The organism is Colwellia sp. 75C3 (assembly GCF_002836255.1).
GTDB lineage: Bacteria > Pseudomonadota > Gammaproteobacteria > Enterobacterales > Alteromonadaceae > Colwellia.
Genome location: NZ_PJAU01000054.1, coordinates 230686 through 288356, shown reverse-complemented (window position 1 = coordinate 288356; position 57671 = coordinate 230686). Strand labels below are relative to the sequence as shown.

Here is a 57671-nt window from a genome sequence, read left to right as displayed (position 1 = left end):
AACAACAGCGGTAAGGGCGTGCTCTGGCTAATCGGACATGGCCCAGATGCTGATGCTTTAAAGGCTCAAGTACAATTTTTAGGGATTTCACAGTATGTACATTTTTTTGGCACTAAATTCACGGATGAAAAATTGAGTATTATGAGTAATATGGATGTTTTTATTCATACTTCACGCTGGGATGTTTACCCAACAGCAACGCTCGAAGCCGCAGCATTGAAAACGCCTTTGTTATTGAGTGAAGAAACAAATATGGGTGCACATGTTAAGCAGTTTGGCTGCGGCTTGATTTTAGAAGATAACTCAGTTGAATGTATTGAGAATGCATTGCATGTGTTTTCTTCGTTAGAAATAGAGAAACGAATACAGATGGGTATTAGTGCGAAGCGGTTGATTAAAGATGAATTGAACTGGCCCAATCTATCGCTAGCCGTAACTGAAAACTTATATGGATTAAGCAAATGATTAAAGATGACTTTGCTTATCGTAAGGAAGTATATGAACAGTTTGCTCATGCCGCAAATGCTGAAAATATTCGTTGGTGTGTTCTTCATGGTATTGAAGGTTATCCCAATTCAATAGGTAGGGATTTAGATATAACCTGCGATACGAAAGCCGAGGGTGAAAGACTTATTAATATTTATAGAGGAATAGTCGATAATCACCCCCGTACAAAGAAAATGGTAATACCTAGCCCTATATGGGGGGATCGTGTTTTAGGTATTAGTAATAGTTTAGATGTTGCCGAACTTCATTTAATTCGTCCGGTTAGGTCAGCATTTATTAGCTTTAAATCAGATTTTAATGATATAAATTTGGTAGAAAATACCTTCCCGGTATCTGAGTTTTTATCATTTTCTAAATCAGCAGTTATGCCTGCAATGGTTAATCAAAAATGGAGACATAAAATAACAGGAATGCCAGAAAAAAAGCATATTCCCGCTTGGCTTATTCCGGCATACCAGCATATGTATAATAATGATGTTCTCTCTAAAAGAATAAAACTCGGGGTTTTAGTACGTTTCGCTGCTTTACACCCACTTAAAACACTAAATAATTCATACTACTGGGTGCTTAGAAAAACACAGTTAGATAAATACCCAACGACTCCTCTTGTGTTTTTAGACTGTTCAGATTCTGGCGAAGTTTTTCGAAAAAATATTAGTTGTAAAATGGGAAAGATTTTTTTAAAGGTTATTTGTGGCGATAGCTTAACCAATAAACAAATTAGAATACATCAAGGGCGGCAGCAGTTGGTATATATTACACAAAAAAGAAAAAGTGTTGATGTAGAGCTGAATGAAAAAAACAGAGCGGATTGGGTTGAGATGCTATTGAGTTCGTTTTCTTTTGTGAATAAGAAGTGGAATACTGAACATGAGCAATAAAGGACTGTTAATTACTTTTTTAGGACCTGATGGGGCTGGAAAGACGACAGTGGGCGATGGTTTAGCTGAAGCAATTAAGTCATCTTTTAATGGTGTTGAAAGGTTCCATCTTAGGCCGAGTTCTTTTTCATCTAAAAATAATACGGTGACTGTTGTCGAAAATCCTCACGAACAAAGTGTTAGGGGGGTGGTTCCATCGATAGCTAAGCTTATATACTTTATTGTGGATTACTTTGTAGGAAACATTACAAAAATAAATCATTTAAAACGAAAATCATACTTGGTAATTTTTGACCGCTATTTTCATGACTTATTAATCGACCCTATACGCTATCGTTATGGCGCACCGATGTGGTTGGCAAAACTAGCAAGTTATTTTATTCCTAAACCTGATTTGTTTATTATCTTTGATGCGCCAACAGAAATTATTCAAGCACGTAAAAAAGAAGTTAGTTTTGAAGAAACGGAGCGGCAGCGACAGGCTTATCTTGCCTTTGCGAAAACAGAACCGAACTGTATTGTCATTGACACCTCAGTAGGTATTGATGAAAGTGTGCGGGCAGCAAGCACCGCTGTGTTTAATTATATCGAAGCTAAGCAGCTAAAGCGTTTAAAAAGGAATGAGAATTGATGGTGCTGACACTTTCAAATACCATTAAACATAAACTGCATGAGTGTGTTGCTGACACAGCTTGTTACGCCTTTGACTCAGAACAACTGTATGCAGCTATCGTTAGTAATAATAATCCAAGATGGATTATTCCTTTAGGCAGTCCATTAGCCAAAAACACGCTGTCACAGTGGATGCCTTATAGTATTTTGTCTCAATTTAAGTGGCATATTATCTGTTTGCTATCACCTTTTAAATTATTAGCAAAACTGCCTAATATAATCAACATCGGCAGTCTTCCTATATGTAAAATTAAAAATAGCGTAGCAATAAAAAATGGTACTGCGATAAATAGTGTGGTTCCTATTGTGTATGTAGGCACGGAAGGCTTGCAGCAAAAAGCAGTGGCCTCGCTTATTTGTACAAAAACATCAGGCAATATAGCCATTATGAAAATTGCTATTGGCTCTGCTGCAAGTCGTAGTTTAAATAATGAAATCAGTGCATTAAGTACCCTAGAAAAACACAAATTCCATTACGCACCTAAATGCCTCAACCAAAATAAAGCGCTGGGTTATACCGTTCAGACGGTTATTGATGGCAAGCTAAGTAGCCGAGAGTTAACCGTGCAGCATATTGAGCTATTAAGCGAGCTTGCGAGTGTTTCGCCAAAGCAGCAGACAACTTACCTTGCTATTAAAAAAGAATTGCTTGAACAGCTTGAACTCAACAAAAGCAGTAAAGATAGATCTCTTACTGAAAATGACTTCACATTGATATCAAAAACTCTTAATAAGGTAGAAAGTGATTTTGAGCTTCCGCTGATTTTTGTGCATGGCGATTTTTCGCCGTGGAATATTAAAGTGGCAAGCAGCTGTGTTAAAAATAGTCTGAATAAACGCAGCACAAAAAATACGCATCTGGCTTTAATCGATTGGGAAGATTTTAAGTTCAGTGGCCTTCCTCTATGGGATTTATGCCATTTTTGTTTTATGCAATCGAATTTATTTGATGAGCCTAAGTGGGTTGCATGCCTTTTGGAATCCCCTTTGATTGTTCAATACTTAAAGAGCTTACCTTTAGATGTTGAAAATAAAGAAGTATTCATCCGCTTGTACATAATAGAAACCATTTTGTCGCCATCCGCTAATTGCAGTGATGATTATCGTGAATATTTAATGGCGCAGCTAAAGAAGATAACTGTTTAATGAAAGTATTATTATCAGCGTATGCGTGTGAACCCAATAAAGGATCAGAACCAGGAGTGGGCTGGCATTGGGCGCAAGAGGTTGCAAAGCTTAAGCACGATGTAACTGTACTTACACGCAAAAACAATCAAGAAGTAATCAGTGAGTATTACTCGAATAACAAACAGCCAGATAACTTAAGTTTTATTTATTATGATCTGCCGAAGTGGCTTTCGTGGTGGAAAAAAGGTGGGCGAGGTGTTCGTTTCTATTATTTTTTATGGCAAATAGGTGCTTTTTTCACAGCGCGTAGCGTACATGAAAAATCAAAGTTTGATCAAGTGCAACACATTACATTTGTCAGTGTGCGACAACCAAGCTTTATGGGGCTATTAGGTATTCCTTTTGTTTTTGGCCCTGTTGCAGGTGGTGATAGTGCGCCTCTTGCTTTGCGTGCGGGGTTTAGTCTTAAGGCGAAAATAAGAGACAGGCTGAGAGACATTATAAATTACTGTGTGGGATATGACCCTTTCATGCACCTTACTTTTTATAGTGCAGATAAAATTTTTGTTACATCAGAACAAACTAAAAAGTTAATTCCAGCTATTCATCAGAATAAAGTTAGGGTTCAGTTGGCTATTGGTGTTGAAAGTAAAAACAGCGCGATTCAAGGTGTTCAGTCTGGGCGAAATGACTCTTCAGTACGGGTTTTGTATGTTGGGAGATTTGATTATTTAAAGGCTTTACCACTAGCTATACGGTCGTTTGCGCAAGCGTTAAAACAGAGTGAGTTGTCTCTTACTTTAGTTGGATCTGGCCCAGAAAAAAAATCATTAAATACGCTGGTGAATCACTTGGGCGTAGAAGATAAGGTCCATTGGATTGATTGGGTACCTCAAAATGAGTTAGCTCGAATATACCGAGAGCATGATGTATTTATATTTCCTAGTCTTCGGGATTCTGGCGGTATGGTGGTGCTAGAAGCAATGGCAGAAGGTTTACCTGTAGTTTGCTTAAATCTTGGTGGCCCTGGAGTTATTGTTAATGAGGGTTGTGGCATAAGTATTGACACAAACAATAAATATGAGACCGATGTTATAGAAGAATTGGCAAAAGCTCTAGTGTTATTGCAAGAAGACAAACACACATTCTATACAATGCAGGAAGGTGCAGTTGATAGGGCTAGAGAAATGACCTGGGCTGGTGTTGTTGGAAAGGTATATGGTGAATAATAAGTGGGAAATACGAATAAACACATTGGCAATTATTTACTTTTCACTTCTTTTCCTACAAGTGCCATTGGTTGCGTTATTTTTTAGAAGTAATACATTTTTTGGGACGATGGCATTTGCGCTAATTGATATTTTGTTTTTGTTGTTGTTTTTATCTAAGGCTAAAAAAGAAGATAGATATATTAGAGTATTAATCCCAGTGTTTATATATGTATGTATTGGACTTTTAAGCCATACCTGGTCGATAAATGAAAACTATACTTATAGCCTATCTCTTTATATCAAAGAAATAATAAGAGTATTTGTCGTGCTATTTTTATTCTTGGCGATACGAAAAGATGAACTGTTAAAAACTTTTTTTCAAGCAGCATTAATTTCTTCTTTGATGTTTTTTGTTATCGGAATTTTTACTTTGGATTTTGCACAAGAGTATGCAGGTTCTTCAAGTCGCGCCATGTACCTTGGTTATAAGGATGCAGTTGGGGTTGGTAGACCAGCGTCGCTAATAGCACTATTTGTTGCAGCTGGTTGGGCTTCGGGATTTATAGAAAAAAGGCATGCGATATGTGGGCTGGCTTTAATCCTAACTATAGTATTTCTCTGTTTTTCAAAAAGCAGTATTGGCGCTCTATTTGCCGCACTTTTTTTGTCATATGGGTTTGATAAAGATAAAAAGAAAATATCTGTTAGTGTACTTTTCTTTGTATTTATAGCTGTCATTTTAGTGGTTGTTTTAAGGTTTGAGTATATCAATGAATATTTTAATGCTTATGGTGGCGAAAATGCCAATTCCTACTCCGGTAGAACTCCTTTATGGGATGCGTTAATCTCAGAATTTAGTGACTCAATATTTTTCGGTCATGGAATAAATTCTGTTGAACTGCTTCTTTATGACTACTACCTTGAGGCTGGTACTGCTCATAATGAAGTTTTACAACAGTTAGTTACCTTGGGTTTGTTTGGGTTTACTTTATGGTTTCTTATGCAGTGGTCATATTTGTCAATAATGAATGGTTTGTTAAATAAAGAAATAAAAAAAATAATGCTGACAGGTTATTTGTTTTTCTTAATAGTAGGTTTGTTTGAAAGCGTGCTGGTAACTACAGTATTCCCTTTGTATTTATTCTCCCTATTTTTGCTTATAGGGAATTATTATAGGAAAGGAGTCCATGAATGAAGATACTCATAGCCCACAATAATTATCAAATCTCTGGCGGTGAAGATTCTGTATTGGCCAGTGAGCAAAAATTGCTTGTTACTCAAGGAGAAGAAGTTGTTTTACATTGTGTAAGCAACGATGGCATAACCACGGTGCTTAGCAAAATACTCGCCGCTATAGGTGTGGTCTTTTCAATCTCACAATATGTGAAATTTAAGCAGCTTTTAAGATTGGAAAACCCTAATGTTGTGCATGTGCATAATTACTTCCCTGTGATGTCACCCGCTATTTTTTATGCCTGTAAACATATGGGTATTCCTATTGTGCATACGCTGCATAATTATAGGGCTGTGTGTCCTACTGCTTTATTAATGCATGATGGTCGCATTGTTGAGAAAAGTATTAAAGGCAGTGCATGGTGGGCGGTACCTAAAAAGGTGTATCGTGGCTCTTTGTTAGGTACGTTTGCTTTAGCCTTAATGGTAGAGGTACATAAAAAACTTGGTACTTGGCAGCATACAGTGGATCGTTTTATAACGCTTACTGAATTTCAAAAAAATAAATATATTACTGCTGGATGGCCTGCTGAAAAATTATCCGTTAAGCCTAACTTTACTATTGATGACGGTGACATTAGTGAAGTTAATCGCCAACCAAAGGCTGTATTTGTTGGTCGATTAAGTGACGAGAAAGGAATTAATATTCTTAATGAAGCTTGGGTAAATATTGATTTTTCTCTGGATATCATTGGTGACGGGGACGCGTTAGCTCATGGCAACCGATGGATTTCCCAACTTGGTAAAAAAGAAAAAAAATATGTCCTTACAGCCATTGGAAGTGCACAATTTATTGTGGTTCCTTCAGTATGTTATGAAGGATTTCCTATGGCGATAGTTGAATCTTTTGCATGTGGTACCCCTGTACTATGCAGTCGCTTAGGTAGTATGGAAGAAATAGTAACCGATGGTGAAACAGGTTTACATTTTGAAGCTGGTAACTCAGCAGATCTGACCAATAAGGCTCAGTGGTTAATTAACAACCCCGATGAATGTTTACGCATGGGTCGGAATGCCCGCGCGGAGTATTTAGAAAAATACACAGCAGAAAAAAATTATGAAATGCTGATGGATATATACCAACAGGCAATTGACGAGGCAAAAAAGCGATAATGAATAAACGAAGTACGATTATCTCTATGGAAGTTAATATTACTACTGTTGATAGAGCCCTTGATGAAGTTGAAATACTAGCCAAAAAAAATGAAGGCGCTTATGTTTGTGTTTCAAATGTTCATATGTGTATGGAAGTATATGACTCACCAGAATTTGCCAATATAGTTAATGATGCCGACTTAGTTATTCCTGATGGCAAACCACTCTCTTGGGCACAAAAATTACTAGGGCACTCAGATGCTAAGCAGGTCCGTGGACAAGATATCATGAATGCAATTTGTGCTGCATCAGGAGAAAAGTCGCTAAATATTGGCTTTTATGGTGGTAGTTCTGAAGCCCTACTTAATACCGTTAAAGAAAAGCTAGTAGCAAGTTATCCTGATATTAATATTACTTATGCCTTTTCTCCTCCGTTTCGTCCTTTAACAGAGGATGAAGATGCCGGTGTTGTGGCTGCAATGAATGCCGCTAAAGTAAATGTTTTATTTGTGGGTATTGGTTGCCCAAAGCAAGAGCGTTGGATGGCTGAACATAAAAGCCAATTAAACTGTGTAATGTTAGGTGTTGGTGCAGCATACGATTTTATTGCAGGTTCAAAAAAACATGCACCACGTTGGATGCAAAAAATAGGCTTGGAATGGTTGTTTAGATTGTGTTCTGAACCTAAGCGCTTATGGCGGAGGTATTTTTCGACAAACCCTAGGTTTATCTGGCATTTTGGAAAACAGTTGTTGAAGCATAAATTAAGCGGGAAAAGATAAGTGGAAAGTTTGGAAGGGATAAGTAGAAAGTTAGGAAGGGATAAGTATAAAGGTTGAAGTAAAAGTACTCGAGAACCTTTTTCTCATGACTGGTGATTTTCTCACTTAATGAAAATTTATATATTGAAAGTGCAAGCATTGAAGCTTGTAAAATTTTAGGGATATTGAAAATGTCAAAGAAAGTTGCGTTAATCACAGGTGTTACTGGCCAGGATGGTTCTTACCTTGCCGAGTTACTTTTAGAAAAAGGTTATGAAGTTCATGGCATTAAACGTCGTGCATCGTCATTAAACACTGAGCGTGTCGATCATATTTATCAAGATAGTCATGAAGAGAGCCCTAGCTTCTTTTTACATTATGGTGATTTAACCGATTCTTCAAATTTAACACGTATCATTAAAGATGTTCAGCCTGATGAGGTGTATAACCTAGGTGCACAGTCTCACGTTGCTGTTTCGTTTGAATGCCCTGAATATACTGCAGATGTAGATGCTATGGGTACGTTACGTTTACTTGAAGCTATTCGCTTTTTAGGTATGGAGAAAAAGACTAAGTTTTATCAAGCTTCTACTTCAGAGCTTTATGGTGAAGTGCAAGAGATCCCACAAAAAGAGACTACGCCATTCCACCCGCGTTCGCCTTATGCTGTTGCTAAAATGTATGCGTATTGGATAGTGGTTAACTATCGTGAATCTTATGGTATGTATGCGTGTAATGGTATTTTGTTTAACCATGAGTCACCTCGTCGTGGTGAAACCTTTGTTACTCGTAAAATAACTCGTGCCTTAACTAATATCTCTCAAGGTTTAGAATCTTGTTTATATTTAGGTAACATGGATGCTTTACGTGATTGGGGTCATGCTAAAGATTACGTACGTATGCAGTGGATGATGTTGCAACAAGACGTTGCTGATGATTTTGTTATTGCTACAGGTAAACAAATCTCAGTACGTGAATTTGTAAGTTTATCAGCTAAAGAGCTAGGTATTACTTTAGAGTTCACTGGTACAGAACTTGATGAAGTAGGTACGGTTACCGCTATTGAAGGCGACAATGCTCATGCACTTAACGTTGGTGATGTAATTGTTAAAGTTGACCCTCGTTACTTCCGCCCAGCTGAAGTTGAAACTTTACTTGGTGACCCTAGTAAAGCGAAAGAAAAATTAGGTTGGGTACCACAGATTACTGTTGAAGAAATGTGTGCTGAAATGGTTCAAAATGACTTAAGTAAAGCTAAGCAGCATGCGTTGTTAAAAGCCCATGGCCATGATGTTCGTGTGTCGGTGGAATAAGTAAAAGTTTGAAAGTAGAAAGTTATAAATAACAAGATACAAGTAAAAAGATATAAGTACAAAGGTGCAAGTAGAAAGTTGGAAAGTAGCTAGGTGCTAGTTGAAAGGGTGGCTTTTCCTTGTACCTTTATACTTTCTAACTTTAACCTCCCTAAAGGATTATCATGAAAAGAATATTTGTTGCTGGACACCGCGGTATGGTGGGTTCGGCTATCGTTCGTCAGTTAGAACAACAAACGGATGTAGAACTGGTTTTACGTACACGTTCAGAGTTGGATTTATTAAATCAGCAAGCAGTTGCTGATTTTTTTGCGTCTGAAAATATTGACCAAGTTTATTTAGCTGCGGCTAAAGTGGGCGGGATTGTTGCTAACAATACTTACCCCGCTGAGTTTATACATCAAAACTTGATGATTCAGTGCAATATTATTCATGGTGCGCACTTAGCTGGTGTTCAAGATTTATTGTTTTTAGGGTCAAGTTGTATTTACCCTAAATTGGCTGAACAGCCAATGACAGAAACAGCTTTGTTAACAGGTACTCTCGAGCCAACTAACGAACCTTATGCTATTGCTAAAATTGCTGGTATTAAGTTATGTGAATCATACAATCGTCAGTATGGTCGTAATTATCGCTCTGTTATGCCTACCAACCTTTATGGTGAAAATGATAACTTCCATCCTGAAAACTCTCATGTAATTCCTGCTTTATTACGACGTTTTCATGAGGCACAACTTAATGGTTTAGCAGAAGTAACGGCTTGGGGCTCGGGCAAACCAATGCGTGAGTTTTTGCATGTAAATGATATGGCTGCAGCTTCAATACATGTTATGAATTTAAGTAATGATGTATACCAAGCGAATACTCAAGAAATGCTAAGCCACATTAACGTAGGTACAGGTGTTGATTGTACTATCCGTGAACTAGTTGAAACAGTGGCTAAAGTGGTTGGTTTTACAGGCACAATTTCTTTTGATGCAACTAAACCTGATGGCGCACCTCGTAAACTAATGGATGTATCTCGCTTAAAGGATTTAGGTTGGCAGTATTCTATTTCATTAGAGCAAGGTTTAGCTGAAACGTATGAGTGGTTTTTAGCGAACCAAGATAGTTTTAGGAAATAGTTGTGTTTTTAGATAAGAATACTTTTTCTACTGTAATCGAAAGTACGCCATTAGTTTCAATTGATTTAGTTGTAATCAATAAGCAAGGACAGGCTTTGCTTGGCGAAAGGTTGAATAGGCCAGCGAAAGATTTTTGGTTTGTACCTGGTGGGCGTATTTTAAAAGATGAAGCTATGGCTGATGCTTTTAAGCGTTTAACTAAAGATGAGTTAGGTACTGAGTATTCAATAGAGCAAGCTGAGTTATTAGGGCCTTTTGACCATTTTTATACGGATAATGTTTTTGGTGATGAGTTTAGTACTCACTACGTTGCTATAGCCTATATTTTAAAGCTTGATCAAGAGCTAGATAACCTACCTATGGATATTCAACATAATGGCTACAGATGGTTTGAGCTAGATGCTTTGAAAGCTGATGAGCAAGTGCATTTGCATACAAAGTGGTACTTTGAGCGATAAGGTGATGGTTTTGTAGGAGGGTGTTTACGCCCGAATGTGTGTTTTTAATGTTTGATGATTACGGTTAGTGATTAAGGGCATTTGTACTGTTCGAATTGTTCGCATTGTTCGCATTGTTCGAATTGTCGCATTTTTCTATTGTTCATATTGTTCGCATTGTTCGCGGCTAAAGCCTGCTCCTACGGCCTGTTCTTACAGCGGGGTTCTACAGAGGAGTGGTGTTTTGTAGGAGGGTGTTTACGCCCGAACGTATTGGTGTTTATGCCCGAATGGATAAAGTGAATTGGGTTTGAATTAATGTTTATTTTAATTTGGGCTATATTTTAAGTTATTGCCTAAATTCAAAACAAAATATGTCATATCATGCAAAGGATTTGCGTAAAGGTCGGGTATCTCTACAAGGCCAATCTTATTTTGTTACTGCTGTTACCCATGAACGAACTCCTCTTTTTAAAGACTTTTATAATGCCCGCATTTTAATTAATCACCTAAAACAATCTGATTTTAATCAATTTACCTCAACCGTTGGCTTTGTTGTTATGCCCGACCATTTTCATTGGGTATTTAACTTGTCGGGTGATATAAGTTTGAGTGATGTGGTTGGTAGAGTAAAAGGAGGTGCTAGTCGTTCGTTAAATTTAAGTTTATATAGTTCGATGAAAATATGGCAGGCAGGTTTTCATGATCATTGCATTCGTAGTGATGAAGATTTTAAGCGTGTTATGCGTTATACGGTGGCCAATCCATTAAGAGCGAATATTGTGACAACGGTTGGTGATTATCCCCATTGGGATTGCATATATTTATGATTTTGTAGGAGGGTGTTTACGCCCGAATTTGTTTTATCAATGACAAAAGGCATTTGAATGGTAATGTTCGCGAATAATGTTCGCGGCTAAAGCTCGCTCCTACAATGTAATGATTTTTATCATGCCCGCATTTTAATTAATCACCTAAAACAATCTGATTTTAATCAATTTACCTCAACCGTTGGCTTTGTTGTTATGCCCGACCATTTTCATTGGGTATTTAACTTGTCGGGTGATATAAGTTTGAGTGATGTGGTTGGTAGAGTAAAAGGAGGTGCTAGTCGTTCGTTAAATTTAAGTTTATATAGTTCGATGAAAATATGGCAGTCAGGTTTTCATGATCATTGCATTCGCAGTGATGAAGATTTTAAGCGTGTTATGCGTTATACGGTGGCAAACCCATTAAGAGCGAATATTGTGAGAACGGTTGGTGATTATCCCCATTGGGATTGCATATATTTATGATTTTGTAGGAGGGTGTTTACGCCCGAATTTGTTTTATCAATGACGAAAGGCATTTGAATGGTAATGTTCGCGAATAATGTTCGCGAATAATGTTCGCGGCTAAAGCCGGCTCCTACAGGTGTTTCTACAATTTTTGCGATGTTCTTTTTGTAGGAGGGTGTTTACGCCCGAATGGAGATATACGCGGAATGGTGTTATTCCGAATGGGAGATTATTCATCCATGTTCGTGATAATACATTCGCAGCTTAAGCTTGCTCCTACAATGTTCGCGGCTAAAGCCGACTCCTACAATGTTCGCGGCTAAAGCCGACTCCTACAATGTTCGCAGCTAAAGCTGGCTCCTACAACTGGCTCCTACGGCGTTTTCTGGAATGTTTGGAAAGCCATTTTCGCGGCTAAAGCCGGCTCCTACAACTGGCTCCTACAATCGGTTCTCACTATGCTCTTATTCTTCGGTAACGATTGATTACAATATAGGGTGTGGATCCACTACATTTCAATCAATTCTTAACATTAACTCTAATGCTTAGTCTATATAATGCACGCATATTTCGAGTAGGCCTTTGCTAGGGTTGCGCTGACATAAATCGTTTAACCTAACACAGAGTGCTTATTATCAATTCACAAACTTTCAACGCTACAAGTCATAGTGGCTCGCTATTTTATCGTTTTCTCGATTCATTTTTTATCACTTTATCTTTGGTTTTTTCAACAAGCATTTATGGCGTATCGATGGGTCTTGGTTATTTATCAATACTACTCATTGTTTTGTTCGCTTTTCTATATATAGCAGAGGCATTTAATTTATACCGTTCATGGCGAGCGGGTAAATTTAGAGACATGGTAGCGAATGCATGGGGGACATTAATTTTATCCTTTTTGGCCTTATTAATATTTGCATTCATTTTTAAGTTTTCAGAACAGTTATCTCGAGTGACGGTCACTCTGTGGTTTTTTTGTAGTCTTATTAGTTTATTTTCATGGCGTTTATGCAGCCAAATTTATAAAAAGAGCCGCCGCAATATGGGTTTGAGTATGCGCAAAGTTGCCATTATAGGAGCGACTAAAGCGGGTGAGAATATTTTTCAACAAATTAATACTTATGGTGAATTAGGCTATGACTGCATTGGATTTTTTGAAGATCGAAAAGTAGGTCGTCTTTTTGACCAAGGCCACTTGAATATTGTGGGCACAATAGAGCAAGCCATTGAACAAGCTAAAGCGGGTCGTTTAGATGTGATTTTTTTAGCCTTACCTTTTCAGGCTGAAAAGCGCATTGCGGATATTTTGGCTCGACTTGGCGATACAACTGTTGATGTACATATAGTGCCAGACTTTTTAATCTCTAATTTAATGCATGCCAGAATCGATCATGTCGGCAATATTGATACGTTAAGTGTTTTTGAATCTCCTTATTTTGGTTTCAGAGAAATAACGAAACGTACTTTAGATGTTGTTGCAGGAATGGCAATTTTATTACTAATTTTGCCCGTATTAATTGTGGTTTCAATAGGCGTGAAGTTGACGTCTAAAGGTCCTGTTTTATTCAAACAAGATCGTTATGGTTTAGGTGGTGAGCTAATTAAAGTATGGAAATTCCGCTCAATGACGGTGCAAGAAAATAGCGATATCGTAATTCAAGCAACGAAAAATGATGTACGCGTTACTCCGTTTGGTGCTTTTTTACGCCGTACTAGTTTAGATGAGTTACCGCAATTTATTAATGTACTAACCGGCAGTATGTCTATTGTTGGCCCTAGGCCACATGCAGTTTCGCACAATGAAGAATATCGTAAAAAAGTAGAGTTTTACATGCTGCGCCATAAAGTTAAGCCTGGCATTACTGGTTGGGCTCAGGTGAGTGGTTACAGAGGTGAAACAGATACTTTAGATAAAATGGAAAAACGGATTGAGTACGACCTGCAATATATTAAAAACTGGTCTTTAAGTTTAGATATAAAAATTATATTTTTGACTGTTTTTAAAGGTTTTACTAATAAAAACGCTTACTAAAAGAAAAAGGGAAATGAAAATGAAAAACACAACTTTAGCCATTGCAATTACAGCAGCAATATCAAATACAGCTTTTGCTGAGCAATCGAAGGGGATAACGTTAGATAACGGTGTAACCGTAAACCCTACGCTAAATACTGGTATAAAATATGACGATAATATTTTTAGTACTGATACAGATGAAACTGGTAGCGCTATTGTTAATGTAGACCCTGCACTTAACTTTACATTAAACGATGGTGTTAACCTGTACAGCTTTGATATTGGCCTTAAATCAGGTACTTATTTATCTAGCTCTGATGATAATTTTTTAGATGCCAATGTAGCTTTTAATAGTCATTTAGAGCCATCTTCTAAACACCGATTTGATATTGCTTTAATGGCAAATACAATAACGGAGGCTCGTGGTACTGGCTTGGCTGAGGGCTCAGCTGACACAATTTCTGAACCGCTTGAATATGCAGATCAAACAGCTGCGTTAACTTATGAGTTTGGCGCGTTAAGTACTGCTGCGCGTATAGCGTTTGATGCCAAGTATTACAATAAGGCTTATCGTAACTTTACTTCAGTTACTCAGGTTAACGATTTTGATTCAATAAAATTAGGTTCAACCTTTTTCTATAATACTCATGCAGCAACTGATTTGTTTGTTGAAGTCTATCGCGATGCTATTCGCTACCAACATGTAGCCGCTGGTGATACGCGTAGAGATTCTGATGATTACCGTGCTTTAGCTGGGATAAAGTGGGAAGTAACGGCGTTAACTTCCGGTAATGTTAAATTAGGTTATCAAGAAAAAGACTTTACTGAACAAGGTCGTGAAAACTTTACCGGTTTAAGTTGGCAAGCAGGTGTGCAATGGCAGCCATTGACTTATTCAAGTATTAGTTTTGATACATCTCGTGCGGCAAGAGATACCGATACCGTTGGTGATTACATTAACGCGACCAGCTACTCACTGGGTTGGATGCACAGTTGGAGCCATAATTTATCATCAAAGGTGAGTGCTTCACTTGCTAATGATGACTATAGCGGTGTAACAAGAACTGATGATACTACTACTTTGTCAGTATCAATAAACTATGAGTTAACACGATGGGTTGATGTTTCTGCTTTTGTTGATGTATCAAGTAAAGATTCAACGGTTGAAGATTTAATCTTTGATAAAAATGTTGTTGGCTTAAACTTTAGCTTTTCAATGTAAGGACGTTACGTGACTAAATCTATTTTGTTATTGGTTCTGTTTCTCACTGTTAATGGGATTATTTCTGGGCCGGTATTTGCACTTGATGAATACCGACTTGGCCCTGGTGACAAAATAGAAATAAAAGTCTATGGCCAAGATGAACTCACCGTTACTGCCCTATTAGGCAATAGCGGTAAAATTAATTACCCCTTTTTAGGGGAAATTACGGTAAAAGGTTTGACGGTTAAACAGGTTGAGCAACTGGTGTTAAAAGGTTTAAAAGGGGATTATTTAATAAGCCCTAATGTAGCAGCACAAGTACTTGAATATAGGCCTTTTTATATACATGGTGAGGTTAAAAATCCTGGTGATTATGATTATCATCCGGGTATGACCATTAACCAAGCCATTGCTTTAGCTGGCGGTTTAACCGAACGCGCTTCGAAAGAGAAGATATTTTTATTCAAAGAACATGATAAAAACAATCAACTTAACGCAAGCCTAAGTACACAGGTATCTGCTGGCGATACTATTACAATTGAACAACGATTTTTCTAAGTGATAATGATGGAACTAGATAGTAAAGCTAAAGTGCAAGAAGAAGTCATAGATTTACGACAATACTTTGCAATTTTAAATAAATATAAATTCAAGGTGTTCTTTTTTGCGCTATTCATAGCTATTTTTGCTGGTATTGTTGCCATGAAAATGACACCTGTTTATAAAGCGACAGCAACCTTGTTGATAGAAGCAGAGCAAGCGCAGGCGGTAAATTTTCAAGAAGTGATGGGGTTAGACTCGGGTAGAAAAGAGTATTATTTAACCCAGTTTGAAATACTAAAATCGCAAGCGATTGCTAAAAAAGTTATTAAAAAGTTAAATTTAATTGAACAGCCTGAATTTAACAAACCACCTTCAGCGCTTGCCCGTTTTAAAATATTTGTTAAAGAAAGTTTACCTTTTTTACCAAAAAATAGTGTTATTACGCTAAGTGAAAGTGATTTAGCTGAACAAGAGGTGCAGCGTTTTGTGAAAGTATTTTCAAGTCGGCTTTCAATTTCACCGATTAGAAAAACGCAATTGGTTAGCATTTCATTTGAAGCCGAAGATCCCAAATTAGCTGCTGCTGTCGCTAATGCTGTGGGTGAAGTTTATATTGAAAACCACATGACAGCTAAGATGGGGGTAACTCAAAAAGCAGCAGGCTGGCTTAATGAACGTTTGTCTGATCTACGTATCGGCTTAGATGAATCTGAAGACCAATTACAAGCTTACCGTGAGCAGGAAAACCTCATCGATGTTCAAGGTGTGGTAGGTCTTGTTACCAAAGAGCTAGAGCAAACTGCACAACAATTGGTGATTGCCCGTAATGAGAGAAATCAACTGCAAAGCATAATGCGTGTTATTAATGAATATGGCAGAAATGATTTAGAACGTTTAGGCAGTATAACCGCTATTACCTCACACAATGTTATTCAAGATGTGAAAAAAGAAGTGGTATCAGCTGAACGACGTGTTAGTGAGTTAAGCCAAGTCTACGGTATTAAGCACCCTAAAATGATTGCGGTTAAAGCTGAACTGGCAACGGTTAGCAGAAACCTGAGTAAACAAGTTTATTCACTGGTTAATGGTATTGAAAAAGAAGTGAAAACTTCACAAGCTAATGTAATCGCTTTACAGCAAGAGTTAAGCTTAATTCGTGAACAGTATCAACTTATTACCGGTAAAGAAAATGAGTACCGTAAACTAAAGCGTGAAGTACAAACAAACCGTAACTTGTTTGATACTTTCTTATCGCGATCTAAAGAGACTGAAATAACCAGTGATTTTAATGCAGTAGTTGCTCGTTTTACTGACCGTGCTTTTACGCCAATTGAACCTATTAAGCCGATAAAGAGCTTGATAGTGGCACTGGCCTTTGTTGCAAGTTTTGGTTTTGCGGTTGTTTTAGCTTTTGTTATTGAAGCATTGAACGATACCTTTAAGTCTTCAGCGGATATTGAAAATAAATTATCACAACGTATGTTAGGTTTATTACCTTTAGTGGTGTTGAATAAAAATGAACAGTTAAATCAGCATTACTTTTTTGAAGAGGGTGCTCGTAAGTTTGCAGAATCAGTACGGACACTTCGTACTAGTTTTGTTCTAACGCAGTTGGACAAAGGCTCTAAGGTTATTGAAATAACCTCGACTGTACCTGGTGAAGGTAAAACAACGACTTCAACCAATTTGGCTTTTTCTTTAGCACAAGTTGAAAAAACCATTTTGATTGATGCAGATATGCGTAAACCAAGTATATGTAAGCGTTTTAATATTCCACCTTATCATCCTGGTTTAAGTAATTTAATTGCCGGTACCGAGCAGTTTGATGATTGTATTTATTATGATGATAAATCAGGGTTAACGGTGATGCCTTGTGGCCAGATCCCTTCTAATCCGCTTGAATTATTATTGTCACCGAGATTTGCTGAGGTATTAGCGCAGCTTAAAGAATCTTACGATCGTATTATTATTGATACCCCACCCGTACAAGCAGTCAGTGACTCTTTAGTTATTGCTCAGCAAGCAGATGCGGTGATATATGTTGTTAAAAGTGATGATACTCGTATAGGTGCTGTTCAAGATTCAATGGGAAGGTTAATTAATCTAAATGCCAATATAGCGGGTGTGGTATTGAGTCAAGTTGATACTAGAAAAGTGGCTTCTCACGATTATTATCACGGCTATTACACTGATTATACTTACGGTAATGAAAAAGAGAGTTAATCAGCCTTTTCAACAATAGATGGATCACTAATACATGATAGATATTCATTGCCATATTTTACCCGGTATCGATGATGGTGCTAAAGATATGGCTGAAGCACTCGCTTTAATTAATTTAGCGGTGGAAGATGGCGTAAAGCGTATTGTTGTTACGCCACATTTGCACTTTGGCCGCTTTGATAATTATTTATCGGTGATTGAGTCGTCTTTTTTAGCTTTACAGCAAGCAGTAGATAAAGAAAAAATTCAGGTTGAATTAGCTTATGCCGCTGAAGTAAGGCTAGATTCTGAGATTATATCCTTGCTTGCTAATAAGCAATTGCCTTTATACGGTAGCTATAATAATCAACAGTTTATGTTGCTTGAGTTTCCTCACAGTCATATTCCTGCGGGCAGTGATATTTTAGTTAAACATTTACTTAAAAAAAATATTACCCCTGTTATTGCTCACCCTGAACGTAATCGTGATTTATTAAAATCACCCAACAAGATTAAGACCTTTGTTGATTTAGGTTGCTGGTTTCAAGTGACAGCTGCTTCTATTACCGGAGGTTTTGGTGATGAATGCCAAGCGCTTGCTTTAAGTTATATCGAGCAAGGTTTTGTTAACATTATTGCTAGTGATGCACATAATCTTAAAAGAAGACCGCCTTTGTTAGGTGCCGCCAGAAGTAAAATTACGGCGATATTTGGTGAAGAAAAATCGCAACAATTGTTTTACGACAATCCTTATAATATTACCGCTAGCTTGTTTGTTAAAAAGTGATGGTCCAGAAACACACTGTAGGAGGGTGTTTACGCCCGAATTTTTTTCGAAGTGATGTTCACGGCTAAAGCCTGTTCCTACAGGTACGCATTGTAGGAGGGTGTTTACGCCCGAATTTTTTTCGAAGTGATGTTCACGGCTAAAGCCTGTTCCTACAAGCCAGCTCCTACAGGTACGCATTGTAGGAGGGTGTTTACGCCCGAATTTTTTTTCGAAGTGATGTTCACGGCTAAAGCCTGTTCCTACAAGCCAGCTCCTACAGGTACGCATTGTAGGAGGGTGTTTACGCCCGAATTTTTGTTTCGAAGTTAGGTTCACGGCTAAAGCCTGTCCCTACAAGCCAGCTCCTACAGGTACGCATTGTAGGAGGGTGTTTACGCCCGAATTTTTGTTTAGTTAGTGATGTTCACGGCTAAAGCCTGTTCCTACAAGCCAACTCTTACAGGTACGCATTGTAGGAGGGGGTTTACGCCCGAGTTTTTTTTTCGAAGTGATGTTCACGGCTAAAGCCTGTTCCTACAAGCCAACTCTTACAGGTAGGCATTGTAGGAGGGTGTTTACGCCCGAATGTTTGTTTCGAAGTGATGTTCACGGCTAAAGCCTGTTCCTACAAGCCAGCTCTTACAGGTAGGCATTGTAGGAGGGTGTTTACGCCCGACTTTTTGTTTAGTTAGATTAAATTTACAGGTCTCATATGAGTTCTTCATCAGCGTCACCACATTCTCTATTCGGCTTTTTATTCGGCAATAAGCCGCTGCATTATGCTGCTCTGGCTTTCTTAATACTCATTACCTTGTATTGTTTATCCGCGAGTTTTAGCAGAGGTGTTGCTAATGCTTGGTATTTTAATGCTGAGTTTTCATTAAATGATTGGGCAAAGAAAAAAACGATAGAAGATAAAGCCGAATACCAGCAGGCATTAACAGCGATTAAAAAAGCACAGTCGTTAGATCCTACGCATCCACATTACGTTCACATGGTAGGACGGATAATGCATTGGGGTGTTGATATGGGCTTTGAAGACAAAGACAAATTAGCAGAAATAAATCAATGGTATTTATTAGCAACTCAGCTAAGACCATTATGGTCTGATCCTTGGGTTGATTTACTGCGATTGAATAATTTATTACATGGCTATAACCAGCAGACCAAATACTATATTACTGAGGCGCTGTCGACAGGGCCATACATCGATTTAGTGACCGTTGGTACTATACAAGTGTGGTTATTAAATTGGTCGGTATTATCAGGCCCGGAACGTGAGTTGTTATTTAAACAATTTGCAGTAGCAACAAAGCAACCTAAAGTATTGCGCCAAGTACTTCAGTTCGCTAAGAGTATCAACAGAGAAAAACTGTTATGTAGTCAGCTTAAATTTAACCCTAAATATTCCACGCAAAAAAATTCACATTTATATAGACGTTTTTGTTTAAAATAAAGCGTTCTTAATATCCTGTGCAAGCGAAGTCCGAGTAAAGCTAATAGCAGCCTTCCTAGACTTTAATAGCTGGCTTATAACTCAGGAAATACTCCCTGTAATTTATCGATAGTGCATTGCACCAGATGCACTGTGCGAAATCATTCTGCGCACTAGCTTGGTGCGATCTTGTTATTCTAATTTATCCAACCCACCTCAACATCATGTTTAATAACATAAATTTATATTGGCATATGAATTGTATTATCAAGTTATCAGAAATATAAAAACTATAACTAGAGGTTAACCATGAAACTAATTAGCGCAATCATAAAACCATTCAAATTAGATGATGTCAGAGAGGCTATTTCTGAAATAGGCGTAGAAGGTATCACGGTGAGTGAAGTTAAGGGGTTTGGCCGACAAAAAGGGCATACCGAATTATACCGTGGTGCTGAATACCAAGTCGATTTCCTACCTAAGGTAAAGTTAGAAATTGCGGTTAACGAAGAACTTGTTGAACGTTTAGTTGAAACCATTACTAAAGCGGCTTACACCGGTAAAATTGGTGACGGTAAGATTTTTGTTTATAACCTTGAGCAAGCTATCCGTATTCGTACGGGTGAGCTAGATTCTGAAGCACTTTAAAGGAGAATGATGATGGAACAAAATATATTTCAATTACAGTACGCTTTAGATACTTTTTATTTTCTTATTTGTGGTGCTTTGGTGATGTGGATGGCTGCGGGCTTCTCAATGCTTGAAGCTGGCTTGGTACGTGCTAAAAACACTACCGAAATTTTGACTAAAAACGTCGCGTTATATGCAATCGCTTGCATCATGTATCTTATCGTCGGGTACGATATTATGTACGGTGGTGGCATTTTCTTAAATGGTATAGCGCTTGACGGTGCTAGTGACGCAGACGCACTTGTTGGTGCTGTACTGGCTGAATCGGCTGAAGCTGGCTTTGATGGTGGCGCGGTTTATTCAAACGCTTCTGATTTCTTCTTCCAGGTAGTTTTTGTTGCCACGGCTATGTCGATCGTTTCAGGTGCTGTTGCAGAACGTATGAAATTATGGGCTTTCTTAGCATTTACCGTGGTATTAACTGGCTTTATCTATCCGATGGAAGGTAGCTGGACTTGGAACGGTGATGCAGTATTTGGTTTATATACTTTAGGTGACTTAGGTTTCTCTGATTTTGCTGGTTCAGGTATTGTTCATATGGCAGGTGCTTCCGCAGCATTAGCTGGTGTTTTATTACTTGGTGCTCGTAAAGGAAAATACGGTAAAGACGGCAAAGTTAACGCAATTCCTGGTGCTAACTTACCTATGGCAACATTAGGTACCTTTATTTTATGGATGGGTTGGTTTGGTTTTAATGGTGGTTCAGTGTTAAAACTTGCGGACATTAACAGTGCTAACTCAGTAGCTATGGTGTTTTTAAATACTAACGCGGCTGCAGCGGCTGGTGCCATTTCAGCACTTATCTTCGCTAAAATACTATTCAAAAAAGCAGATTTAACCATGACTTTAAACGGTGCTTTAGCCGGTTTAGTCGCGATTACTGCTGAACCTTCTACACCATCACCATTACAAGCAACAATCTTTGGCGCTATCGCTGGCGTTATTGTAGTGATGTCCATTTTAGCATTAGACAAAATTAAGATTGATGATCCAGTCGGTGCTATCTCTGTACACGGTGTTGTTGGCTTCTTTGGTTTAATGATTGTGCCAATCACTAATTCATCGTCTAGTTTCAGTGGTCAGCTTATTGGTGCAGCAACTATCTTTGTTTGGGTATTTGGTACTAGTTTTGTTGTTTGGTTTGCTCTGAAGAAGATTATCGGTATTCGAGTTAGTGCTGAAGAAGAGTATGAAGGTGTTGATATCTCTGACTGTGGTATGGAAGCTTACCCAGAGTTTACCAGAGGTTAAGAGTATTATAACTTTATAGCGACCAGATAAAGTAATACAAAAAAAGCAGCGATATCACCAAGTGATACGCTGCTTTTTTATTAGCTATTATTGAAGGATAGTTAATTTATCTACGTTTGAATAACTTTTTTCTCGTTGATACTAACGCTAACATAACAAGTGAAAACCATGTGATTGAACCACCACTGTCTTCTCCAGCATCAGCTTCCTTTAAATATTTATTTGGGTCGCTTGGAAAAGCATCCGCTATGTCTATCACACCATCATCATCACTATCAGGCTCTTTTGATTTCAATGGGGTTAAATCGCTGTCAGTTACTTCTGAGCTATCAATAATCGTTACATGTTCAATAACAACAAAGTTTTCCATTCCAGGTGCACTCATATCACCACATGTTTGACTAGTTTCCATCACCATAGGAATACCTTCTAAACTACCAGCATTGCATAACTTAAGTAGGGCTACCTGTTCTATTATATCAAGGCCTTCAATTATTTGACCAAAAACGGTAAAACCACCGTTTTGTCTATCTAAGTTATTGCTATTGTCTTTTAAGTTAAAAAACCATTGGTTAGTAGCACTATGAACATCGCTGCCTTTTTTCGCCATGGCAATTGTGCCTTTAACATTAGAATAAACAGGCTCGTTTTTCACTGGGGCATTTGGCACTAGTGCGGTTAAAGGCCATTCGCCGCTAAAGGAAAAACCACCGCCTTGTACAATAAAATCAGGAACGGCCCTATGAACTACAGAGTTAGTGTAATGCCCATCATCTATATAGTTAAGAAAGTTTGCTACCGTTTCAGGAGTTGTGGTATCAAACAAGTTAACTTTAATACTTTCTGTACTGAGTGATGTTTTAATTTCAACAATAGTCGCATTAGCTGTATTGGCAAAGGTTAAACTTGCAGTAGTTATGCCGATAAGGGAAAGTAAAGTTCGGGTATTTTTATTTGTTATTTGTTTAAACATGGACAACCTAGTTTTGCAGTAAATGGTTTTAAATCGTGTCTCATAGTAAAGACTGTGATCGGCGTTAACAAGTAGCAGTTACACTTTAGTAACTTCGATTCAAGTAATAATTTTATCTGTTGCTAGGTTCGTGGTGATGATGGTGATAATATCGAGACATAATTATAAGAAATACTCCGCAGTAAATACCTATGCTCAACTATTTTAATCATCTTTGGCGCATTGTCGCAACCGGCTTTTGTTTCGCCTGCTTTGGTATAGGCGGTATATTTTTAACTGTTTTTGTTTTTCCATTACAAAAACTATTCATTAAAGGTAAAGCTAAGCAAAAACAAGTTGCGCGTAAAACTGTTCATTATACTTTTAAGTTTTTTATCGGCTTGATGGCCTTTACCGGAATCTTTAGCTTTGATTTGGTAAGAGCAAGAAAGTTAAGTGAAATGAATAGTCAGTTGGTACTTGCTAACCACCCATCACTTATTGATGTTGTGGTGCTTATCTCAATAATCCCTAATGCCGATTGTGTCGTGAAGGCTCACTTATTTACGAATCCTTTTTTACGTGGCGTGGTTAAAAGTACGGGTTATATCAGTAATGCTGACCCTGAAGGGCTATTGGTTGATTGTAAAAAATCAATTGCTGCAGGTAATAACCTGATAATTTTTCCTGAAGGCACGCGTACTACACCGGGACAAAACATTAAGTTCCAACGTGGTGCTGCCAATATTGCTTTGCGCTGTTTATCAGAGGATTCACAGTTAACAAAGCAAGAGTCAGGTATTAGTACTGTGCTTATTCAAGTCAAACCAACGACGTTAACTAAATCAGAGCCTTGGTATAAAGTGCCTGCATACAAGGCACAATTTAGTGCTGAGTTAATTGATAATTCACTGGAACCAAGCAACTTTGAAAGTAGCTGTGACAGTAAAAATATTAGCAAACAAGTTCGTCACTATAATCAAACGCTGCAAGATTTTTTCGTTGAAGCGCTTAGCAATACTAATAGCTAGTAATTGCTTGTGTGTGAAAAGGTTAATCAGGCGTTAGTGAGATAACGCCTATTGAAGTTAGCGTTTATTACTAACCTTTTATTGCGAGTAAGGTACTGCGTAATGCTTGCTCTTGTGTCGCACAGCTTTCCAATTTATCGGCAACATTATCTAAACTAAGATCTTTACGTTTCTTACAAAACAATACAGCATCCATAGCAAATTCACGCCAATTATCACCCACTTCAGTTGCTTGCTTAGCCGCCGCTTGTAAATCGTCATTGTTAGTTAATTTTGCCGACTCAGCTAAGAAGCTAGCAAACATAAAGCGAAATCCAGCACCACCGGTACCTATTTCTTCTTGCATACGAACAATATTACCTAAGAATAATTTTTGATATTTAGGTTTTGTTTTAACTAAAGAACGAATTTTTTTAGCTAAAAACTTAATACCTTTATTACCAAAAAATGGCAGTAATAAACCATTCATCATCTTGGCTGTTTTATTAATTGCACTATAAATATGTGGGGTTAAGTCAATGTCGCTTGGTACGTTACGTACCACATACATTCTGCCTTTTGCTGCTAATGCACCTTTGGCGAAACGAGCACGTTGTAAATCTTCTGCCGGACACTCTACTAAGTGTTCAAACACAGGATCGCTGATTAAGTAATTTCCTGCTGCTGTTTTCCCGTAAACCACCAAATTATGCGCATTAAAATGAAATCGCATATCTTCAGGGAAATAAGGTAACCAATAAACTGAGGTTTGTAAGCCAACTAAATTACCTTTAGCTAGCTCATCATCAAGGGCTTGCATGCCTTTAGCTTGGTTTGAAAAATTTTGACTGTCTAATTCCACCTTAAGCTTTTTACATACTGCTTTTATAATTGCTTTTGGCGGCATGCGATAAGCAATTAACGGTAAGCCACCAATTTTAACCATAGGTAAATAAACGAAGGTTAACGCAGAAGATAAACCAAAAGCCATCGGCTCTGAAATTTTTAGGCCTTTACTACGTAATAACGTTGAAATAACACCAGATTCGCAGTGTGAAGATTGTTGATGGTCTATATCTAAAATAATGTCTGTCATTGGCTTGGCTTATTGTTGTTTTTATCGGACGAATATAAGAGCTGAATATTAAGGTTAAATACTAGCGTTAGTCATTATCTATTTGGGTAAACTGATTAATTCAGCGATAGTGAGCTTCATTACTTCACCATAGGTATTGAGCTTACTCTCAGATAATTTATTAAAAACTTTAGGTGTTAAGTGACGTTTGATTTGCCACTGAAAAAATCCAGTGGTTTGTGACAACGAACTAATATCAAACCTAAGTCTAAGCATGTGATAGGCCAAAGGAGATACCTCACCTTGACGCGCTTGAATAAGCGCATCTTGTGTTTGCTCTTGTAAATCATCAACGGCCATTTGTGTAGCAAAGCTTTCTACTTCCCAACCACTCGACTTAACGCCATGGTAATTACCACTATCATCAACAGCATAAATTAGCTTTTTTTGCCCTTGGTAGGTCGTGCTGTCGTCTTGTGGTACATCTTTATCGTTCATTGGCTGTCCTTGAGAAGTACTTATTCAATCATTTATTGGATAATTAAGTTGTAACTAAGTCGGTAATTCGTTCAGTATTACTTATGCCTGTTACACTACCGTTAACTGCATGAAAGCGCTAGAGAACCGTCCACTTTCAGGGATGTAACATAACAGCTTTTGACCTTTAATTAGCTCATTATCGTTGAATAATTCTTCTAACATGATGAATATAGAGGCTGAACCCGTATTACCCTTAGTGGTTAAATTGGTAAACCATTTTTCAAAAGGTATTTCAAAATTTATATTAACCAAGCCTTCATACAAACGTTCTCTAAAATAGCCTGAAGAGTAGTGTGGAATGAAGTAATCAAAATCTTCTGGGCTGATATTTCGTTTTACTTTAATGCGATTCAGGGCATTTTCTACCGTGACTTTAACGATGTTTTCGTTGAGTAACTTTACATCTTGCTTTACTGCCGCAATAGATTGTTGCTCGCGTTCTTGGCTGCTGTAACGTAAGCCGCCTTTGAGTGCGCCTTGGCTTTTTTCAGCTCCGGCATACATGCAAGCTTCTAATTCATTGGCAAAAGATAATATTTCTATCCAATCAATTTTTAATGACAGACTGTCTATGTTGGGTTCATTACTTAACAATGCAGCGCCGGCGCCATCTGATAACATCCAACGTAAAAAATCTTTCTCAAAAGCGAGCTCTGGCTTACTGGTGAGTTGTTCTACTTTATGCTGACATTCAGCTTCGAAATTACTAGCATGCATGACGCTGGAGGCTAGTTCACTAGCAACAACAACGCCTTTTTTACTTTCACCCGCTTTTATCGCCAAATAGCCATACTTAAGGGCTGTAATACCACAGACACATATGCCTGCGGTTGATATGACTTCACATGGCGGTATGTTCAATTGGCCATGAACCATTACACCATGGTTTGGCATGGTTTGATCCGGCATCGATGTGCTGGCAACCAGGGTATCAACTTGCGCTAATTCTTCCGCGTCGGGTAATAACTTGTTTACTGCTTCAGCGGCAAGAGAGGCATTAGTGTAATTAAACTCGCCAGTTTCAGGATCAATACCATAGTGACGTGATTTAATTTTATTACTACGTAAAATGACTGATTTTGCGCGTGATCTTTGCTCACCAACTTGTCCTAATACTTTTTCCATATCAGCGTTACTGACAGGTTCGTTAGGCATAACCGCAGTTAAACGCGTGATAAAAACTGAGTTTTCTTTTTCGGTAAAATCCATTGTTACAACTACTCTCCAGAAGGCTCAGCAAAATATTCTTTTTGTGCGCGGATACGTTTTTTAGTTAAGGGGGCGATAAGTTTTTTTATCAGTGCAGTGATAGGTACAACCGTGAGGATTAAGGTCAATAAAAATACCACATAGACTAATAAGCCACAACTACGGCGCACTGAGTTTTGTGGGCCTAGGGCCGTTAATAGTTTGCTCCAAATAGTAAAGCTATGATTACCGACACGTTCACTAGCAATCAGTTTTTCATTAATTTTAACCGCGCCTAAACCTTTTAGCATAGGCTGAGAGATAAGGCTGTCATCACGTTGTAATCTTTTTTTGATGGCAAGACCAAAGCGTTTGGCGTTAACAATATCATCTTCACTTACCCCAGCAGTAGGTAACCATGAATAGGCTTTTTTTCTACCGGTGAACATCCACATTGGTGTCGCTAAGAAACTAAATGCTGCGCCACAATCATCGGTTAATGCGACATTATCGACTAAGTTAGCTTTTAATGAGTTGAGTAGTTTTTTCACTTTTTCTTGGGCGTTTAACCACATGCCTCGACAACCAATCACGGTAACAACGGCTTTATTTTTGAAAAGGGCTTTAGCTTCATCACTTTGTAAAAAAGACGAAATAGGTGTTGATGGCGATAAAAACCAAACTTGGTAGCTTAAAATGATGAGATCATATTCATCAGCAGCGTTAACAATTGTCTTATCTATTGGCTTCAACGCCTGTGGAGTCATTTTTACCGCTTCAGGGAAAATATGAAAAAATCGTAAAAATGGCCAAGGAAAAGGGTAGCTCTGCTCTGGCTCTAAGGTCAGACAATCAACTTGAATATCGTTCTCTTGCTTTAGAGGAGCAATTATCGAGTCAGTGATGCGAGTGAGTTGACCTGTTTGTGAGTAATGAATAACGAGAACTTTGCGCACCAAGATAAGCCTAACAAGATAAATTTGTGGGTTATTATACTTTATTGTCTTAGAATGAAAATAGATAAATACCCGTTCCACTTGAAGATGCATGATTCAGCTGGAATTAGAAACGCCTTTAGGCAAGGCATTGATTGAACAGAATGGTTGTTCAGGAGATTGTGCTCCTGCATTCTCTAAGAAGCTACATCCATGTAGCGTCCTTGTCGAAATCAATAACGCAGCATAAAGCGTTTCTAAATCAGCCCCTTGGGGAAGACTGGACAAATCATACTCTGCGTTACATTTCTTTTTAAGGGAATAACCCTTAATACAAAAATGTGCCTTGATTATGAATCGCTCAGATTTCCTGAAACGAGCATCTTCAAGTGGAGCGGGTATAAACAATTCAACTCAATCATAGCTATAAATCACATGAAACATTACCTTTTTCCTCGCCTGTTCACTGTAATATTCACCGCAGTTTTTGTCTTGTTTCCTGTTACTAAGCTTTACGCCAACAATGCGGCTCTTTTAGTAGACGTAACACGTATTAAGGAGATTCAAGGTCAGCTGCATTATCAATTATTTACTTGCCCAAACAATGAAGAAACGCCTTGGCATGAATTAAGACTTTTAGACAGCGGTCAATCTGCTATTAGTGAAAACGCTATGCAATTGCGGTTTTCAATGCTTAAAAAAGGGTCGTATATTGTTCGGGTTTTTCAAGATAGTAACGCTAACGGTCAACTTGATTTTAGTAGTAACGGTATACCTAAAGAGCCAACTGGTTTTTCCGGTAATCCTAGTTTAATGTTAGGTTACCCTAGTGCCCAAAACAGCTGCTTTAACTACGATGAACATGACATAACGAGTCACTTAGTCACTATTAAACTTAACAACAAGAAAAAAAAGCGAAGTAAAAAAAGCAGATAAGGTAATTACTTTGCAAGAAAAGCTCGTTTTTGCTAGTCTAGCGGCAATTTGTTATCTTTTGTTGCCCTATGTGGAGGCTGTTAAGTTTCGTTATCAACTTACACGGCTATTGAGTTTGTTATGTCCTTTCCCCATTTATTAAAACCACTCGCCTTAAAAAACACCACACTTAAAAATCGTGTGGTGATGGGTTCTATGCATACTAGCTTGGAAGAAACTGAGCAAGGTTTTGTTAAAGTTGCAGCTTTTTATCGTGAACGCGCTAAAGGTGGCGTTGGCTTGATTATCACAGGAGGGATATCTCCTAACCTCAGTGGTATTGTTGCGCCAGATAGAGCCATTATGCAGCAGCAAAGTGATGTTAAAGATCACCAACTGATTACTGATGCTGTGCATGAATTTGATTGTAAAATTTGTATGCAAATTCTCCATGCTGGCCGTTATGGTTATCACGTTAATCAAGTTGCCCCATCAGCTATTCAAGCGCCTATTAGTTTATATGCACCTCGTGCGTTGACAGTAAGTGAGATCGAAACTCAAATTAATGATTTTGTGCAAAGTGCGGTGCTTGCTAAACAAGCTGGCTATGACGGTGTTGAAATTATGGGATCAGAAGGTTATCTCATTAATCAATTTATTGTTAAAGCCACTAATGAGCGTACTGATGATTGGGGCGGTAGTTTTGAAAAGCGAATTCGCTTTGCGTTAGAAATAGTAAAACGTACTCGCGCTGCAGTGGGTAATGATTTTTTATTAATCTTCCGTCTATCTATGATTGATCTGATTGAACAAGGTAGTTCAGCAACAGAAGTGATTACCTTAGCTCAGTTGTTAGAGCAACATAGCGTTAATATTATCAATACCGGCATTGGTTGGCATGAATCAAGGGTGCCGACAATTTCAGCTTCCGTGCCGAGTGGTTTATTTGTGCCGTTAAGTGAAAATATTAAACAGCATATTAGTATTCCGGTGATCACCAGTAATCGCATCAACACGCCAGAGCAAGCAGAACAAATAATTGCCAATAAACAAGCTGACTTAGTGTCAATGGCGCGGCCTTTTTTAGCTGATAGCAATTTTGTTAACAAGGCCATGGCAGGGCAGTCTGATGAAATAAATACTTGTATTGCCTGTAATCAAGGCTGCTTAGATAAAATTTTTATTAGGAAAACGGCTTCATGCCTAGTCAATCCTAGAGCGTGTAATGAAACAACGTTAAATTTTACCGTGGCAAAGCAGATGAAAAAATTAGCTGTGGTAGGTGCAGGACCTGCAGGCTTGGCTTTTGCAAAATATGCTGCTCAACGTGGTCATCAAGTGACGCTTTTTGAAGCCAGTGATAAAATTGGCGGTCAATTTAACTTAGCGAGTAAGGTACCGGGTAAAGAAGAGTTTTTACATACCTTGCGTTATTTTAAAGCAATATTACCTAAGCTCGGGGTAACCATTAAACTAAATGTTCGAGTAAATAGTACTGACTTGGCTGATTTTGATGAGGTCATACTAGCAACGGGAGTTCGAGCTAGGCTACCTGAAATTCCTGGTTTAGTGGACGGGATAAATAGCGGGAAAGTACTCAGTTATCAAGATGTTTTATCGGGTGATAAACAAGTAGGTCAACATGTTGCTATTATCGGCGGAGGTGGTATTGGTTTTGATGTCGCGCTTTTCTTAGTAAGTGAAAGCAATGAAGCAAGTCACGGTAATAAAACTACCAGCCAAAGCTCCAAAGTACAAAACATCGAAAATGAGTTTATGCAAGAATGGGGCATTGATCTCTCCCTCAAACAAGCGGGCGGTTTGGCTGATAAACATGTTGAGCCAGCAAAGCGCACCATTACCATGTTACAAAGGCGCTTACGTAAACCTGGTACGGATTTAGGAAAAACGACTGGTTGGATCCACCGCCAACATTTGAAAAATAAAAAAGTAAAAATGACGGTCGGTGTGACTTATGAAAAGATAGACCAGCAAGGTTTACATTTATTAGTGCGTGGCAAGCCTAGATTATTAGCGGTTGACCATATTATTAACTGCACAGGTCAGCTTGAAGAAAATAGCTTAGCCGTAACGATTACCGACAAACCTTGTCATTTAATTGGTGGGGCTAAAAATGCTAGCGGTGTTGATGCCGAACGTGCCATTTTAGAAGCGGCACAGTTAGCGCAAATTATTTAGTTTATGGATTAGTTAACAGGAATGATAATAAAAAATGCTTAAGCCACAAATGCCGCTCATGCCTGATATGCAAGTAACGTCAGCAACCCCAAATAGGCAGAGTCCGGGAAATACCATAATACAGGCGACGGATCTCAGCTATAAATATCGCGGTAACGAACACTTTTCTGTACATAACTTATCCTTAGCGATTAAAGCAGGACAATGCACCGGTATTATTGGCCCCAACGGTGCTGGTAAATCAACAACCATCTCATTACTTTGTGCGTTACTAACGCCATCACAAGGAGAGGTGAGTTATTACCCCAGCGACAAAGACAACAATTTATCTTTACAAGAGAATATAGAGCAAAAAGTTGCTCTCATTCCACAAGAATATGCTTTTTATCCCGAGCTGAGTGTAAAACAAAACCTTGAATACTTTATTTCATTAAGCGAGCCTAAGCGGGAAAATCGTAAAGCTTTATTAGTGCAAAGTTTAGCGCAATGTCAGTTGCAACAAGTCAGTAAGCAAAAAGCAGCAAGCCTTTCTGGCGGCTATAAAAGGCGCTTGAATATCGCCATTGCATTGAGTAAATCTCCAGATATTATTTTCTTAGATGAACCAACAGTCGGTATTGATCCTGTTTCACGCCAAGACATCATAAACTTACTTGAGCAACTTAAAAAACAGGGGAAAACGCTTATTTACACCTCTCATATGCTTAATGAGGTTGAGCAGTTGTGTGATGATGTTATTTTGCTGGAGCAAGGAAGAGCCATAGCAATTAGCCAAACCAGTGATGATAATATGGTGGTTACTTTAGAGTTCTTCCCTGAGCAGCAAAATAGCGCTTTGTTAACGGCTCTTGGATTACCTTTCAGTGCAGAGCAAACCAACTTCACTCTAAATATCTCCGACACGGTGCAGCTCCAGCAGGTGTTTTTACAATTCAGTGATAACTTAACCGGTATTAAAAATATTCACTTCTCTCAAAACTCCATTGACCAGTTGTACTTCAATTCTTATAAGGCTAGTGCATGTTAATTCAGAGCGTTAAAAAAGAAGCCATTATTATTGCTAATGACTTACACAGCCTTGCGGTGCTTATTTTATTACCTATTACTTTTATGATTATCATGACCTTAGCGATGGGCGAGCAACAAGAAAACTTAGTGAAGAAAATAAACATAGCCATAGAGTGTGAGAGCCAATGTGACGATGAACAATTATCGACCTTAGCACACTATATAAAAAGCAGTGGTTTAGGTGTTAATCAGATGGATGATAAATTTGATGCCTCATTGATGGTACAAGCCGGTTTTAGTGATAACCTATTAATGCGTCTAGGGGAAGGGACGTTGGTATTAGATTTTAGTCCGCAATTATCACCACAAAGCCGTACCATGGTGGTTGAGTTGGTTAAAGTTGCGTTATCTAAGCTAAAACTGCACGCTTATATGGAAGATAATGGTGATTTTGATGAAGACTTACCTTTGCTTGAAAAAGTAGCCTTAGTTAATACCAGTGCCAGTGTTGATTACTTAATTACGCAAGATGAAGAGCAACAATTATTTAATGCGCCAACCTTGTATAGCATTCCCTCTTGGCTTATTTTTGGTTTATATTTTATTGTCTTACCTATTTCTACTACCTTAATTAAAGAAAAAGAAAATGGTACTTTACTGCGAATTCAAACTTACCCTATTAGTAATCATTATTACTTTTTTAATAAGGCACTGTCTTATGGCGTAGTGAGTTTATTTCAATGGATATTATTGAGTGTCGTTGGGCTTTTATGTGTACCTTGGCTGACAGAGCAGGCGGTATTAGTAATCAATAGTCCAAGCTTGTACGTATTATCAGGTTTTTTTATTATTTTTGCTGCCATTGGTTTTGCCTTTTTGTTAGCGGTTTTAGTGAATACCTTTGAACAAGCCATTGTACTTGGTGGTGGCATTAATATCTTGTTGGCTGCATTGAGTGGTTTTATGGTACCGATTGATATCATGCCACAAGCCCTCGCGAAAATTGCTAGCTTCTCTCCTATGTATTGGTCGTCAGAGTTGTTAAAACAGGGGCTGTCTGGCGCGACTTTTACGCAAGCTTCAAGCAATTTATTATTACTTACCTGCTTTGGTAGCATTTGTTTTATTGCTGCTCTAATCATTTTTAACTACAAAACAAAAAGGTTGTCATGGACATAAACTCTTTAGAACAAGTGAACAAAGCAGAACTCATGCTGGCATTAAAAAAACTGATTATCGAAGAGTGCGATAAGGAAGATGATTTTGAGCCGAGTGATATTTTAGATGATGAATTACTGTTTGGTCGTAAATCACGTATTGCACTTGATTCACTTGATGCATTGCAGTTATCGCTAGTATTGAAGAAAAAATTTGCTATCAGTATTGAAGGCTCAAAAGAAACACGTAAGCACTTGCAATCAATTGCCAGCATTGCGGAATTAATTTTGGCAGGTCAAAGCCAAACTAGTGAAAGCTAATAATCGCTTAGAGCAGATAAAGTATGCATGATATAAATAAAGTTGTCTTAGTGGGTAATCAAGCCCTTGCCCCTGTTTTTATTATTGGCAGCGCATCATTAAGTGTTTTAGGACAAGGGGCTGCGAACTTAGTAACTTACGCTAACGGGCAAACATTGCATCGTCTTGCCCAACCACTTAATTGTTATTATCAAGCGATACCTCTGGCGCCAATAGAAGAAAGCTACCAGCGTATATATAAACTGCTGTCCGAGGTTATTGAACAAGTGATTACTGAGCAATCCTTAACGGTCGAACAACTAGCGCTCACAAGCCTCTTTTTAGGTTCATCGTCGATGGATATTGGTGCTGTTGTTAGTCAGTCCGATCAAGCTATTTGGTTATCAAAACTAGACCGCATCAATGCCTACTTAGTTAAAAAATATGGTTTAAATGACTTACATTTCACCTTTAGCACCGCGTGCACGTCAAGCAGTAACGCACTTATTTATGCGACACGCTTGGTGAGAACAGGCGAAGTAAAAACAGCATTAGTCATTGGTTGTGAGTTTTATAATCAATTAACGTTAAAAGGCTTTAATTCATTAGAATTACTTTCTGAACAAGGTTTACATGCTTTTTCAAAACACCGCGATGGCATGGTTTTAGGTGAAGGTGTCGGCGCGTTACTTTTGTCAAATCAAGCCAATGATGAGTGTTGCTTAGCGATAATGGATGGTTATTCTTCTTGTGATAGTTATAGCTTAACAACCACGGAAGAAGATGGCTCTAAAATTAGCGAAGTGATAGTGAAATCGATAAAATTATCAGGAATAACGGCTCAAAATATTCAATTGATTAAAGCACACGGAACTGCTTCTCTTGCAAGCGATCAGGCTGAGGCGAATGCACTTGAACGTGTTTTTGGTAAAAAAACGCCTGCCTTAGCATTAAAACCTTTTATTGGGCATACTCTCGGAGCTTGTGGTGTTTTAGAGTTGGCGTTACTTGTTGATTTAGTTAAACAAGATATTATGCCAGTACCAGATTATGTGCAATCGTTAGACCAAGACGTTATTGACAAAAGCAGTAAAAAACATAATACAGAAGCGTCGACGGGTCATTTACTTACTTTTGTTTCAGCACAGCAATCATTTAAGAACATTGATTATATCCTTGCCAATCATTGTGGATTTGGTGGTAATAATGCGGCTTTTGTTTTGAAGAATTTAACCGCTCAAAATACTGTTATGTCGATAGATAAACCTAATGCTCACAGTAAGGTAAATCTTGATGTGGACATAGATGTTATTGCACAAAATTTTGTTGAATATGACGCTAAACTCAGCGCTAAAGTATTAAGAAAACAAGTTAAGCAATTAACAGGTTTTGAAGTCAGGCGTATGGATTCCTTCACTCTGATTGCATTACAAGCGTTACATGATTTATTTGAAAACGAGCAAGTTAAGTCGTTAAATCTTGATAAAAATCAATTAGGTTTGTACGGTGTTGGGGATTATTTTTCGGTAGCGTTATTACAGTCATTGGTACTCAGCATTGAAGAAGGCGAAGACGTTAGGCCGTTAGATTTTATTTCCAGTGTAGGAAACTCAGCTAATTTTTATTTAGCAAAACAGTTTAATATTCGGGGTGTTAACTTATTTACTGGGGCAAGTAGTGAGGCAATAGAACGAACACAAAAACTAGCAAAAACTGACTTAGCATTAGGCATCGTTGATTATGCTATTTTGGTGCATTGGCAACAAAATGAAGACATTAGTCAATGCGCAGTAAGCTTGTTTAAACAAAAAGCTTTATAATAGCGTCAGCTTTATTAGAAAATCATTTAAACGTAGGATTTAAAATGAAAAAAATTATATTCGTAAGCATGTTAATGCTTTCAATACTTTTATCGAACCTTGCTCAAGCCGATGTAAAAGTTGGTGTTGCCCTTGATATGGACTTAAGTCTGGTTGCTCAAATTGACCGCTATAATATCGTCTTAGGTGATAGTGGTTTTGCCGTTGATTACTTAGTTAAAACGGGGACGTTTGATAATGAAACACCATTATCTTGGTATGTTTCTGGTGGTGGCTGGGCTGGTTGGGATAACGGTTTTGGTATGCGTGCCCCAGTAGGTGTTTCTTGGTACTTTGCTAAAGGCTGGGATTTATATGGGCAAGTACAGCCTGTTGCAGATTTTGATGATGGCTTTAAATTTAATGTTGATGGCGCCATTGGTGTACGTTTCGCATTCTAATTTACTCAGCCTATTTGAGTTAATGTGTCGATAAAAAAAAAGAGCCTTAAGGCTCTTTTTTTATGCCAAATCAATAACCATTCATTTTATTTAAAATACACTAGTACTTATCAAATAAAACAGAGTGCTTAGTTATGCGTTGGCGTTATTTCATTATTTTACAAATAGTTATCCTGTTAGTCGCTGCAGGGCTAATTTATAAGCACCAAGATAAAGCTCAGTTAGTTAAAACTCCGCCTACTGAATTGGCACAATGGTATAAACCTGAAAATAAGCGCCAAGTTTGGCTACATAATATGTTTAAACTTCGCCGTGAAATGCAGGCTGTTGAGTTTTATGCTAAAAATCAAGATGCTGAACACATGAATAAATGGGCAGAGCAGCTTAATGAACATTATCTTAAAATTGCCGAGATGGTGCCAAGTTGGCAAAAAAAATTAGCTGTGAGTACTGCAGCAGAGTTGCGTAATGCCAGTGAACAGAAGGATTATGCATCGGTATTAGTTCAGCATAAAATCTTGCAGCAAAGCTGTGATTCTTGCCATGATGATTATCAAGCCATCACTGCTTTGACCTATAGAACGCCAGACTTTTCAAAAATTCAGATTAGCTCTGAACTGAGTTTTGTTGATCATATGGATACGTTAACAAGGCAAGTAAACCAGATAAAAATTTCAGCGCAAGATGGCAATAAACCATTAGCACTATCATCTTTAGTTAGCCTTAATGATGGCATGACAATATTAGGAGAGACTTGTGTTGATTGTCATAAAAAAGATCGCAAACCTTATCCTAGTGAAACCATGAAAAAAACACTCAGTAGTTTAAAGCAGTCATTAGAGTCAGGTACTGCGAAAGAACAAGGGCGAGATCTTGGTACTTTAGCTGTATTAGCCTGTGCCCGTTGTCACGGCACTCATCGCATTGCTTATGGTGCTAAACAAAAGTTAATAAAAGAGATAAGCTTTAGTGACTTGATAAAACATTAAGTCAGGTCAGCAGGCATTTAATCAACAATCCAAACCATTGTCATTCCCGACTTTTTAATCGGGAATCTCTTATTTTAAGTATAGAGTGGCTAATTAAGGTTTAAATAACAGCTGTAATTAACCCGCTAGTGAAATACAGTTTCTACCGCTATTTTTCGCTTGATACAGCGCAATATCGGCTTCATGAAATATTTGATTAAAGTTTGACTGATTTTGCGCTAACTGAGAGATTCCAAAACTTGCCGAGATGTTGACTACCTTTTCACCCAGAATAATATCCTTTTTATCAATCGCTTTTCTGATCCGTTCTGCGATTTCATAGGCCTGTTTTGAAGAGGTATTAGGTAGTATTACTAAGAACTCTTCGCCACCAATTCTGCCTAATATATCGTTGTTTCTAACATATTCATTAGCGACACTGGCAATGTCCTTTAAAGCAATATCCCCAGCAGGATGTCCATAGGTATCATTGATTTTTTTAAAATGATCAATATCGAAAATGATAATGGCAAAGTTTTGTTTATACTTCTTTGCTTGAGCTAGCATACTTTCAGCATAGATAAAGGTGCAACGTCGGTTAGCTAGTTCCGTTAGCATATCGGTATTGGCTAATTTGTGTAGTCTTTCACTATTTATACGTTGTCGGTAAATAAAGAATATTAAACCAAGAGCAAGTAAGGAAATTACCACGGTAAGTAATGTTTGTAATTTCTGTTGTTGTGCCGCGTTTTCAAGTTCCGCCTTATCTAATAGTTTATCGCGTTCAAGTAGTTGGTTTTTTAACAGTGCTTGGTCGGTATCAAACATCACTTTATATTTTGAACGTACTTTTTCTCGTTCGTTATTTTGGTAGCTGCTAAACAACTTACGTGCTTCTTTTTGGTATTGATAAGCGTTTTGGTAGTCTTGGTTAAATACTGCGATATCAGCCTTTAGATCTAATACTTGAATGTACCAAGAGAGCACGGTTTCTTTTTCTAAGAGAGATAAAATGGCTTCGGCTTGTTTTATATTTTTCTGGGCTAATGCAATATCTTTGTCAGAAAACGCAATTAATGCGCTGAGAAATAAGTCATCAATTTGAGCAAAAGGACTATCAGAGTATGCGTGTACTTTTTGGTATAAAGAAAAGTAATGACGCGCCTTATTATTGTCTTTTTTCCGCTGGTAAGCTTTGGCTAAACCTAAGTAAGCGATGTCTATTAGGTTCTCTTGACCTTCTTGCTCTGATAACTCTATAACGCGTTGGTAAGTGTTAATGGCACCATCGAAATCCTTTATTGCCATTTGATTTTTGGCTAGGGTATTATGAGCAAAGAGTTCGTCAAAATAATATTCATGTTGATGGAAGTAATCAATGGCTTCTTGTGCCAAGCTCATCGCTTTTTCATTGTCATGAATATAGGAGTATGCGCTAGACATTTGTATTTTTAAATACGCTAGATCTAATTCGTCACCTAAATCTTTTAGGTATAAATAGGCTTTATGATAATACTTTATTGCCTCACTATCGTTATGGTTACCAGAATACCAATAGGCAATTGAACTATAAGACTCAGCGAGTAATTTTTTATTTTCTGTGGCTCTTGCATTCTTTTCTGCGTGTAAATACAAATCCATTGCTTGCTTCGATTTACCTAGTCCATCAAGTACACCGCCATGAATAAGCAATAATGATATGCCATCCTTACTGCTTAAATCGGGAGATAATGCATAGAACTGATCGATATGTTTTAGGGCTTCGGTAATATTTCCTAAGTAATATTGATATGCAGCTAGTCTATAAAATAACGCAGCTTTACCCGAAGAGCTTAATTTATTTTGGTGCTGGTTAAATAAGTCTTGGGTAAATTCAAGTGCTAGAGTAGGATTTTTATCATTAAGTTTGTCTGCTTTAGTAAGTGATTCTTGCAGCCAAACAGGGTGAACGGTTAATGCAGCAGATTGCCCGCTAACAGCAAGCATAAGAACGAGTAGAAAAACTAAGACCCAATTGAAATGGTTAGTAGGGCTATGTTTAGGGAACTCTGGAATATTATTTAGTCTATCTAAATCTCTAATCACTCTTTTCTCATTTTTAATAATAGCTTGTTTCTAAACCTTTTAAATCTCGCTGAGAGGGAAGAAACATATTGGAATTGAAGTGCGAATAAGCTTATTTAAGTGTAGTTTAACTTAGTGAATATATATACTTGTTTTATTTAGAACTCACTCACTTTTCACCTTGAACAATGCTATTTTTCATGTAAATAATATTGCTTGGAACAATGTCCAATACAAGATATGCCAAGACCTGAAAGAAATACAGCAACAAAGTGTACATTTTTTAGTAATAATAATGAAACTTAAGTACAGCAATTAAGCCTTAATTGTAAGTAAATTAGTGGAATATGTATTTATCTTGCGCTAAAAGAGGCTTTTAACTTGAATAGGCATGCTGGCTTAGGTAAAATTCTTAGCCATATTTTGTCGCGGTTTTAAAGAGTGCTTTAGCTTGGATTTTTCCATTAAACAATGTGTTGCTTGGGGGGGAGGTTTAACGACCACTCAAGATTGGCAAAGCTATGCTCAAGGTGAATTGTCACTTAGTGATTCGCAAGAGTTACCTGCGTTGAAGCAAATACCTGCTATGCAGCGTCGTCGGTTGAGTCCTTTTGCTAAATTGGCTTTACATTGCGCGTTAAGTGCGGCCGATGAGTGTTTAATGTCGGTACCAAGTGTTTTTGCTTCTCGCCATGGTGATCTGGCTAAAACGAGTAAGTTGATTAGTGATGTTGCCGCAAAAGAAGACTTATCACCGACACAGTTTGGTTTGTCTGTTCATAATGCTGTGGGTGGCTTATTTAGCATTTATACCGGTAATAAAGCACCGTTAACGGCAGTGTCGGCAGGTGAAGATACTTTTTTTACTGCCATTATCGATGCATTATGTAAGCTTTCAGCTAACGAGTATTCGCAAGTGTTAGTGGTTTTCACTGAAACGCTGGTACCTGAAATATACCAACAGTATATTGCTCAAGATGAAGTCGCTATAGCCTGTGCGCTTTTATTAGAGCCTGCAGGTAAGGGGGATGAAGTCTATACCTTGGCTTTGCAAGCTAAGCAAGAAAGCGATAAAGATAAAGTACAAACAGAAAATCAGCGCATGCAGGTTTTAGATTTTTTAAATTTTTATTACAGTAGCAGTAAAGAAGTTAATGTTAATAGTAAGCGCCACTCATGGCAATTGAGTCGAGCAGCAAGCTAGTCATATTAATTTAAAGTTGTTAAAGGAATAGTTGGAACATGAATAATTTAAGTGAAGAAGTAAAACAGTTAATTATTGAGACCTTAGATCTCGAAGACATCGAGCCGGCAGATATTGATTATGAAGATGCCCTTTTTATTGATGGTTTAGGTTTAGACTCTATTGATGCCTTAGAACTAGGTGTTGCAATTAAAAAAGCCTATGACGTAAAAATAGACAATAATTCTGATGATAGTAAAAAACACTTTTATTCAGTAAAAACCTTATGTGAATTTATTGCTGAGAGTCGTACTTAAGTGAGTAATGTTATGACAAATGAACAACTATTTACCATGCTTAGCAATATCTTAGAAGAAGCTTTTGAAGTTGAAGCTGAAGATATAACGCTTAAAGCTAATTTATATGAAGATCTCGATTTAGATAGTATTGATGCCGTTGATCTTGTTGTTAAATTAAGAGAGCAAACGGGCAAAAAAATCGAACCGGATGACTTTAAACAAGTTCGTACTGTTGAAGATGTCATCGTTGCTATCAAAAAATTATTAGATTAACTGATCGGCAAACCGCTAACCTATTAACGTGTTAGCGGTAATTTAATACTTCCTATTTGAAGCACCTTAGTTAAAAATTATGAAAAACACGTTATTGGCTCTTCTACTCATAACCTATCCTTTAGCGGTGTATTTCGGTTTACAATATTTCGAACCAGGTATGCTTGCCGCATTTTTTGCCATCATTTTTATTGTTCGGCATCTCAACTCTCCGGGTAAGCGCGGTACTATTCCTCATGCAAATATTGTCTTAGTTGCCGTTCTATCATTACTCACTTTTAGTGTGTTGGCTAACTCCGCGCTGGCATTAAAGTTCTACCCTGTGGTTATGAGTATTAGCTTTCTCGCTATTTTCGGTTACTCCTTATATAAACCACCGAGTATTGTTGAAATTATTGCCCGTTTACGTGAACAACTTGATGAAGATGGTATTGCTTATACTCGTCGAGTTACGCAAGTTTGGTGTGGTTTTTTTATCGTTAATGCCCTTATTGCTACCGTCACTATTTTTCATGAAAATGAACAAGTGTGGCTTGTGTATAATGGCTTAATTTCCTATGTATTAATGGGTTTATTAATGGCCGGAGAGTTTGTGGTACGTTTTGTGGTAAAAAAGCGTAATACAGCTAGGAAAGCCAATCAAAAATAAGTCAATGCAGTGATGTAAATGACTTTTAGCAAAATAATCATGTAATCGATTATTTAATAAATCACTTTTAATCGTTAAAAAAGTTAGCCAATTATGAAGTTTCCCAATCAATCATCACACTTTATCGAGCAAGGTGTCAGCTTTTCTCAATGGCAACAGCAAGTCATTTGTTTGAAAGATAAATTGAGTGAACAACCCCAACAAACGTGGTTGCTTTTTTGTCAGGATAGTTACCTTTTCTCGCTCTACTTTTTTGCTTTAGTTGCTGCCAATAAACGTGTCGTTTTACCGCCGAATGGTCAATCCTTGCAGCTTCAGCAATGTATGGTGCATGCAGACATTTTTTTAGGTGACTGTCATGAGTCGCAAGGCATTGATAATAACGATTTGGTTGATGAATATCCTTGTTTTGATATTGCTTCATTAAAATGTTTATTAGCCAAAGAGGCTAATAGCCCAGTAACGGGTGTAAAGCTAGTACTTAACCCTGAAAGTGATATTGTCTTTTTTACTTCAGGCTCAAGCGGACAAGCAAAAGCAATTTATAAGAAATTTAATCAACTGATTATTGAAGTTGAACAGTTAGAGAAAACCTTCTGCTCGCAGTTAGACAATGATGAAGGTGAATCTGCATTAGTAATGGCGACAGTATCGCATCAACATATTTATGGGTTGTTGTTTAAATTATTGTGGCCTTTGTGGTCAGGGCGAGATCTTTATCTACAAGCCTTTGCTTACCCTGAACATTTAGTACAGAAAATTAAGCAGCTAACTAATCGTAACATCTGTTTAATCTCTAGTCCTGCGTACTACCATCGCTTATTAAACGATAATGTCTTAAGAGAAGTACGTGATCAGTTACAGGTATTGTTTTCTTCAGGTGGACCACTTAACGCAGCAGCATCGATTGATTTGCATAGTGAATTAAATATCAGGCCAATAGAAGTTTTTGGCAGTACCGAAACGGGTGGTATTGCCTGGCGACAGCGGGTATCACTTGATGATGAAAACTGGCAAGTGTTTAGTGAAATACAGTTCAGTGCCGATGATGAAACACAACGACTGGCTATTTTATCTCCCTATGTGAATAGACAGCAATGGTATGAAACCGATGACAGAGTTGAGTTAATCGATAAACAAAGATTTAAACTCTTAGGTAGGGCTGATAGAATTGTCAAAATTGAAGAAAAACGCTGTTCATTAGATGAATTAGGCGCACGTTTAACTGAGCATGAATGGATTGCACAAGCTTATGTGCTTGTTCATGAACAAGTAGGCAAAAGACGTTGTTTAGCCGCAGTTGCTGAATTATCTAGTGCCGGTCAACTCGCTTTTTCGATAGATAAAAAATTTACTTTCGATCGCCAACTAAAAACATTTCTTAAGCAGTATTTTGAAGCGATTGTTGTGCCTAGAAAGTTTAGATACCTTGAACAATTACCCTACAACAGCCAGGGTAAATTGAATAAAAAACACTTGGAGAGTTTGTTTGACTGATTTTGTTTATCAAGCGGAGCTTGAATTAATTGAGCAAAGTAGTAACCGCGTTGAGTTGAACTTAACTATTCCTGAAAACTTATATTATTTTCAAGGACACTTCCCCGAAGCGCCTATTCTTCCAGGTGTGGCTCAGCTTGATTGGGTTATGAACTATTTAGCACAATATTTTGGTCTCGATATAACCACACTTATTAGTGTTGATGCCTTAAAGTTTCAGCATATTGTTAGACCGGGTTATCAAGTGACTTTAACGCTTGAGCAGTTAAAGCCGAAGAAATATAGCTTTAATTATTCCTCTAATCATGGACAACATGCCTCAGGCAAAGTGGTTTTCGCTTAATGACTCAATTAGCTACAGCAGCGGCAACTAAGCCACAAGGAAAAACATTAGCATACGGTTTTGTTATTCCTAATTACAATCACCATTTAGTGATTACTGACACCATTAAAGCGTTGGTGGTTTTTGGTTTACCTATTATTTTGGTCGATGATGGTAGTAATGAAGAAACTCAGCAAGTATTAGCGGCTATTGATAGTGATTTTCATCAAGTAACCCTTATTCGCCGAGCACAAAATGGTGGCAAAGGCGCGGCAGTACAAACCGGTTTAGCTGCGGCCTATCAAGCTGGCTGGAGTCATGCATTACAAGTTGACGCGGATGGTCAGCATGATCTTAATGATGTTGACCGTATGCTTAAATTATCACTTGCCCAGCCACAGGCTTTATTAAGTGGTCAGCCAATTTATGATGACAGCATTTCTAAAGGTCGTTATTACGGGCGTTTTATTACCCATTTTTGGGTCTATATCGAAACACTCTCAATGGATATTAAAGATTCAATGTGTGGCTTTCGTGTTTATCCGTTAGCAGCCTATCATCAACTTACTCAATCAAGCCGTTTAGGAAATAAAATGGATTTTGATATTGAGGTGATGGTGAAATTACATTGGCAGGGAGTACCGATGCACTTTATCAAAACGAAAGTACTTTATCCTGAAGACGGAATTTCGCACTTCAATGTTTTTGATGACAACGTCCTAATTTCATTGATGCATACCCGATTGTTTTTTGGCATGTTATGGCGTTTGCCTAAAATTATTTATAGAAAACTTATGTGCAGAAAAACGAGTGGCCAACCTAAGGTAAGCAATTAAATGAAAAAGCAACTGCATTGGTCAAAAGTTACTGAACGCGGCTCTATGTTAGGTATTGAAACCTTGATCTTTATCTACAAAATCTTTGGTAAAGGCCTATTCAAAGTCTGCCTAACACCAGTGATGTTTTATTTTTATCTAACTGGTAGCAGTGCAAGGCAAGCTGTTTGGTATTATTTAGATAATTATCATGTCAGTCAGGGACAAGCTAAAAAAACAGGCTTGGCCAAATTTAATGATGGCTTTAAAGTATTTTTCTCTTTTGGTTTATCCATTGTTGATAAATTTGATGCCTGGTTAGGCAAGGTCAGTTTTGATGATATTGATATTGTCGGTGATGAAGGTTATCAAGCGCTTTCTTCTGGTCCAGGAGCGGTAATTTTCAGTGCTCACTTAGGTAATATGGAAGTATGTCGTGCTATTTTTAGTCATGGTGAAAATAAAAAGCCGCTTAATGTCATTACCTATAACGAACATACTCCGTCATTTAATAACTTCTTAAAAAAAGTGAATGCAGATTCAGCTATCAATTTTATTCACATCAATAATTTTGGCCCTGATGATACCATTAAGTTAAAACAAAAAATTGAAGATGGCGAAGCCGTGGTTATTTTTGCTGATAGAACGTCAGTGAATAACCCAAATAGTGTTAATTTTGCGCCATTTTTAGGTGAAGACGCTCCGTTTGCCGTTGGGCCTTTTGCCCTGGCAACCATTATGGATTGCCCGGTATTTACTATTTTCTGTATTAAGGAAAAAGGTCGTTATCGTACCTACATAGAAAAACTTGCCGATCCGATTAAGATCAAACGAAAAGAAAGGCAACAATACTTTAATGACTTAACGAAACGTTTTGCGAAACGTTTAGAAAAACATGTTCTGTTAGCCCCTTATCAGTGGTATAACTTTTTTAATTTTTGGCACACCGTGGCGAAGCCTTCAGCATTACCACTAGAAAAGCCTAAATCAGACAACGAATAACTTGGTCACTTGAAGCCAAGATGGAGAATTACGTGAGTACAACAAAGAATAATAAACTGGTATTTGGTTATGGCCGTTTAACCATTGAAGATATCGTTAGTGTAGTGGAAAAGAATGCTGAAGTAAGTTTGAGTGATGATGCGCACTTTCATGAAAAAGTAGACAAAGGCGTAGCCTTTTTAGACAAGCTTTTAAGAGAAGAAGGCCATATTTACGGCGTTACTACCGGTTATGGCGACTCTTGTACTGTTGAAGTACCTATGTCTTTAGTTGATGAACTACCAATACATTTAACCCGCTTTCACGGCTGTGGTTTAGGTAAATTCTTTACCATAGAACAAGGTAAAATGATTTTAGCCGCTCGCTTAGCTTCATTATCTCAAGGTTTTTCTGGCGTAAGCTGGGATTTACTTAATTTGTTAGTCGAGTTGGTCAACCGAGAAATAGTACCGGTGATCCCTGAAGAAGGCTCTGTTGGTGCTAGTGGTGATTTAACGCCACTTTCATATGTTGCCGGCACACTTATCGGTGAGCGTGATACTTACTATAAAGGTGAAGTAGTTAACGCTGCTTTAGCCTTTGAAAAAGAAGGTTTAAAACCAATCAAGCTAAGACCTAAAGAAGGTTTAGCTATTATGAACGGCACAGCGGTTATGACGGCACTTGCCTGTCAGGCCTTTGACCGTGGACAATATGCCAGTAAATTAATGACTCGTATTACCGCCTTATCAAGCTTGGCTTTGAAAGGTAATAGCCATCACTTTGATGACATTTTATTCAGCGTTAAACCTCACCCAGGACAAATCGAAGTTGCTCGACGTATTCAACATGATTTAAACCATCTTGAACACCCACGTAACTCTCATCGTTTACAAGATCGATATTCGATTCGTTGTGCACCTCATGTTATTGGTGTACTCGAAGATAGCTTGCCTTGGTTACGTAACATGATAGAAAACGAATTAAACTCTGCTAACGATAATCCTATTATCGATGGCATTGGTGAGCACGTTTTACATGGCGGACACTTCTATGGTGGTCACATTGCTATGGCAATGGATTCAATGAAAAACTGTATCGCTAACTTAGCTGATTTAGCTGATAGACAAATAGCGACTTTAGTTGATGTGAAAATGAATCATGGTTTACCGTCTAATCTAAGTGCAGCTACCGCAGAGCGTCGTTATATTAATCACGGCTTTAAAGCGATTCAAATTGGTTGTTCAGCGTGGACTGCTGAAGCATTGAAATTGACTATGCCAGCCAGTGTATTCTCACGCTCTACTGAATGTCATAACCAAGATAAAGTAAGCATGGGTACTATTGCTGCTCGTGATTGTTTACGTATATTAGAATTAACCGAGCAAGTACTTGCAGCAACGTTATTAGCCAGTGTGCAAGGTATACGTATCCGCATTATCAATGGTGAAATTGATGAAACATCATTAACGCCAGATATTCGCGCTATGTTAGATGACATCAGCGGATTCTTTGAATTACTTGAAGAAGATCGCCCGACAGATAAATTGCTTAGACAAACCATTGGTTATATTCAATCACAACGTTGGTCGTTATATGACGCCTAATGAACAAGGCAATAGCTCAAGCCAAGCAGTAAACCAAGCAGAAAAAATTGTCTTGGGGAAAACAGCTGAAAAGGCCTTAATATCAAGTTATCTTGATATTAAGGTGCCATTTTATGATGTTGATTCTATGCGTATTGTTTGGCACGGGCATTATGTAAAATATATTGAAGATGCCCGTTGTGTATTACTTGATAAATTAGGGTATAACTACCTGAGCATGGAAGAGTCGGGTTATATTTGGCCGATTGTTGATATGCGTCTTAAGTATGTTGCTTCGGCTAAGTTTGCTAACAACATTCGCGTTTATGCCTTTTTGGTTGAGTATGAATCGAGAATGAAAATAGCTTATGAGATTTATGACTTAGCCACAGGAAAAGTACTTAATAAAGCCCATACCATACAAGTTGCCGTTGATATTGAGTCAGAAGAAATGCAATTTGAAAGTCCTGAGGTTTTTATTAATAAAGTAACTGCGCAGTTAAACAATGATGCAACTAAGCCACTAAGTGAGTAATTATTGATGATACAGTCCAGCCGGTTTTTGTATTTACTATTTTTAATCTCTTTATTAGTGCTTAGTGTTACTCCTGTCCAGGCACTTACTAAAGATAGCGCTGCTCAAGCGTCTTCAGCCGAAGAAAAGCCTGCTTTAGTGCAGAATATTCAATCGGATAGCGACGCAAAGATAAAGCCCTCAAAACAAATTGTGGCGCTACTTGAAAAGCTGGCTATCAATCAAGGCAAAGGGCAATTTACTCAACAAAAATACTTTAGCTTTATGTCAGTGCCTATTACCTCAACAGGGCATTTTATCGTTAAAGGTGAATCAGCATTATGGCAAACTGAGCAGCCAGTATTTTCTGCCTTATTACTAACCCCTGACGCTATTTACCGTCGTTTATCCCTTGATGAGCATTATCAATTACTCACCGATAGTGCTGAGTTTTCAGCAATCTTATCGACTATATTTACTGGCAAGGTTAATGTTGATGACTGGCAGCTCAAAAGTAGTACAAATGATACTTGTCTTGAGTTAACGCCAAAATCAGGACAACTAAAGCAGTTATTCAGGCAAGTTGATTTATGCTTAGCTAACAATGCTCCCCAAGGGACTGAATTGAGCAAATCTAAACAACAAAGGCAGATCACTTTAACGGATAGTAAAGGCGATAAAACCGTTATTACCATGACATTAAGTGAAGATGCTTTTATTGCCGGTGATGTTGAAGCACTTAAGCGCTCAGCTAGTCAAAATGGCACAAAGAATGCTCACTAAGTTACCGACACTTAGTACCGCAACCAAAGCCATTTTATGGACAGTACAATTTTTATTGGTACTGGTGTTATTGCTGCTTAGCCAATTTAATAGCACTAACTTCTTAGGCACACCGCTAAAGCTCAATGCTGATTTGACCTCGCTTTTTGATAGTCCATTGTCAAATAATGACACTGCAAGTGATGATATTAGTCGCGGTGATAATAATGATGAGGTGGCTCAAAAACAGGTCGCTGAACAAATCTCCCAAGCAGCCAGCAAAAGCAATATTGTTCTCGTTGGCGCTTCAGATCTCGCTCTCGCCATAAAAAAAGCAGATTTGTTGGCCAAAAGCCTCAGCAATTTAGTGTTAGTTTCATCAGTACAAGTTAACTTTTCACAGATGGCGCAATTGAGTGATATCAGCAAAGACTACTTACCCTTTAAACAGCAATTACTTAGCCAAGAAATGGCAAGACTGTTAACTGAGGCAACAAACCAAGAGCTGTTCAGTTATCAATTTTCTTTGTTAAATCAAGTGGCAAATCAAGCGATCAGTTTGACCATTGAACAAGCACCGCATCTAGCGTTAGCCGATTACCTTTCTCGGCCACTATTTGGTAGCTCAGCATTGAGTGTTAAAAATGATCATTTGGTCAGCCATTATCAAGATAGACACTATGTTTTAGTCTCTTTTAGCACCAACAGTGATGCCGTTAATATTAATAGCGCCCAACAGTTTGTTGTCGAGTTTAAAGACATTATTGCGCAGCAAGCCTTTAACAAACCAAGCCTAACCCAGACAGACTTAACCGAAAATGAAGTAGAGTACCTCTACACAGGCGCACTATTTTATACCAGTAAAGCCAGTAGCACCGGGCAAGGTGAAATGATGTTATATGGTGGCATCTCGTTATTTGCTACCTTATTACTCATTGTTTTGGTCTATCGTAATATCACTGCTATGTTAGCAACGTTTACCCTTATCGGTATTAGTTTTATCTATGGCTATTTAGCACTGTCGTTGTTTTATCAGCAAATCAGTGTGATTGCGCTTATCTTTTCCGTTACCCTTATTGGCATTGCTGCCGATTACAGTTTTCATGCCTTAACACAATTGAAATTCAGCCAATTTAACGCAAACAGTGCTAAGCAACCGCTGGCCAGTATTCGTTCCTCTTTGTTGATGAGTTACCTGACAACAGGTGCCGGTTATTCCTTATTACTGTTAGCGCCATTCGCTTTATTTCAGCATATCGCAGTGTTTACTTTGTTTGGTTTATTGGGCGCATTGGTCACTGTGTTGCTCTTGTATCCATTATTTTTACCTCTGCTTCAAAAGCAATATGAAAGTAAAAATCATGTGGTTATGCCTTTATTTGCAAGCAAGTTAAACAAGCTACAACACCGCTTTGTTGCTTTTATAGCTAACTATAAAATTTTCACCATCACCATCTTTGTCGGTACTTTACTCGCGATGACGTTGGTGCAGTTTGATAATGATATCCGTCGTTATTACACTGCGGATGCAGAGTTACAAGCCAGTGAAACAAAAGTTAAAGCGGTATTAAAGCAAAAGTGGGATTTACAGTACTTCTTACTGCAAGCTAATTCATCGCAATCGCTACTCGAATTAGAAGAGCAGCTAGTGACTAAACTAACGCGAATAGTCGATGATGCGCAATTAGCGGGATTTTCCGCGGTGAGTCAGTGGTTACCTTCAATCGCTAAACAAAAATCGAACAAAATTTTACTGAGCCAAGCAGTCGAGCAAGGCAAAATGGCAAAGCTGCAAAGCATGTTAGTACAAGGTAATTGGCAATTTGAACAAAGCTTTACCCCATTATTACCTGCACAGTGGTTTGAAAGTCATTTAGGGAAAATGTATAAAAATCAGTGGATAAAACAGGATAATACTTTTTACTCGGTAGTGCGCCTCGCAGGCATACAAAATACTGCTGAGTTAACCGACATAGCTGCGCAATTAGATATTAAACAGGGCACAGCAGGGCAAGTGCACTTAATTGACAAAGCTGGCAGTATATCAGCGCAACTTGCTCAATTTAGCCAACACCTTGTTTGGGTGATATTGGCTGCAGTGATTGCTGCTTTACTGGTATTTATCACCCGTTATGGTCTGCAAGTCGCACTATTAGCGGTGGCAACTCCCGCCTTCTCATTGATGCTGGCATTACTGTTTAGTTTTTATTTACAAGAACAGCTAACGATTTTTAATTTAGTCGCGGGAATTTTGATTTTAGCGTTAGGACTTGATTATTCGGTGTTTTATGCAGAACATGGTTTACATAAAAAAGTGACTTTAACGACAGTTATGTCAGCATTAAGCTCGGTATTTGTTTTTGCTATTTTAATGCTCAGTAGTATGACCGCCATCAGTAGTTTTGGCTTAACAGTATTTATTGGCGTGTTATTCACCTTTGTTTTAGCACCTATTGTTACCCTCGCAAACGGACAATCAAAGATAGGGAGTGTTGAGCTTTCTGGAAGATCCCAAGAAAGACCAACCCCCCCTAATAAGGAAAAGATTAATGAGTAAAGCCAACATGTTTGATATCACTATTATCGGCGCTGGACCATCGGGTGCAATTGCCGCTAGTTTATTAATGCAAAAGGGTTGGTCAGTGTGCATCCTTGAACGCGAGCACTTCCCACGTTTCTCTATTGGCGAAAGCTTATTACCTCATTGTATGGAGATGATTGAAAAAGCTAATATGCTTGATGCGTTGTTAGCGAATGCCGATGAATTAGGTTTTCAATTTAAAAATGGTGCGGCATTTCATCGTGATGGCCATGATTGTCATTTTGATTTCACCAAGAAGTTCAGCCAAGGGCCAGGTACAACTTATCAAGTGAAGCGTGCTGCTTTTGATAAGTTACTTGCTGATGAAGCACAAAAGCAAGGTGCAGAAATTCGCTATGGTCATAGCGTTACTGCTTTTGAATCATCTAAAGAAGGTACTTCACTCTCTGTGAATGGTCCTGAAGGTGATTATCAAATTAATGCCAAATTTACCTTAGACGCCAGTGGTTTTGGCCGGGTATTACCGCGTTTATTGAAGCTAGAAAAAGACAGTGTGTTAACCAATAGAAAAGCAATATTTACCCATTTCAAAGATAATATTGCCGAAACAGTTATTGGTGAAAACTTTGATCGTAATAAAATATTGATCACAGTTCATCCGACGAAAGCCGATGTTTGGTATTGGCTTATTCCATTTAGTGACGGCACCGCAAGTATTGGTGTTGTCGGTGAAGATCATTACTTTAATGACAATGATCAAGCGGATTTGACGAGTGAGCAGTTAGCGACAAAACTTTTACAGTATCTTAATGAAGATGCCAACCTAGCAAATTTACTCGCTAAAGCTGAGATAATTGCGCCAGTACGAACTATTGGTGGTTACTCTGCCAATGTAAGTTCATTGCATGGTGAAAACTTTGCTTTATTAGGTAATGCTGGCGAGTTTCTTGACCCAGTATTTTCGTCAGGTGTAACCATTGCCATGCACTCAGCCATGTTAGCGGCAGAAGTGGTCGACAAGCAATTATCTAAAAAATCAGTGGATTGGCAGCAAGATTATACCGTACCTTTATCTAAAGGTATTGAAACGTTTAAGCACTTTGTAATGTCTTGGTATGATACTAGCTTGCAAGACGTTATATTCTTCTCTGATGAAGAAACTGACGTTAAACCAATGATCTGCTCGATACTGGCGGGTTATGCTTGGGATGAAAAAAATCCTTATGTTAGCAATACCAAGCGTCGTTTAAATGTGTTGGCAGAAATATGCCAAGATGAAACAACAGCTGCGGATAAATAGAGTAACCTATGTTAATGAATCTTAATAAGTGGGTAAAACTGCTATTTATTTTACTCCCTTTGAGTTTGCTTACCGCTTGTAGTGTGTTCACTTTAGGGAGTGGTAATGCGAATGTCTCTACGCAACTTATGCCGTTATTACCTGTGCCAGCTGATTTGCAAAATAGGGTTTGGTTAGAGAAATTCACTTTCTCATTTGATAATACTAGCAGCGCCAGTAACAGCATAAGTGACAATCAAGGCACGGCTAATGACTCGACTGAGAAGGTTAGTGGTTATGCCAAGCAAAGCATGCTGCTACAAACTGAACTCACAGAGCAAGGTATTAGCATCGCAGCGATGAGTTTTGATGGTATACCGCTTGCACAAGCGAGTTGGCAAAGTGGTAGCCAAAGTATCAAAAGTGAACTGACCGTGGCAAAAAACTTTGATGCTAAGCAGGTACTTCATGACCTACAAGCAGTGAATTGGCCAATAGAGTTAATAACCTCTGCATTAGCAACGAACTTTAGCGTTGATGAACAAAGTGTAGCAGATCCAAAAACAGGCATAAAAATTAAAATACGACACTTTTATCATCAAGGTGAAGTGATTATAATTATCCGTTATCAACAACAAGATATTAGCTTTGAGCAAGTCAGCGCAGGATACCGTTTACTCATTACCCGTTTAACGGATAATGATCTAAACGCTGCATTAAAATAGTAACTCAGCCTTATAAATTACAAAGAAAGTAACTCTTATGAAAGAAACATTATACATTAATGACTTTGCACTAGTTAATGCGCTAGGTAGCGATAAAGAAACAATTAAGAGTAAGCTATTAGCTGGCTCACAATCTGGCTTGAGCTGTGTAGAAAATTTATTACTTGAAGGACCTATTACCGTAGCTGACGTAACTGAAGCATTGCCGAGCTTAAGTGATAAACCTAAACACTTACAAAGTCGAAATAATCAATTAGCCGCGTTGGCACTTAAGCAAATTAAAGCACAAGCCCAAACGTTGATTGAACGTTTAGGCGCAGATCGTGTTGCTATTATCGTTGGTACCAGTACTTCAGGTATCAGTGAGGGTGAACAAGCCATGCAAGTGTTGCAACAGCAAGGTGAATTTCCAGAGCACTATGATTATCGTCAACAAGAAATTTATAACTTAGCTGAATTTATCAGTGAAGAGCTGGCAACGACAGGCATCTGTTTGACCATTTCAACAGCCTGTTCGTCAAGTGCTAAAGCCTTTAAAACCGCTAGCGAAATCATTGATGCCGGTATGGCTGATGCCGCTATTGTTGGGGGTGTCGATACCTTGTGTGGCATGACAGTTAACGGCTTCCATGCACTTAACTCGACTTCTAGCGGAATATGTCAGCCTTCAAGCGCTAATCGCGATGGTATTAACATTGGCGAAGCGGCGGCATTAGCTATTTTGACAAAAGATGAATCAGCGTCTGCAACCAATATACGGTTATTAGGCGTCGGTGAATCAAGTGATGCTCATCATATGTCAGCACCTCATCCTGAAGGTGAAGGTGCTATTGTAGCGATGCAAAGCGCCCTTACCGAAGCTGGCCTTAAAGCGAGTGATGTTGATTATATTAATTTGCATGGTACAGCAACACCGAAAAATGATGCCATGGAAGCGGCCGCAGTTGCTCATGTTTTTGGTATAGAAACACCGTGTAGCTCGAGTAAAGGACTAATTGGTCATACCTTGGGTGCTGCAGGCGCTACCGAAGTGGGCTTATGCTGGTTATTGATGTCAGGTGACGACAGCGAAAATACAACCTATGCCCCTCAAGTTTGGGACCATGTGATTGATGAGACAATACCAGCGCTTAAACTTGTTGCCATTGGTGATAAGCAAGCTAGCCCGATTCGCCGCTGTTTATCAAACTCATTTGCCTTTGGTGGTAACAACGTCAGTGTACTCATTGGGCGTTAAGCCAAAAGATGCCAAATTTTAATAAAGACGATAAAAGTATAATTTTGATATGACCATGAAACAAAATAGTTACCCAATTGAAGACGTTGTACCCCACAAACATCCGATGATCCTCATCGATAAGTTAGTCGCGTACAATGATCTTATTGCTCAATGTTCGCTTACTATAACGAGCAAGAGCAACTTTTATAATGACGAAAAGCAAAGCGTGCCAAGTTATGTTGCTATTGAATATATGGCGCAGAGTATTGCTGCTTTTGCTAATGCCAATGAAAAAGACCAAGGTGGCGAAGTCGCTATCGGTTTTTTAGTCAGTAGTCGAAAACTGAAAGTCTTTGTTAGTGAGTTTACTTTAGGTATGGAGCTTACTGTCACGGTCGAGCAACTTTATGCTGAAGAATCAGGTTTGTCAGCGTTTGATTGTTTTGTTGAGCATGACGGTGAACGCGTTGTAGAAGCAAAAATAAACATATTTCAACCGCAAGATGCCAATGCTTTCTTAGCTGATCAATCTTAATCCGTTTGGTATAAGCCGCACTCAGTTAAATAAAAACAAAATTAAGTTACATCAAATTAAGCTACAACAAATTATATAAATGGAAAAATAATGTCTAGACGCATTTTAGTAACAGGTTCAAGTAAAGGAATAGGCAAAGCAATTGCTTTGAAATTAGCACAAGATGGTTTTGCTATTACCGTACATTGTCGCTCTGGTGTTAGCGAAGCAGAGCAAACGATTAGTGAAATTGTCGCGCTAGGCGGTAATGCCGACCTAATACAGTTTGATGTCAGCGACAGAGCAGCTACCAAAGCCGCATTAGAATCCTATGTTGAAAATAATGAAGTCTTCTATGGCGTAGTTTGTAATGCGGGTATTACCGCAGATACGGCTTTTCCTGCGATGACTGATGATGAATGGGACAATGTCATTCATACCAACTTAGATGGTTTTTATAATGTATTACGTCCGTTAGTTATGCCTATGGTACAAGCGAGAGTTGGCGGAAGAATTGTCACTATGGCTTCAGTATCAGGTGTTATTGGTAATCGTGGACAAGTCAATTACAGTGCTTCAAAAGCCGGTGTTATTGGCGCTACTAAAGCGTTATCGCTTGAATTGGCAAAACGAAAGATTACCGTTAATTGTGTTGCACCGGGTTTAATTGATACTGGTATGACTGATGATCTACCAATGGATGAAATCAAAAAAATGATCCCGTTGAAGCGAGCTGGTTCAGCTGAAGAGGTTGCTCATACAGTAAGCTTCTTAATGTCTGATGGCGCAGCTTACATAACCAGACAGGTTATATCTGTAAACGGCGGTATGGCATAGTAATTACTAACCTTGTCGCTGTATCAACCAGTTTAGGCGTTAAACTTCACTTTTAAAGGTAGGCATTGACTAACGTCAACTCCGTGTTTTTTCCTTTAAACTGACCCATACAACTTAAAGGTCAGTATTACTGGGTAAGAGTGTTAGATAGTTAGTTAGTTAGTTAGTTAGTTAGTTAGTTAGTTAGTTAGTGTTAGAGAATAATGTGCCTATGCACATGGCTCTGGGACGTCATCCCCGTGGTGTATTAATCGGGGATCCAGTTTCTAAAAAGTGACGGAACAGGACAATATGCGTCCAGCATTGTCTAATTAGGCATGTAGAATTAAGAATAAAGCAATTGGGCTTGATTAGAAAAATATAACAGTACAGGAAAGAAGATGAACAGAGTTGTCGTTACAGGTATGTCAGTAATCACCGCATTAGGTGATGATTGGTCAACATTCAAAGAGGCCTTAGTAAAAGGTGAAAATGCTGTACAGCTAATGCCACAGTGGAGCAATATGGATGGCCTGAATACCCAAGTGGCGGCACCTGTTAATCACTTTGAAAAACCGGCGCATTATAAGCGTAAAAAAGTTCGCTCTATGGGACGAGTCTCTTTGATGGCAACTCGCGCAACAGAATTAGCACTTGAACAAGCTAACTTACTGGATGATCCCGCACTAACCGATGGTAATACGGGCATTTCTTATGGCTCATCTATTGGTTCAACCGAGCCGCTAATTTCGTTTGGTCAAATGTTAGAAAATGGCAATATGAACGGTGTTACCGCGACCAGTTATATTAAAATGATGTCACATACAGCGCCTGTGAATGTCGGAGTTTATTTTGGCTTGAAAGGGCGAGTAATCACCACGAGTTCGGCTTGTACTTCAGGCTCTCAAGGCATAGGTTATGCGTATGAAGCGATAAAGTTTGGTCGACAAAAGTTGATGGTTGCTGGCGGAGCTGAAGAGCTTTGTGTAACTGAAGCGGCAGTTTTTGATACCTTATATGCTACCAGTATTAAAAATGACACTCCTAAATTAACACCAAGTCCTTTTGATAAAGGCCGTGATGGTTTAGTTATTGGTGAGGGTGCCGGTACATTAATCCTTGAAGAATACGAACATGCAAAAGCACGCGGTGCGACGATATTGGCTGAAGTAGTCGGTTTTGGTTGTAACTCAGACGGTGTTCATGTCACGCAACCAACAGCAGAAACCATGAGAGTGGCAATGGATCAAGCATTAGCAGACGCAAATATTGATGCTTCTGCTATCGGTTATGTCAATGCCCATGGTACCGCCACTGAAAAAGGCGATATCGCAGAAACAATTGCGACGGCTAATGTTATGGGTAAAGTCCCTATTAGTTCATTAAAAAGTTACCTAGGTCATACCCTTGGGGCTTGTGGCAGTATTGAAGCTTGGGCCAGTATTAATATGATGATGGATAACTGGTTTGCGCCAACGATCAACTTAACGTCTATTGATCCAGAATGTGGCGATTTAGATTTTATTCAAGGGCAGGGACGTCAGATAAAGACAAACTATGTGATGAGTAATAACTTTGCCTTTGGCGGTATTAATACCTCATTAATATTCAAACGTTATACCGAAGATTAAGCGTATGTTTCTTCGTATAAGTCTATTATTTATATTATTTTTATCTGCTTACCCTAGTCAGGCTAAGCAAGGTGCTGAACAGCAAAGTGCAGCGCCGAAAAAAGAGCCTGTAATTGAAGTAGGTGTTGGTGCTTTTGCGATGCATTTGCCGCAATACCTTGGCTCAGATCAGTCGGATAGTTATGTTGTACCGCTGCCTTATTTCTATTACCTTGATGATGACTTTAAAGTTGATCGTAATCAGTTTACCGGTAAGTTGTGGCAAGATAATAACTTTTACCTAGACCTTTCTGCTTCGGGTGGGGTAAAGGTAAACAGTGAAGATAATACGGCTAGAACAGCTATGCCTGATCTTGATTGGGTGTTTGAATTAGGTCCCTCCATTAAGTATTACTTTACCGGTGACCCACAAAAAAACAGTTATTTGTATGCTGAATTTTTTACCCGTAAAGCGACAGCCACGGACTTTAGCTCCTTGACTAATGTTGGCTGGCGCTACGGACCGAGTATTACCTATCAACAGGCATTCTCTTCTCATTGGATCAATCAAGGCAAGGGAGTTTTTGAGTTGACTACGCGGGCGAACGTCAACTTTTCTGATAGTCGTTACAGCAATTATTATTATGGCGTGCCCTCTCAGTACCAAAAAACAGATCGGCAAGCGTATCAAAGTGATGGCGGTTATGCGGGCAGTGATATTTCAGTTGGTTTAACCTATAAAGTTAATGATTGGTGGCTGGGTGGCTTTGCGCGTTATTATTATTTATCTGGGGCTGAATATGAGGCGAGTCCTTTAGTTAAGCAACACAGTAATTGGTCATTAGGTTTTGGTGTCGCTTGGATTTTTTATAAAGGTTAATACCCACATCATTAAATGATTAATACCAATTCCGATAAGTTTCTGATCTTGTTGTACGAAGTGAAAATATTTCAGGGCAAGGCGCTTGATTGACCAATAGCGGGTTATTGGGATTGAAAGCAACGCCGTCATGGAGAATTTTAGCCAGTACAAGTGGTCAATAATTTAACGGAATTGGTATAATCACTTCGGTGGGTTAAAATACTCCTACAATGCCTACCTTGATTTATGCTCTTTATCCATAACAAGATTACCTACTTAATAGAAATGATATTACTTGATCAATATCAAGTGAGCAGCCCAGCTTTTACTTTTGTATTCGTGTACTAAATGCTACAATCTAAATAATAGTAATTATCATTAACTCTTAGGTTACGCTTTGAGTAAGATGAATTTCTCTTTTGGATTTATATCATGACCCTAGCCGAACTTCCCCTGAATAAACCAGCAAAAATTAGCGCGCTACCTAAAGATGAAGCTATCGCAGCTCAATTGATTGAACAAGGTTTTACGCTCAGATCACATGTATCATTAGCACATAAGGCCCCCTTTAATGGTCCTATGGCATTTCGTTTACACAATACTAAGATCAGTATTCAACGTACGATCGCAGCGCAAATTGGCGTTAGTCTTTAATCCGTTAGTTCAGATGAAGTTAATCAATTGATTAACTCGCTAACTCATTCATAACAGCAACCACAAAAGAATTTTTCCGTGAAACAATCAAAACATTTCGCACTGGTTGGCTTTGCCAACTCAGGCAAAAGCACTTTATTTAACCTGTTATTATCTGATAACCCAAGTAATAAAAAGCAAAGTAAACAAAACGTAGGTAATTGGTCTGGTGTGACTGTTGCGGCTAAAAAAACAAGCTTTGCCCTAGATAA

General features: G+C 38.3%; 57 protein-coding genes and 1 pseudogene (2 of these 58 only partly in view). 51 read left to right on the top strand and 7 right to left on the bottom strand.

Going from position 1 to position 57671, the window contains the following annotated elements:
• The 21 genes and pseudogenes from CXF85_RS13805 to CXF85_RS13705 all read left to right on the top strand — a co-directional run.
• Nucleotides 1–465: the final stretch of a glycosyltransferase family 4 protein gene (locus CXF85_RS13805; RefSeq protein ID WP_101229235.1), read on the top strand. 663 nt of this gene lie to the left of the window's left edge; only the last 465 of its 1128 coding nucleotides appear in the window; its start codon lies beyond the left edge, outside the window; it ends in the stop codon at nucleotides 463–465.
• Nucleotides 462–1388 (top strand): hypothetical protein, encoded by a 927-nt coding sequence (locus tag CXF85_RS13800; protein WP_101229234.1) that lies wholly within the window; start codon nucleotides 462–464, stop codon nucleotides 1386–1388. The genes CXF85_RS13805 and CXF85_RS13800 overlap by 4 nt, the downstream gene beginning before the upstream one ends.
• Entirely contained in the window at nucleotides 1378–2019 is a 642-nt protein-coding gene (locus CXF85_RS13795) for a hypothetical protein (RefSeq protein WP_101229233.1), read from the top strand. The genes CXF85_RS13800 and CXF85_RS13795 overlap by 11 nt, the downstream gene beginning before the upstream one ends.
• Nucleotides 2019–3206, top strand: a complete 1188-nt coding sequence (locus tag CXF85_RS13790; protein ID WP_101229232.1) for a phosphotransferase — start codon at nucleotides 2019–2021, stop codon at nucleotides 3204–3206. Before CXF85_RS13795 ends, CXF85_RS13790 begins: the two co-directional genes overlap by 1 nt.
• On the top strand, nucleotides 3206–4417 hold the full coding sequence (locus tag CXF85_RS13785; protein WP_101229231.1) for a glycosyltransferase family 4 protein: 1212 nt from the start codon (nucleotides 3206–3208) through the stop codon (nucleotides 4415–4417). Before CXF85_RS13790 ends, CXF85_RS13785 begins: the two co-directional genes overlap by 1 nt.
• Nucleotides 4407–5594: an O-antigen ligase family protein gene (locus tag CXF85_RS13780; protein WP_101229230.1), complete on the top strand. Its 1188-nt coding sequence runs from the start codon at nucleotides 4407–4409 to the stop codon at nucleotides 5592–5594. Before CXF85_RS13785 ends, CXF85_RS13780 begins: the two co-directional genes overlap by 11 nt.
• Nucleotides 5591–6745, top strand: a complete 1155-nt coding sequence (locus tag CXF85_RS13775) for a glycosyltransferase family 4 protein (RefSeq protein WP_101229229.1) — start codon at nucleotides 5591–5593, stop codon at nucleotides 6743–6745. Before CXF85_RS13780 ends, CXF85_RS13775 begins: the two co-directional genes overlap by 4 nt.
• A complete protein-coding gene (locus CXF85_RS13770; protein WP_101229228.1) occupies nucleotides 6745–7509 on the top strand; it encodes a WecB/TagA/CpsF family glycosyltransferase in 765 nt (254 codons plus the stop codon). The genes CXF85_RS13775 and CXF85_RS13770 overlap by 1 nt, the downstream gene beginning before the upstream one ends.
• Before the next feature lie 170 nt (nucleotides 7510–7679).
• Nucleotides 7680–8801 (top strand): GDP-mannose 4,6-dehydratase, encoded by a 1122-nt coding sequence (gmd, locus tag CXF85_RS13765; RefSeq protein WP_101229305.1) that lies wholly within the window; start codon nucleotides 7680–7682, stop codon nucleotides 8799–8801.
• A gap of 164 nt (nucleotides 8802–8965) precedes the next feature.
• A complete protein-coding gene (gene fcl, locus CXF85_RS13760; protein ID WP_101229227.1) occupies nucleotides 8966–9925 on the top strand; it encodes a GDP-L-fucose synthase in 960 nt (319 codons plus the stop codon).
• Nucleotides 9926–9927: 2 nt separating this feature from the next.
• Nucleotides 9928–10383 (top strand): GDP-mannose mannosyl hydrolase, encoded by a 456-nt coding sequence (locus tag CXF85_RS13755; protein WP_101229226.1) that lies wholly within the window; start codon nucleotides 9928–9930, stop codon nucleotides 10381–10383.
• Nucleotides 10384–10757: 374 nt separating this feature from the next.
• Nucleotides 10758–11192, top strand: coding sequence for an REP-associated tyrosine transposase (locus CXF85_RS13750; RefSeq protein ID WP_232771197.1), 435 nt, complete (start codon nucleotides 10758–10760; stop codon nucleotides 11190–11192).
• A gap of 120 nt (nucleotides 11193–11312) precedes the next feature.
• Nucleotides 11313–11657: pseudogene (locus CXF85_RS13745) on the top strand (REP-associated tyrosine transposase); the annotation flags it as partial.
• A gap of 613 nt (nucleotides 11658–12270) precedes the next feature.
• Complete coding sequence (locus CXF85_RS13740; protein ID WP_101229303.1) at nucleotides 12271–13671, top strand: undecaprenyl-phosphate glucose phosphotransferase; 1401 nt, start codon at nucleotides 12271–12273, stop codon at nucleotides 13669–13671.
• 19 nt (nucleotides 13672–13690) lie between these two features.
• The gene (locus CXF85_RS13735) at nucleotides 13691–14875 is read left to right on the top strand and encodes an outer membrane beta-barrel protein (protein ID WP_101229302.1); all 1185 of its coding nucleotides are present in this window, start codon (nucleotides 13691–13693) and stop codon (nucleotides 14873–14875) included.
• A 30-nt stretch (nucleotides 14876–14905) separates the two neighbouring features.
• Nucleotides 14906–15415 (top strand): polysaccharide biosynthesis/export family protein, encoded by a 510-nt coding sequence (locus tag CXF85_RS13730; protein WP_442871874.1) that lies wholly within the window; start codon nucleotides 14906–14908, stop codon nucleotides 15413–15415.
• 9 nt (nucleotides 15416–15424) lie between these two features.
• Nucleotides 15425–17623: a GumC family protein gene (locus CXF85_RS13725; RefSeq protein WP_101229223.1), complete on the top strand. Its 2199-nt coding sequence runs from the start codon at nucleotides 15425–15427 to the stop codon at nucleotides 17621–17623.
• 34 nt (nucleotides 17624–17657) lie between these two features.
• Nucleotides 17658–18389, top strand: coding sequence for a tyrosine-protein phosphatase (locus CXF85_RS13720; RefSeq protein WP_101229222.1), 732 nt, complete (start codon nucleotides 17658–17660; stop codon nucleotides 18387–18389).
• A 694-nt stretch (nucleotides 18390–19083) separates the two neighbouring features.
• Nucleotides 19084–19827, top strand: a complete 744-nt coding sequence (locus tag CXF85_RS13715) for a VpsP family polysaccharide biosynthesis protein (RefSeq protein WP_101229221.1) — start codon at nucleotides 19084–19086, stop codon at nucleotides 19825–19827.
• A 288-nt stretch (nucleotides 19828–20115) separates the two neighbouring features.
• A complete protein-coding gene (gene glnK / locus CXF85_RS13710) occupies nucleotides 20116–20454 on the top strand; it encodes a P-II family nitrogen regulator (RefSeq protein WP_101229220.1) in 339 nt (112 codons plus the stop codon).
• A gap of 12 nt (nucleotides 20455–20466) precedes the next feature.
• Nucleotides 20467–21747 carry an ammonium transporter gene (locus CXF85_RS13705; RefSeq protein WP_101229219.1) on the top strand — a complete coding sequence of 427 codons (1281 nt, stop codon included), beginning with the start codon at nucleotides 20467–20469 and terminating at the stop codon, nucleotides 21745–21747.
• 106 nt (nucleotides 21748–21853) lie between these two features.
• Here CXF85_RS13705 and CXF85_RS13700 read toward each other — a convergent pair whose 3' ends face one another.
• Nucleotides 21854–22720, bottom strand: a complete 867-nt coding sequence (locus CXF85_RS13700; protein WP_101229218.1) for a peptidylprolyl isomerase — start codon at nucleotides 22718–22720, stop codon at nucleotides 21854–21856.
• Between the two features lie 191 nt (nucleotides 22721–22911).
• Between CXF85_RS13700 and CXF85_RS13695 the strand changes: the two genes are divergently transcribed.
• Nucleotides 22912–23730 (top strand): lysophospholipid acyltransferase family protein, encoded by an 819-nt coding sequence (locus CXF85_RS13695; RefSeq protein WP_101229217.1) that lies wholly within the window; start codon nucleotides 22912–22914, stop codon nucleotides 23728–23730.
• Between the two features lie 70 nt (nucleotides 23731–23800).
• Here the strand turns inward: CXF85_RS13695 and CXF85_RS13690 are convergent, their stop codons facing one another.
• The 5 genes from CXF85_RS13690 to CXF85_RS22975 form a co-directional block, all read right to left on the bottom strand.
• A complete protein-coding gene (locus tag CXF85_RS13690; protein WP_101229216.1) occupies nucleotides 23801–24805 on the bottom strand; it encodes a BtrH N-terminal domain-containing protein in 1005 nt (334 codons plus the stop codon).
• 78 nt (nucleotides 24806–24883) lie between these two features.
• A complete protein-coding gene (locus CXF85_RS13685) occupies nucleotides 24884–25282 on the bottom strand; it encodes a hypothetical protein (RefSeq protein ID WP_101229215.1) in 399 nt (132 codons plus the stop codon).
• Nucleotides 25283–25372: 90 nt separating this feature from the next.
• Nucleotides 25373–26533 carry a beta-ketoacyl-ACP synthase III gene (locus tag CXF85_RS13680; protein WP_101229214.1) on the bottom strand — a complete coding sequence of 387 codons (1161 nt, stop codon included), beginning with the start codon at nucleotides 26531–26533 and terminating at the stop codon, nucleotides 25373–25375.
• A gap of 8 nt (nucleotides 26534–26541) precedes the next feature.
• Nucleotides 26542–27468 (bottom strand): hypothetical protein, encoded by a 927-nt coding sequence (locus CXF85_RS13675; protein WP_101229213.1) that lies wholly within the window; start codon nucleotides 27466–27468, stop codon nucleotides 26542–26544.
• Between the two features lie 96 nt (nucleotides 27469–27564).
• Nucleotides 27565–27735: a hypothetical protein gene (locus CXF85_RS22975; protein ID WP_232771196.1), complete on the bottom strand. Its 171-nt coding sequence runs from the start codon at nucleotides 27733–27735 to the stop codon at nucleotides 27565–27567.
• A 147-nt stretch (nucleotides 27736–27882) separates the two neighbouring features.
• On the opposite strand from CXF85_RS22975, the gene CXF85_RS13665 reads away from it, so the two are divergent.
• The 8 genes from CXF85_RS13665 to CXF85_RS13630 all read left to right on the top strand — a co-directional run bounded on the left by CXF85_RS13665 (nucleotide 27883) and on the right by CXF85_RS13630 (nucleotide 36275).
• Nucleotides 27883–28383, top strand: a complete 501-nt coding sequence (locus tag CXF85_RS13665; RefSeq protein WP_101229211.1) for a DUF2141 domain-containing protein — start codon at nucleotides 27883–27885, stop codon at nucleotides 28381–28383.
• Nucleotides 28384–28503: 120 nt separating this feature from the next.
• Nucleotides 28504–30561 carry a 2,4-dienoyl-CoA reductase FMN-binding domain-containing protein gene (locus CXF85_RS13660; protein WP_101229210.1) on the top strand — a complete coding sequence of 686 codons (2058 nt, stop codon included), beginning with the start codon at nucleotides 28504–28506 and terminating at the stop codon, nucleotides 30559–30561.
• A 34-nt stretch (nucleotides 30562–30595) separates the two neighbouring features.
• Nucleotides 30596–31588: an ABC transporter ATP-binding protein gene (locus tag CXF85_RS13655; RefSeq protein WP_101229209.1), complete on the top strand. Its 993-nt coding sequence runs from the start codon at nucleotides 30596–30598 to the stop codon at nucleotides 31586–31588.
• Complete coding sequence (locus CXF85_RS13650) at nucleotides 31582–32748, top strand: ABC transporter permease (protein ID WP_101229208.1); 1167 nt, start codon at nucleotides 31582–31584, stop codon at nucleotides 32746–32748. Before CXF85_RS13655 ends, CXF85_RS13650 begins: the two co-directional genes overlap by 7 nt.
• Entirely contained in the window at nucleotides 32739–33047 is a 309-nt protein-coding gene (locus CXF85_RS13645) for an acyl carrier protein (RefSeq protein WP_101229207.1), read from the top strand. Before CXF85_RS13650 ends, CXF85_RS13645 begins: the two co-directional genes overlap by 10 nt.
• Nucleotides 33048–33070: 23 nt before the next feature.
• Nucleotides 33071–34846, top strand: coding sequence for a beta-ketoacyl synthase N-terminal-like domain-containing protein (locus CXF85_RS13640; protein WP_101229206.1), 1776 nt, complete (start codon nucleotides 33071–33073; stop codon nucleotides 34844–34846).
• A gap of 44 nt (nucleotides 34847–34890) precedes the next feature.
• Nucleotides 34891–35286: a hypothetical protein gene (locus CXF85_RS13635; protein WP_101229205.1), complete on the top strand. Its 396-nt coding sequence runs from the start codon at nucleotides 34891–34893 to the stop codon at nucleotides 35284–35286.
• 134 nt (nucleotides 35287–35420) lie between these two features.
• A complete protein-coding gene (locus CXF85_RS13630; protein WP_101229204.1) occupies nucleotides 35421–36275 on the top strand; it encodes a multiheme c-type cytochrome in 855 nt (284 codons plus the stop codon).
• A 117-nt stretch (nucleotides 36276–36392) separates the two neighbouring features.
• Here the strand turns inward: CXF85_RS13630 and CXF85_RS13625 are convergent, their stop codons facing one another.
• On the bottom strand, nucleotides 36393–38339 hold the full coding sequence (locus tag CXF85_RS13625; RefSeq protein ID WP_101229203.1) for a GGDEF domain-containing protein: 1947 nt from the start codon (nucleotides 38337–38339) through the stop codon (nucleotides 36393–36395).
• 430 nt (nucleotides 38340–38769) lie between these two features.
• Here CXF85_RS13625 and CXF85_RS13620 point away from each other — a divergent pair, with 430 nt between their 5' ends.
• The 21 genes from CXF85_RS13620 to feoB form a co-directional block, all read left to right on the top strand.
• A complete protein-coding gene (locus CXF85_RS13620) occupies nucleotides 38770–39522 on the top strand; it encodes a beta-ketoacyl synthase chain length factor (RefSeq protein WP_157829108.1) in 753 nt (250 codons plus the stop codon).
• A 38-nt stretch (nucleotides 39523–39560) separates the two neighbouring features.
• Entirely contained in the window at nucleotides 39561–39818 is a 258-nt protein-coding gene (locus CXF85_RS13615) for a phosphopantetheine-binding protein (RefSeq protein ID WP_101229201.1), read from the top strand.
• A gap of 12 nt (nucleotides 39819–39830) precedes the next feature.
• Nucleotides 39831–40073, top strand: coding sequence for an acyl carrier protein (locus CXF85_RS13610; RefSeq protein WP_101229200.1), 243 nt, complete (start codon nucleotides 39831–39833; stop codon nucleotides 40071–40073).
• A 79-nt stretch (nucleotides 40074–40152) separates the two neighbouring features.
• Entirely contained in the window at nucleotides 40153–40722 is a 570-nt protein-coding gene (locus CXF85_RS13605) for a hypothetical protein (protein ID WP_101229199.1), read from the top strand.
• 93 nt (nucleotides 40723–40815) lie between these two features.
• On the top strand, nucleotides 40816–42219 hold the full coding sequence (locus tag CXF85_RS13600; RefSeq protein WP_101229198.1) for an AMP-binding protein: 1404 nt from the start codon (nucleotides 40816–40818) through the stop codon (nucleotides 42217–42219).
• A complete protein-coding gene (locus tag CXF85_RS13595; RefSeq protein WP_101229197.1) occupies nucleotides 42212–42562 on the top strand; it encodes a 3-hydroxyacyl-ACP dehydratase FabZ family protein in 351 nt (116 codons plus the stop codon). Before CXF85_RS13600 ends, CXF85_RS13595 begins: the two co-directional genes overlap by 8 nt.
• The gene (locus tag CXF85_RS13590) at nucleotides 42562–43377 is read left to right on the top strand and encodes a glycosyltransferase family 2 protein (RefSeq protein ID WP_101229196.1); all 816 of its coding nucleotides are present in this window, start codon (nucleotides 42562–42564) and stop codon (nucleotides 43375–43377) included. The genes CXF85_RS13595 and CXF85_RS13590 overlap by 1 nt, the downstream gene beginning before the upstream one ends.
• Nucleotides 43378–44358 carry an LpxL/LpxP family acyltransferase gene (locus CXF85_RS13585; RefSeq protein WP_101229195.1) on the top strand — a complete coding sequence of 327 codons (981 nt, stop codon included), beginning with the start codon at nucleotides 43378–43380 and terminating at the stop codon, nucleotides 44356–44358. It abuts the gene before it with no gap.
• Nucleotides 44359–44390: 32 nt separating this feature from the next.
• A complete protein-coding gene (locus CXF85_RS13580) occupies nucleotides 44391–45944 on the top strand; it encodes an HAL/PAL/TAL family ammonia-lyase (protein ID WP_232771195.1) in 1554 nt (517 codons plus the stop codon).
• Nucleotides 45934–46458 carry an acyl-CoA thioesterase gene (locus tag CXF85_RS13575; protein WP_101229193.1) on the top strand — a complete coding sequence of 175 codons (525 nt, stop codon included), beginning with the start codon at nucleotides 45934–45936 and terminating at the stop codon, nucleotides 46456–46458. Before CXF85_RS13580 ends, CXF85_RS13575 begins: the two co-directional genes overlap by 11 nt.
• A 6-nt stretch (nucleotides 46459–46464) precedes the next feature.
• The gene (locus tag CXF85_RS13570; protein WP_101229192.1) at nucleotides 46465–47220 is read left to right on the top strand and encodes an outer membrane lipoprotein carrier protein LolA; all 756 of its coding nucleotides are present in this window, start codon (nucleotides 46465–46467) and stop codon (nucleotides 47218–47220) included.
• Entirely contained in the window at nucleotides 47198–49756 is a 2559-nt protein-coding gene (locus tag CXF85_RS13565) for an MMPL family transporter (protein WP_157829107.1), read from the top strand. Before CXF85_RS13570 ends, CXF85_RS13565 begins: the two co-directional genes overlap by 23 nt.
• Nucleotides 49749–51041, top strand: coding sequence for an NAD(P)/FAD-dependent oxidoreductase (locus CXF85_RS13560; protein WP_101229190.1), 1293 nt, complete (start codon nucleotides 49749–49751; stop codon nucleotides 51039–51041). Before CXF85_RS13565 ends, CXF85_RS13560 begins: the two co-directional genes overlap by 8 nt.
• 8 nt (nucleotides 51042–51049) lie before the next feature.
• Nucleotides 51050–51745 (top strand): DUF3261 domain-containing protein, encoded by a 696-nt coding sequence (locus CXF85_RS13555; RefSeq protein WP_101229189.1) that lies wholly within the window; start codon nucleotides 51050–51052, stop codon nucleotides 51743–51745.
• Nucleotides 51746–51782: 37 nt separating this feature from the next.
• The gene (locus CXF85_RS13550; RefSeq protein ID WP_101229188.1) at nucleotides 51783–52982 is read left to right on the top strand and encodes a beta-ketoacyl-[acyl-carrier-protein] synthase family protein; all 1200 of its coding nucleotides are present in this window, start codon (nucleotides 51783–51785) and stop codon (nucleotides 52980–52982) included.
• 49 nt (nucleotides 52983–53031) lie between these two features.
• Nucleotides 53032–53499 carry an ApeP family dehydratase gene (locus tag CXF85_RS13545; RefSeq protein WP_232771194.1) on the top strand — a complete coding sequence of 156 codons (468 nt, stop codon included), beginning with the start codon at nucleotides 53032–53034 and terminating at the stop codon, nucleotides 53497–53499.
• A gap of 90 nt (nucleotides 53500–53589) precedes the next feature.
• Nucleotides 53590–54315 (top strand): 3-oxoacyl-ACP reductase FabG, encoded by a 726-nt coding sequence (gene fabG / locus CXF85_RS13540; RefSeq protein ID WP_101229187.1) that lies wholly within the window; start codon nucleotides 53590–53592, stop codon nucleotides 54313–54315.
• 380 nt (nucleotides 54316–54695) lie between these two features.
• Entirely contained in the window at nucleotides 54696–55925 is a 1230-nt protein-coding gene (locus CXF85_RS13535; RefSeq protein ID WP_101229186.1) for a beta-ketoacyl-ACP synthase, read from the top strand.
• A gap of 4 nt (nucleotides 55926–55929) precedes the next feature.
• Nucleotides 55930–56784: a MipA/OmpV family protein gene (locus tag CXF85_RS13530; RefSeq protein ID WP_101229185.1), complete on the top strand. Its 855-nt coding sequence runs from the start codon at nucleotides 55930–55932 to the stop codon at nucleotides 56782–56784.
• 414 nt (nucleotides 56785–57198) lie between these two features.
• Entirely contained in the window at nucleotides 57199–57420 is a 222-nt protein-coding gene (locus CXF85_RS13525; RefSeq protein WP_101229184.1) for a FeoA family protein, read from the top strand.
• 78 nt (nucleotides 57421–57498) lie between these two features.
• On the top strand, nucleotides 57499–57671 hold the 5' portion of the coding sequence (gene feoB / locus CXF85_RS13520; RefSeq protein ID WP_101229183.1) for a ferrous iron transport protein B. 2017 nt of this gene lie beyond the right edge of the window; the window shows 173 of its 2190 coding nt (coding positions 1–173); its start codon is at nucleotides 57499–57501; its stop codon lies beyond the right edge, outside the window.

Bases quoted from the DNA above. Each gene is read 5' to 3' on its own strand.
- CXF85_RS13800 (WP_101229234.1), top strand. From the start codon at position 462: ATGATTAAAGATGACTTTGCTTATCGTAAGGAAGTATATGAACAGTTT.
- CXF85_RS13795 (WP_101229233.1), top strand. From the start codon at position 1,378: ATGAGCAATAAAGGACTGTTAATTACTTTTTTAGGACCTGATGGGGCT.
- CXF85_RS13790 (WP_101229232.1), top strand. From the start codon at position 2,019: ATGGTGCTGACACTTTCAAATACCATTAAACATAAACTGCATGAGTGT.
- CXF85_RS13785 (WP_101229231.1), top strand. From the start codon at position 3,206: ATGAAAGTATTATTATCAGCGTATGCGTGTGAACCCAATAAAGGATCA.
- CXF85_RS13780 (WP_101229230.1), top strand. From the start codon at position 4,407: ATGGTGAATAATAAGTGGGAAATACGAATAAACACATTGGCAATTATT.
- CXF85_RS13775 (WP_101229229.1), top strand. From the start codon at position 5,591: ATGAAGATACTCATAGCCCACAATAATTATCAAATCTCTGGCGGTGAA.
- CXF85_RS13770 (WP_101229228.1), top strand. From the start codon at position 6,745: ATGAATAAACGAAGTACGATTATCTCTATGGAAGTTAATATTACTACT.
- gmd (WP_101229305.1), top strand. From the start codon at position 7,680: ATGTCAAAGAAAGTTGCGTTAATCACAGGTGTTACTGGCCAGGATGGT.
- fcl (WP_101229227.1), top strand. From the start codon at position 8,966: ATGAAAAGAATATTTGTTGCTGGACACCGCGGTATGGTGGGTTCGGCT.
- CXF85_RS13735 (WP_101229302.1), top strand. From the start codon at position 13,691: ATGAAAAACACAACTTTAGCCATTGCAATTACAGCAGCAATATCAAAT.
- CXF85_RS13725 (WP_101229223.1), top strand. From the start codon at position 15,425: ATGGAACTAGATAGTAAAGCTAAAGTGCAAGAAGAAGTCATAGATTTA.
- CXF85_RS13720 (WP_101229222.1), top strand. From the start codon at position 17,658: ATGATAGATATTCATTGCCATATTTTACCCGGTATCGATGATGGTGCT.
- CXF85_RS13715 (WP_101229221.1), top strand. From the start codon at position 19,084: ATGAGTTCTTCATCAGCGTCACCACATTCTCTATTCGGCTTTTTATTC.
- glnK (WP_101229220.1), top strand. From the start codon at position 20,116: ATGAAACTAATTAGCGCAATCATAAAACCATTCAAATTAGATGATGTC.
- CXF85_RS13705 (WP_101229219.1), top strand. From the start codon at position 20,467: ATGGAACAAAATATATTTCAATTACAGTACGCTTTAGATACTTTTTAT.
- CXF85_RS13700 (WP_101229218.1), bottom strand. From the start codon at position 22,720: ATGTTTAAACAAATAACAAATAAAAATACCCGAACTTTACTTTCCCTT.
- CXF85_RS13695 (WP_101229217.1), top strand. From the start codon at position 22,912: ATGCTCAACTATTTTAATCATCTTTGGCGCATTGTCGCAACCGGCTTT.
- CXF85_RS13690 (WP_101229216.1), bottom strand. From the start codon at position 24,805: ATGACAGACATTATTTTAGATATAGACCATCAACAATCTTCACACTGC.
- CXF85_RS13685 (WP_101229215.1), bottom strand. From the start codon at position 25,282: ATGAACGATAAAGATGTACCACAAGACGACAGCACGACCTACCAAGGG.
- CXF85_RS13680 (WP_101229214.1), bottom strand. From the start codon at position 26,533: ATGGATTTTACCGAAAAAGAAAACTCAGTTTTTATCACGCGTTTAACT.
- CXF85_RS13665 (WP_101229211.1), top strand. From the start codon at position 27,883: ATGAAACATTACCTTTTTCCTCGCCTGTTCACTGTAATATTCACCGCA.
- CXF85_RS13660 (WP_101229210.1), top strand. From the start codon at position 28,504: ATGTCCTTTCCCCATTTATTAAAACCACTCGCCTTAAAAAACACCACA.
- CXF85_RS13655 (WP_101229209.1), top strand. From the start codon at position 30,596: ATGCTTAAGCCACAAATGCCGCTCATGCCTGATATGCAAGTAACGTCA.
- CXF85_RS13650 (WP_101229208.1), top strand. From the start codon at position 31,582: ATGTTAATTCAGAGCGTTAAAAAAGAAGCCATTATTATTGCTAATGAC.
- CXF85_RS13645 (WP_101229207.1), top strand. From the start codon at position 32,739: ATGGACATAAACTCTTTAGAACAAGTGAACAAAGCAGAACTCATGCTG.
- CXF85_RS13640 (WP_101229206.1), top strand. From the start codon at position 33,071: ATGCATGATATAAATAAAGTTGTCTTAGTGGGTAATCAAGCCCTTGCC.
- CXF85_RS13635 (WP_101229205.1), top strand. From the start codon at position 34,891: ATGAAAAAAATTATATTCGTAAGCATGTTAATGCTTTCAATACTTTTA.
- CXF85_RS13630 (WP_101229204.1), top strand. From the start codon at position 35,421: ATGCGTTGGCGTTATTTCATTATTTTACAAATAGTTATCCTGTTAGTC.
- CXF85_RS13615 (WP_101229201.1), top strand. From the start codon at position 39,561: ATGAATAATTTAAGTGAAGAAGTAAAACAGTTAATTATTGAGACCTTA.
- CXF85_RS13610 (WP_101229200.1), top strand. From the start codon at position 39,831: ATGACAAATGAACAACTATTTACCATGCTTAGCAATATCTTAGAAGAA.
- CXF85_RS13605 (WP_101229199.1), top strand. From the start codon at position 40,153: ATGAAAAACACGTTATTGGCTCTTCTACTCATAACCTATCCTTTAGCG.
- CXF85_RS13600 (WP_101229198.1), top strand. From the start codon at position 40,816: ATGAAGTTTCCCAATCAATCATCACACTTTATCGAGCAAGGTGTCAGC.
- CXF85_RS13590 (WP_101229196.1), top strand. From the start codon at position 42,562: ATGACTCAATTAGCTACAGCAGCGGCAACTAAGCCACAAGGAAAAACA.
- CXF85_RS13585 (WP_101229195.1), top strand. From the start codon at position 43,378: ATGAAAAAGCAACTGCATTGGTCAAAAGTTACTGAACGCGGCTCTATG.
- CXF85_RS13575 (WP_101229193.1), top strand. From the start codon at position 45,934: ATGACGCCTAATGAACAAGGCAATAGCTCAAGCCAAGCAGTAAACCAA.
- CXF85_RS13570 (WP_101229192.1), top strand. From the start codon at position 46,465: ATGATACAGTCCAGCCGGTTTTTGTATTTACTATTTTTAATCTCTTTA.
- CXF85_RS13565 (WP_157829107.1), top strand. From the start codon at position 47,198: ATGGCACAAAGAATGCTCACTAAGTTACCGACACTTAGTACCGCAACC.
- CXF85_RS13560 (WP_101229190.1), top strand. From the start codon at position 49,749: ATGAGTAAAGCCAACATGTTTGATATCACTATTATCGGCGCTGGACCA.
- CXF85_RS13555 (WP_101229189.1), top strand. From the start codon at position 51,050: ATGTTAATGAATCTTAATAAGTGGGTAAAACTGCTATTTATTTTACTC.
- CXF85_RS13550 (WP_101229188.1), top strand. From the start codon at position 51,783: ATGAAAGAAACATTATACATTAATGACTTTGCACTAGTTAATGCGCTA.
- CXF85_RS13545 (WP_232771194.1), top strand. From the start codon at position 53,032: ATGACCATGAAACAAAATAGTTACCCAATTGAAGACGTTGTACCCCAC.
- fabG (WP_101229187.1), top strand. From the start codon at position 53,590: ATGTCTAGACGCATTTTAGTAACAGGTTCAAGTAAAGGAATAGGCAAA.
- CXF85_RS13535 (WP_101229186.1), top strand. From the start codon at position 54,696: ATGAACAGAGTTGTCGTTACAGGTATGTCAGTAATCACCGCATTAGGT.
- CXF85_RS13530 (WP_101229185.1), top strand. From the start codon at position 55,930: ATGTTTCTTCGTATAAGTCTATTATTTATATTATTTTTATCTGCTTAC.
- CXF85_RS13525 (WP_101229184.1), top strand. From the start codon at position 57,199: ATGACCCTAGCCGAACTTCCCCTGAATAAACCAGCAAAAATTAGCGCG.